The organism is Parafrankia elaeagni (assembly GCF_000374165.1).
In the GTDB taxonomy this organism is placed as follows: Bacteria; Actinomycetota; Actinomycetes; order Frankiales; family Frankiaceae; genus Parafrankia; species Parafrankia elaeagni.
In genome coordinates, this window is sequence record NZ_KB893672.1 from 115,344 (window position 1) to 173,014 (window position 57,671).

Consider the following 57,671-nt stretch of genomic DNA (forward strand, 5'->3'; position numbering starts at 1 on the left):
GAGGACGAGGTCGGCCCACGGCGGCGAGAGAGCATCCGCCCGCGGCCGCACCGCTGTGGTCTCCTCGGCCGTCCCGTCCCGGCCGGCCCCGTCAGCGCCGTCGGCGCTGTCGGCCCCGCGGGTTCCGGTCACGGCCCCGCCGGCCCCGGCCCCGGCCCCGGTCCCGGTCCTGGGCTCGGGCAGCTCCACGGCCGCGGTGCCCGCCGCGTCGCCCGCCTCGGTGCCCGCCGCGTCAGCTGCCTCGATGCCCGGCTGGACGCCGTCCGCGGCCTGCTCGCCGGCGCACTGCGACAGCGCCAGCGGACGGGCGGTGCGGCCGGCATGGCCGCGGCCCAGATGGCCGAGGATGTTCGACAACGCCAGCCAGCTCCGCCAGGCCCGCACGCCGGCCTCGCTCGCCAGGCTCTCGTCGCTGTCGTCGAGAACGAGCACGCAGTCGAGGTCGTAGGGCGCACGAGGCCAGCCGGCGGAGGCGACGGCGAGCCCGCCGCGCCGCCAGACCCAGCCCCGCAGGTCACCGGCCGCGGTGTGTTCCGGCGCGTCGTCGGACGGGTCGAGCGCGGCCGCGGCGAGCCCGGCCAGGGCCGAACGGCTCCGGATCGGGGCTGGCCGGGCATCGACCAGCGCGAACGGCAGCCCGTCGGCGAATCTGTGCCAGGCCTGCGGACGCTGTGGCTCCATCACCCAGTCGAGAAGCTGGGTGACGGCGTCCGCGGTGGCCAGCCCGTCGGAAGCCGAACCCGCCGGGATTCCGCCAGCACGCGCCCGGACGAGCCGGCGCCGGACGTCGTCGTCGTACCAGGCGGCACCGGCCGCCGTCGCCCGCTCCCCGCGGGCCAGCGCCTCGAAGACCGCGACGTCGTCGTCGGTGACCGCCCACACCACATGCCCCGCCTCGCGCAGCGCGGCCCGTTTCGCCGCGTCGTCGGCGATCCGGTTGTGGGCGGGGGTCGCGTGCCAGGTCCGGCCGTCGGTGAAGATGTAGACGCGCGGCACCTGTGGATCCTCGCAGAGCAGCTCGAAGTCGGGCCGGCAGCCGCTGACCCGGACCTGCGGACGCAGCGTCCAGCGCCGGTGGACGGTGCCCGGCACCCCGAACCGCAGCTCCGTCCCGGTGAGCTGCGGGATCTCCCGCACGCTCGCCCCGCGGGCGCGCAGCGCGTCGGTGAACGTCCGCCGGAACCGCAGTTCCAGCGCACTGTCCAGGGACGGCAGCGGGATGTCGGCGACCGACCGCAGCCCGACCGGTTTCCATCTGTCGCCGAGCACCTCGGTGAGCATCTGCTCGGCCCGCGCGCGGGACGTCCGTTCGACGAGCCCCGGCGGGCTGAACGGCAGCAGGCACCGGGAGCAGGCCAGCAGCCCGTCCTCGGCGCACCCGCAGCCGGCGACCACGGCCAGGGCGGCGGTGAGCAGCTCGCGGACCCGGCCCGGCCGGGCCAGGTCGGCGAGGTAGCCGGTACCGCCGGGGACCCGGTCGTGCAGCAGCAGCGCCGTCCGCTCACTGCCGCCGACCGGCATCCGCACCTCCAGGACGTCGAGGTGATCCGGCGCGCCGCCGAGCAGCTCACGCAGGCCGAGCAGCAGCGCCGCCCGGAACGACGGCCCGGCGAACTGGTCCAGGGTGAACTGCGGCGGCAGCAGGATCCGCACCCCCTGGGTGCGCAGCGACCGCCCGAGCGCCAGCTCCCGCCACGGGACGTCGAGGCGGGTGCGGTGCGGGCACCAGGCCCGGTGCCGGGCCTGCTGCGGGTCGCGCACCCCGAGCTGCGCCGCCGGCACGATCCCGCAGCCGGGGCAGAGCAGGAACAGCGGCGCCCGCACCGCGGTGCCGGCCAGCATCCGCTCCGGCCCCTGCTCGACGGCGCGCCCCACGTTGACCCAGCGCACCTCCAGCTGGCGGACGTACTCGGCGCCGAACGGGTAGCCGCCGAGATGCCAGGCGTCGCTGATCTGCTCCGGGTCGACGTCCGCGGCGGCGACGACGGTGAACGGCAGCCGTTCGCGATCGTCGTGCGAGTCGGAGATGGTCGCCGCGTCCCGCGACACCTGCGCGGAGACCTTCTCCAGCGGCAGCACCGGCAGTGCCTGCCCGGTGTCGGTGATCCCGGCGTCGCCGCAGCGCGGGCAGGTGGCCGGCACCGCCGGCTCGTCGCCCTGGGAGTGCCGGTGCACCCGCGACCAGCCGCAGGACGGGCAGACCCGCCAGGTCTGCAGCAGCCCGTCGAGGTCGGTGCCGACGCTGACGGCGTCGATCCGCACGGCTGTCGCCTGGGCGTAGAAGGTGGCGCCGGGCGCCCACTCGGTGAGCGCGAGCGCGCTGCCGCGCTGGTAGCTGCGCGGCTCCTCGTGGTACTCGTGGGTGTCCTGGTCCATCCACTGCAGGGCGACGTCGAGGGTGACGGTGTCGTCGAGCAGGGTGTAGTTCGGCAGCACCCCGCGTTCCTCCAGCGCGCTGACCCAGAACTGGGTGGCCAGCGCCTGCCGCCGGTCGCGCAGGAACCGCAGCTCGGCCTTGGCGAGCCGGTGGGCGGTGACGTCGTCGGCGGTGGCCGTCAGGCGGTTCGCGGCGACGGCCAGCTCGGGCAGGCTGTCCTGCAGGGCGCCCCGCCGGTGCCCCAGCTCGTCGGCCTCCCGGCGGTACTCGACCGCCGCCCGCCGCAGCAGCCTCGCCAGCCCGGAGACCGCCTCGCCCTCGTTCGGCCCGGAGGCTGTGCCCGGTGCCGCGCCGGCCCAGGTGCGCAGGTGGTCGGCGGTGTCCGGGCGTACGGCGGCGCCGAACAGGGCCAGGAACTCCTCGGTGTACGCCGCCGCGTTCGCCTCGGCGTCGGCGAGCAGATCGCCGAGCCAGGTGCCCGGCGCCCAGCCCGCCTCGGGGAACACCCCGGCGGCGGTCTGCGGATCCTGGGCGCCGGCGCGGGAACGCCGGTCCACCAGCCAGGCCACGTACTGGCGCTCCAGGATCTCCACCGCGTCCAGGTAGGTCGCCGGCGGCCGGACATCGCCGTCGATGAGCGCCAGCGGGTCGGCGAGGCGCTGCGTGTCGTGCCCCCGGCCCTTCACATAGGCCAGGACCAGCGCGTTCCCCGTCAGCCGCCCGGCCCGCCCGACCCGCTGCACATAGGAGGCGACGGTGCGCGGCAGCGACCCGAGCATCACCGTCGACAGGTCGCCGATGTCGATGCCCAGCTCCAGCGTCGGCGTCGCCGCCAGCACGTTCGGCACCGCCGGCCCGCCACCCTCGCGGAACTGCCGCTCCACGTCGAGGCGGACGGCGTCCGGCAGCAGCGAGGTGTGCTCGTGCGCCACCACCCGGCGCATGTCGACGCTGCGGTACAGGTGCCGGTAGTAGTCGTCGCCGCGCGGGGCCCGGCGCAGGTGACCCGGGCAGGCCTGGCGCAGGCAGGCGGCGTCCGCCAGGTCGTCGACGGTGCGCCGGGTGCCCGGGGTGAGCGTCTGGCAGACGTCGCAGCGCAGCGCCAGCGCCCCCGCCGCCAGCCCGTCCGGGTCGGCCGCGCTGACCACGACCTGCGCCGGGTCGAGCAGGAAGACCGTCGCGTTCGTCTCCGTGCGCCGCCGCGACAGCCAGCCCGCGTCGGCCATCTCCTCCAGCAGCGCCCGGGTCACCAGCCCGCCGTCGCGTGCCGTCAACCGCAGCTGGCGCTGCGCCCAGCGGGCGTACCAGGAGGCCGGCCCGGTGATGCTGTCGAACGTCGCCGTCCGCTCGGACGTCCGCCCCGTCGTCGGGAACGTCGGCGCCGGCCGGCCCGGCGGGAACGCCGGCAGCCCCTCACCGCGCGCCGCCCGCCGGCCCCCGGTGAGGAACCAGCGGTTCCCGTCATGCTCGACGAACGACTCCAGCCAGCGATGCCAGATCCCGCCCTGCACCCGGACCCGCTCCAGCACACCCCGCGCCCACGCCACCAGCCGGGCGTCGTCGAGCGCCGCACCGAGAGCCTCGTCGTTCTCCGCCGACAGCGAATGCTGCTGGCGGGCCCGCGCCACCGCCCGGCCCGCGACCCGGGCCAGCGCCTCGCCGTGGCCGGTGTCGACCTCGGCGACGGCCGCCCCGGTCAGCTCCAGGGTGCGCCCGGTACGGGCGTTGAGCCCGAACTCCAGCGCCGCGTCGAACGCGAGGCGCCGCTCGACGAACTGCCGGGCCCGGTTCTGCTCCGGCCTCCCGCCGCCGGGCTGCCAGTAGCCGCGGAACGCCGCCCACTCCGCCAGCGCCGGCGGCACCAGCCGGTAGCGGCGCACCGGGTCGTCCCCGGCCCGCTCCATCGCCTCCCGGGCCAGGTCGGCGACGGTCAGCGGCCCGCCGTGCTCGATCGTGTCGAACAGCGCCGCCCGCAGGCTCAGCGCATGCGACCGGGCCTGGACGAACCCCGCCGTGTGCGCCGCGTCCTGCACACTGTCGGTGAACAGCAGCGTCTTCTTCTCCGCGGTGTCCAGATGCGCCGACCCGAACAGCGCGGACAGCGTCACCGACGTCAGCGTCGACACCCCGCTGCCGAGGAAGCGGATGCCGTCCGGCTGCCGGCACGACGGGCAGGTCTGCGCCCGCGCCCCGGTGTCGTCATCCCAGGCGGTCAGCACCGGGATGTGGGTGCTCTCGTCCGGCTCCCCGTCGGCCGCCGGCTGCGCCGTGAGAATCAGCGTCGACGTGTCCAGCCACAGCAGGCCCTCGACGGACGTCGCCCCGCCCCCACTCGCTGCTCCGTCGGCTGTCCCGCCGGCCGTTCCGGCCCCTTCCGCGGTGTCGGCGTCGGCGGCGTCGGCGGCGTCGGCGGCGTCGGCGGTGCCGGCGGTGCTTGCGTCGGCACCGGCGGTGTCGGCATCGGCGGTGTCGGCATCGGCGATCACGGCGGCGGCCTCGCCCGGGGCGTGCAGCAGCGCCCGGAACCGCTGGTCACCGGCCCGCGAGGCCCGCCGGACGGTCGTCTCCGAGGCATCGACCGCCCGCCCCACCAGGGTGCGCAGCGCCCCCCACCCGGCCCGGCCGCAGTGCCGGCAGTACAACGCCGGCAGGTACAGGTCGAGATCGGCGTGCGCCCCGTCGTCCGACCAGCGGAACGCCGCGGTGGGCGACACCCGCCGGTCGATCCGGGTCACCTCCCGCACCCACAGCTGCGTGTCCACCCCCAGCAGCCGGCGGCCCACCGCCGGCTCGGCGTTAGCCCGCGCCCGCGCCTGGGAGAGCAGCCCGAGGTAGGCCTCGACGACGGCCATCCCATCCGCCCGCCCCGCACTGGTGTCGTCGGGCAGCATCTCCCTCGCGAGGTCCCGCATCGACGCCGGACGCAGCGCCGCGGCGAGCAGCCCCTCGGTCAGCGGGTGCGCCGCCAGGACGGCGGGAAGCCGGTCACCGCGGCGCAGCCGGCGGATCTCGGCGGCGGAGAACTCGGCCCCGTCGCCGTCCCGGGCGACCAGCGCGCCGAGCAGCGCGTCGGCGACCTGCTCCGGGCCCTCCGCAACGGCCGCACGGACAGTCCCGGCGAGCAGCCGGGTGTCCGGCAGCCGCCGGATCGACACATCGGGCGTCGGACGGCTGTGCTCGCGGCGCCAGTCGTCCGGCGCCATCCGCTGCTCGACCACCACCGCGTCCGCCTCGAACCGGCGGCCGAAGACAGTCTCGGCGAACACCCGCATCGCGGCGAACGCCCCGTCCGCCCCGCCGTCCGCGCGCTCGCCCTCGCCCTCCGGCGCGGTCTCGTCAGTGTTCTCGGCGTCGTCCGGGTCCGCGGCGCTGTCGGCGCTCCCGGCACCGAGCGTCGCGGAGGTGGCGACCGGCACCACGTCACCCAGCGGCGCACCGGCCCGCGCCACACCCAGCATCGACCCGAGCCGGCGCAGCAGCATCGCCACATCGGTGCCCTGCGCACCGTCGTAGGTGTGGAACTCGTCCAGGCACACGTAGGCGAGGGACGCCTGCGCGCCGTCCCACAGGCCGCGGTCGTTGGCACGCAGCAGCAGATGATCGAGCATCTTGTAGTTCGTCAGCAGGATGTCCGGCGGATCGGAGCGCATCACCTCCCGGGAGGTGATCAGGCCTGCCTGGCTGACCTGCGTGCGCTGGCCCTGCTGCTCCCCGGTGTAGATCCCGGCGGTCAGCCCGCCCAGGCGCGGGTCACCGGTCAGCATCCCGGCGAGCCGGCCCGCCTGGTCGTTCGCCAGCGCGTTCATCGGGTAGAGGATCAGCGCCTTCACCCCGCGCTGCCCCTGCCGCCGCATCCGCAGCGCATGATCGATGATCGGGACGAGGAACGCCTCCGTCTTGCCCGACCCGGTGCCCGTCGTGACGATCGTCGGCCGCGGCCGCCCGTGCTTCGACGACAGCCGCTCGAACGCCTGCGCCTGATGCACATACGGGACGAAGTCCCGCGGCCACCAGTCCAGCGGCTCCGCCCACGCCCCGTCCGCCGGCCGGAACGGCAGCCGCAGCCGGGCATACGGACCGCGGAAAATACCCTCCTCCGGGTCACCGAGGAACGTCGTCAACGCGGCGCGGACGTCGTCGTCGGTCAGCGCGAACGTGGTCGCCAGATAGTCCGTCAGGGCACGGCGCAGGTCAGCCGCCTGCAGCGACGGCAGCAGCGGGGCGGTCATCCGGGCAGCTGCCCGTGTGCCTCGGCCTGCGCCTTCTTCGCCTCCCGCTCGGCGGTCAGTCGGCTGAAGTGCTCGTGCGCGATGCGCAGGTCCGTCTCCCGGTTCACCCCGCTGAACGGCCCGGCATAGTTCCGGTCGGGCCCGTTGAGCGTGTGGACCCGCTCTCCGGCCGCGGTCGCCTTGTCGAGCTGCTTCGCGAGATCAGCCGGCAGCTGCCGCCCGAACGAGTCGTACCGCGCCTTGCGCTCATAGTCCTGCAGCACGGGGAACTGTGTCCGGTAAACGGTAACCAGCTCGTCCGCGGTGAGGCCGAGCATCACGGCCACGATTGCGTCGATCTCCACCAACGCCTGCCGCCGATCCGCCGCCCGCCGCAGCGGAGTCCCCCACTCCCACTCCGCCGAGACCTCCCCGATCTCCGCCCGCTCCCGGTAGGCCACCCCGACCCCAGGCACCCACCGGTCCTCCCGCCACGCGGGATCCCAGAGCTCCGCCCAGAGCGGCGCGTACGGCCGCACCAGGCAGTTCAACCGCAACGTCCGCAGCACCAAGTCTGCCTCCAGTGCATGCCCTCGCACATGCGGGAACCGGCGTATCAGCCCCTGATTCACTTCCGAGCCGGCGCATTTGACAAAAAAATCGGTTGTCAGGGAACACCACGTTCCGACAGCCATAATCAAATCTACTGGGTCGGGTATCGAGAGTGTCAGGACTGTGTTCACGTGGCTAGGTCCGGGAGGGATCAAAGCTGCGTGCAGGCTTCTGACGGTGGCGGGGTCGGTCATGCGTCGCCAGGCTAGTCGGAAGCTGTCGCTACTCGGACGGCCATTCCACTGCGGATAGGCGGCGTGGTACTCGGGGGCGGGTTTGGATCGCTGATATGTTGTTCTCGGAACGAAGTTCTCGGAAATCTTTTCCAGATTGATGGATTCGATATCTTGTCTTTTTACGGAGATCTCGGTAGGTTGCTGAAAAAGTGGTGTTGCGACCGATATATGAGGTCCTTGTAGGATTGTATTTGACCATGTTGCTGGTATGCTCGGGCGGCGCTCGAACCATCCGCGCTGGCGGTCCGCTGATTCGTGCCACCCCGCGGTCCAGGAGATTTCGAGCCTGCCGAGTCGAGGTGCGTTGGCGAGCTTTGCGAGTACTGCTGCGCTGGAGGTGTTGACCGGGAACAGCATCCTGGCCTGTTCGTACGATGTCCCTGGTTCGTCGAGAAGATCGGCCCAGGTCTGGAGCGCCTTCCTGTCGACCTTCGTTATCCGGGCTTGGTGGGGTCGGGTATCCCAATCTCCGTGCTCATCGCGAACGCCTGGCTGTGGGCCCGAACTGTCGTGGGAGAGCGACCGATCGATTACCTGAGGTTCGTATAGCCAGCTGGCGTGAAGGAACGTGACATCTCGTGGTGAGCCGTATACGTGTGTGCCGAAGGTGCGCGTATGTTGAATCTCCGGAAAAAGTTTCCGTTCGTTGCGGTACTGCCAGTGGCGGCGTAGTTGCCGATATGTAGCAAGCCGTAGGCTTGCTGCCCGTGTTTCGGTGAAGTGAGATTCTGGATGAATCAGAGATGTTATTCCTCGGGGGTTCATGGATTTCCAGGTGCGGTCCATGAAGCAGCGGTAGAGGTCTGGCTGAAGGCCGTGGAGGAGCGGTCGTTCGATTGGACTGCCGAGGTGGGCGTTGAGACCAGCCTGCTCGGCGCGTTGGTCGATGTACCAGGTCTCGGCGGCGGGCAGGTGGAAGGTGCGCTTACGGCGCTCGGTCTTTTCTTGCTCGGCCGCAGTGGGCACGAGACACCACCACGGGTCGTGCTCGGCGAGCACCCCGGCTTCGTCCCAGTCGGGGCGGACCCAGGGAGGGTTTCCGACCTGGAGGTCGAAGCCGCCGTGTGTGAAGACCTGGGGGAAGTCGAGTTCCCAGTGGAAGAAGCCTTGGCGGTCGGAGATCTCCTCCGCCACCCGGAGCCAGGGGATGTCGTGTAGGGCCTCGTCGACGGGTCTTGCGGCGGCGAAGGTGCGGTCGAGTTCTTCGGCGTCGTCGAGGCCGGCCCACGAAAGGTCGTCGGCGAAGGCGGACTGGCCGTTCTTCTCGTTCCGTCCCGGCTTCGTGGCCTTGCCGAGCAGGGCCTCCAGACCGGTGAGCCATGCGTCCAGGTCCGGGGCGGGAATCTCAGTGGTCACAGGCCAGGACCACAGGGCGCACCAGGCGTCCATCGCGCGGCGCAGGCGGCGGTAGGCGCTGTTCGGATCGTTGAGAACCTTCTCGACCTGCTCGCGGGTCACCGGCTCTGTCGACGGTTCCGCGGAACCGTCCGCGCCCCAGACCGGGGTGGTGCGGCGGATACCGGCCTCGGCGATCTGCAGGCGGCGCCGGGAAAGTTCCCAGAGCACCTCGACCCGCTGAGCCAGGCGTGCCAGCCGGTTCTGCTGCTCCTTGCCCGGGGTGCGCAGCACGCCGGCCCGCCAGGCCCGCAGCCGCTCGCGTGCCTCAGGTGCGTACGTCTTCGCCTCAGCGGTGTCGACGACCGCGCCCCAGCCCGCCGCCGGCAGCAGGAAGTGGTGGATACCGGCGCCTACCGGAGGAACTGAGTCGTCCGGCAGCGCTGGGTCGTGCAGGGGGACGTCCGTCGGAACGGTGGTGAGCCATTCCTTCTTCTTCAGCAGCGCGGGGGCGTAGACGGCGCGGCGGGCGCCGATGAGGCTGTTGCCGCGGCGCAGGTGCAGGCCGAACCAGGGGGCGGCCAGGCCGGCCTGCATGGTGTCGAGCCACAGGGAGACCTCGGCGAGTTCGACGGCGGTGGCGTTCAGGTCCACCCCGTACACCTGGTGCAGCGCCAGATACGCCTTCACCCGCTGCAGCTCGGCCGGGTACTGCTCGGCGGGAATGCGCTCGTCGCGTTCGTCCTGCGCCCGGGCGAGGTAGGCGGCGGCGAGCTGGCGGACGGCCTCGATCGCGAACGCGCCCGATCCGAGGGCCGGCTCGCAGATGGTCATCTTCAGGATGTCCGCGGCTCGGGTGGTAGTGCCGTCCTGGTCGAGCAGTTCCTCCAGCGCGTGGTGGACGACGGAGCGGGTGAGGACCTCTGGCGTGTAGTACGACGCAGACTGCTGCCGCTCCCGCCCGGCGAGGCGGTAGACGAACGACCCTCGGGGGTGCAGCCGCGGCTTCGGTTCGCCGGTGTTCTCGTCGCGGTCGAGGACGAACGAGTCGGCGGGCACGTCGTTGACGCGCTCGGCGGGCAGCAGCCAGGTGCCGCCGGAGGGGTCGCCGCCCTTCGCGACCTCGTACAGGTCGGTGTCGGCGATGATTCCCGACCAGGACATCAGCCCCTCGTAGACGGCGCCGAGCTGGTTGATGCCGAGTTCGCCGTAGGAGATGAACCCGCGGTCGCTGCCCTTCTTCACTTTCGTCAGCAGCAGGTGGCGCAGCACCCGCTGCAGTGCCTCGTTGCCCAGGCCCACCTCGTCGATGAGGGCCGTGGCATCCGCGGCGAACAGGTCGGAGCGCAGCGGCTGGAACACCAGCCCGTCCCCGGCCGGCGCCCCTGACTCCGCGTCCGCGGTCTCGTCCGCAGCTGTGGTGTGGCCCTTGTCGACGAGGACGAACAGCTTGTGCAGTGACTCGTACAGGTGCCGGCCGCGGCGGGCCCGGTCCGACGACAGGTCGGTGAGGATCAGGTCCCGCAGCCGGTCCAGCCCGTAGCCGGCCTGGTACTCCGGTGCCTGGACGGGCAGCACCTCCAGCTGCGGCGACGCCTCCGCGTACAGCAGGAACAGGATCCGGTAGAGGAACCGCAGCGACTGCCGGGTCAGATCACGGCCCAGGTTCGGGACGTCGATGACGTCCAGCCCGGCCGCCTGCCGCCGCGCCACCACCTCGTTCGCGATGATCTCCACCGACAGGCGGACGCCCTCGCGCAGGTCCGCGGAGACGCCGACGGTGTGCTGCACCGACTTCTCCAGCAGGCCCAGCCACGGGGCCACCCCGTCGTCGGCGGGCAGCAGCAGGTCCGGCCCGGCCATCGCGGCGACGTGCTCCAGCTCGCCGGCCGCCCGGACGTCGCGGCGGTCGACGACGACACCCAGGTCGACGGCGAGCCAGCGTCCCTCCGGCCACCGGCTGCGCTCGGCGAGCAGCACCCACCTGCCCGCCTGTACCAGCACGAACGGCGGGGCGTCGTCGGTCAGGAAGACGCTGGAGACGGCCTTCGCGACGGAGGCCTGCGGCTTGCCGTCGACGACCGCCGGGTCGAGGAGCTGCCCGATCCGCGGGCCGGCCGCGTCCGGCGTGGTCAGGATGTCCTCGACCGCCCCGGCGGGGGTTGCTTCCAGGATGAGCAGTGCCGTCCCGGTGGGGGAGGGGTGCACCGCCGCGGCGGGCAGCCGCACCTCGTCCCCGGAACGGTCCGACACCCAGGGCGTCGGCTCCCGGTCGAGCCGCAGCGCCCGGCGTACCTCCCGGTGCACCTCGCGGACGTCCTCGTCGGACGGCTGCTCGCCCAGCCCGCCGAACAGCCGGGCCAGCGGGGTGGCCGCGTCGCGCAGCGCCGAGCGGGCGGTGAGGTGGCCCTCGTCCTCCTCGGCCTTCCAGCGGGTGCGCAGGGCCAGCACCTCGGCGAGGAAGCTGCCGGTGCGGGCGTCCGAGGTCAGGTAGTGCTCGGAGATCCACGACTCGCCGACGATCACCGCGTCGAAGCTGGGCATCAGACGTTCCCCCCGTCGCTTTCGCTGCCGGAACCGCTGGTGGCCGCCGGGATCACGACGGCGGGGATCACGACGGCGAGCGGGCGCAGCAGCCGCTGGCTGGCGCGCAGCGAGCGCGCGATCTCCTCCTCGAGGCTGACCTGCTTCGACAGGCGGCGAACCTTCGCCAGCCCCGGCCCGGTCATGTCGAGTTCGAGCCGGGCGGCCTGCTCCCGCCAGCGGGTCCGCCGGTTCGACCAGCCGGCCAGCCGCCGTTCCAGGTCGGAGTGCTGGATGTCCTCGGCCATGTCGAGGGTGCGGGCCGCCGCGTCGATCGCGGCCGGCACCAGCGCGCGCAGCTCGTCGCTGACCGCCGCCGGGCCCGGGTTCACCGCCGGTTCCCGCTCGCCGGGCCCGGGGATCAGCCCGGTGCCCGCGAACAGCTCCAGTCCCTCGACGACCTGCGCGAGCGGCAGGTCGGCCCGGCCGGTCGGGAACTCGACGGCGACCATCTGGCGGGTCACGACCTGGCCGCGCCGGTTCATCAGCGTCGCGATCACCAGCACCCGCGGGGCGTCCACCGGCCCGCGCACCAGCGGCACCTCGTTGCGGCCGCCGGCCGCGAGCACCTTGTCCGCGGCCCAGTCGAGCACCGGGTGCAGGGGGGAGAGGAAATGAGCCTCCGGCCAGGTGGACGGGGTGGGCGCGGCGACCTCGCGGGCCTTCGCGGGACGTCCCGCGCGCTTCGCCGGGGTGAGACCCTTCGGCCCGCTCGCGGTCACCAGGGCCGACTGGGCCGGGGCGCCGCCGGCCTGCCCCTCGCGGGCCGCGCGTAGGCCGTCCAGCGCGACCGACGGGGTGACGGCGAGCAGCAGCTGCTCCCGGATCCCGCGCTCCGCGACGTACGACGCCGGCAGCGCGTCGAGGCGCACCCGCAGGTCGCGCGGCGGGCGCAGCGCGATCAGGCTCTTGTCCCGGAAGACCTTCCAGCCGACACCGCCGCGGGCCGGGTCCTTGTCGTCCGGCGCTCGGGTGGGATCGTCGTACACCTCGGCGACCGCGTCGGCGAGGAAATCGGCGTCGGTGGGGTACAGCGACTCACGCGGGCGGTCCGGGGGAACGGGCGGCAGGTCGTCACCGGCGGCGGCGAAATCCTCGTCGAAGAAGGAGTCGAAGAAGTCGTCGGCTCCGTGCCCCGCACCGGGGTCGGGCACGACCTCGTCCAGGTTCTGCCCGCGGGCGAGCGCGTCCCGGATCGCGTCTTCCTCGCCGCTCGCCGAATGCAGGTGCATCAGCGTCGCCGCGTCGCCCAGCGTCGTGTGGGCGAGGTGTTCCTTGGCCAGCAGGCGCTGCAACACCCGGATATCGCCGCTGAACCGGTCGTCGGAGGGCACCAGCGCCAGCGCCGTGATCCGCGGCGGGTGCTTCTGCCCGTACCGGTCGATCCGCCCGTTGCGCTGCTCGATCCTGATCAACGACCAGGGGATGTCGACGTGGATCAGGTGGTGGCACTGTGCGTGCAGGTTGACGCCCTCGCTGGCGACGTCCCCGGTGATCAGCAGCCGGACGGGGCTCGCCGTCGTCTTGAAGTCGTCGACGATGCGCTCCTGCTCGACGTCCGGCAGGCCGCCGTGCATGACGGCGATCTGGTTGCGGGCGAGGCCCAGGAGGTCGGGCAGCTCGCGGGCGAGCCAGCGCAGGGTGGCGACCCGCTCGGCGAACAGCACCGCGCGGGTCGTCGAGCGGGCGCCGACACCGATGGTGCGCAGGTACTCGGCGAGCGCGGTGAGCTTGGCGCTCTCCCCGGCCAGGGCCAGCTCGGTGAGGTCGCGCAGCCGCTCGAGGGCCTGCCGTTCCGGCTCGTGATCGCCGCCGCGCTGGGCGCCGCCGCCCTGGGCGGTGAGCCGCTTGAGGCGGGCCTCGGTGGTCTCCAGCAGCGCGGCGGGGGAGGAGAGGAACGCCTTCGCCAACGTCCACGGGAACAGCGCCGACCCGCGGCCCGCGACCGGGGACGGGCCGTCCTGCGGGTACAGCCAGGTCCGGGAGATCTCCGTGGCGATCGCGTCCTCCGCCGGCGAGGCGGCCACCGGGATCACCTCGGGCTCGGGGCGCAGCGCCCAGTCGGCGCCGACTTCCGCGGCGACCTCGGGGGAGTGGCGGTGCCGGCGGATGAACAGCCGCTCCACATCCGCGACGTCGTACTCGCCGTCCGGGCCGACGGCCGTCGGGTCGAGCAGCCGCAGCAGCTCCGCGAACGACTCCTTCTTCCCGTTGTGCGGTGTCGCCGACGCCAGGACCAGCGCCTCCGTGTTCGGCGCGAGAACCCGCGCGAGCTCGTTGTTCAGCGTGCCGGTGTTCGTCAGGTTGTGCGACTCGTCGATGACAACGACATCCCACCGGTGCCGTTCCAGAAAAGATCGGTACCGCGGCGATTTCAACGTGTCGATCGAGACGATGATGCGGCGGTAGAACGTGAACGGGTTCCGGCTCGCCGGCAGGTTCTGCCGCACCCGCTGCAGCCCGTCGCTGTCGAGCCGGACGAGCGGCAGCCCGAACCGGCACCACAGTTCGTGCTGCATCTGCTCCAGGACGTGCCGGGGCGTCACCACCAGCACCCGGTCGGCCCGCCCGCGCCGGGTCAGCTCCGCGAGGAGCATCCCGATCTCCAGGGTCTTGCCGAGGCCGACGGCGTCCGCGATGAGCACCCGGGGCCGCAGGTTCGCCGGGGACAGCGCGTGGGCGACCGCCCGTCGCTGGTAGTCGAGCCGGTCGACCAGCATCCCGTCGGCCACGGTCAGCGAGGTCTCGCCGGCCGGCATCGGCGTCCGGCGCAGGGTGGCCTCCAGCCACAGCCGGGTGCGCCGGTGCCGCGGGGAGCCGTCCGGGAGCAGCTCCGCCTCGCGGGGGTCCAGCAGCTCGATGTGGTCGAGCCCGCTGAAGAAGGTCGCCGTGGTCTCCCGCACGAGCTCACCGAGGCCGACCACCTCCAGCCGCCAGCCGTCCGTGCCCTGCTCGGCCCCTGTGACCAGCCACTCCTCGTCCCGGACCACCACGATCGAACCCGGCGCGAACGTCGTCACGTAGCTCCTCGCCCCCCGATCCCCCATGCGCGAACGGCACAAGGGCGAGAAGTCACCCTATAGAGCCATCTATTTGCGCGAGTCGGGCCTGCCGATGGGGTGCGGAGAGCGACGGGGGCGGTCGGGTGAGGTCGCGGGCCGCCGGTGCATAGGCGCCGCATAGGCGCATAGCGGTCTGGGGCCCCTTCGTCGCACTCTGTGTGGGAGGTGGCATAAGGTGCCCGAAGGTGGGCGTACGCGGCAGCGCGTACGGGAGTGCCGATGGTGGGGGAGACGGTTCGGGCGGCAACGCCCTGCGCGTCGCCACGGCAGGCTGCATCCCACGACGAGGGGCACCGCGTCACCCCCGTGCCTGCCCCGAGGCCGCGGCACGCGGCGTCGGGTGGAGTGAGGGGGCGGGCGCGATGGGGGCGAAGATCGTCGTCCATGGTCCGTGGAGCGGGCCGGGCGAGGAGAAGACCGCGGTCTACCTGCGCGATCATCTGGACGAGCGGTGGACGGTCGTCTGCGGCCGCCAGCTCGTCGCCGGCTCGGGTACCCGTGACTCCGACTTCATCGTGGTCGGGCCGAACAGCGTCACCGTCATCGAGGAGAAGTCCTGGCGGGTCGACCTGATCGGCACCGAGGAGCGCTGGTACGAGCGCAGGACCATGGAGGAGCGGGGCAACCCGATCAACCAGGCCGTCGGTGTCGCCCGGATCCTCGCCGGCAACCTCACCCGCTATGACCGGCAGCTCGCCTCCGCGCTCAGGAGCGCCGCGCCGCCTGGCCAGAAGCAGCTGCACCTCGTCCACTCGCTGGTCGTGATGTCCTCACCCGAGGTCACCTTCCAGATCGAGGACCCGCGGGCGTCGAGCCAGGTCGTGCGGCTCGACGGCTGCGAGAAGCGCCTGCGCGAGATCGACCGCTCGGTCGCGGCGCACTTCGACCTGGCCCCGTTCCGCGAGGCGGTCCTGTCCGTCGTCACCGGTCTGCGGCCGCGGCCGGAGCTGCCGAAGATGCTCGGCGCCTACGAGATCGTCGGCAACCTCGAGCCGACCCCGCGGGGCCCCCGCTACGTCGGCAGGCATCCGGACGGCTCGGTGCGGGTGCTGCTCACCTACGAGCGCCAGGGCCTCACCGAGGCCGAGCTCAAGGCGAGCGACGAGCTGATCCTGCGCGAGTACGAAGCGATGCGGCGCCTCGCCCACCTGCATCGGGTCTTCCCCGTCGACCCGTACTTCGGCGTCCACGACGACCAGATGTGGGTCGCTCCGATGCGTCCGCCGGGCCCGAGCCAGAAGACGCTGCGTTATCTGATCCGGGCCGGGCGGCAGCCGTCGGCCGCCACCTTCGCCACCATCGCCGCGGACGCGTTCGCCGGGCTCGCCGACATCCACGCGGCGGGCATCACCCACCGGGCGCTGAACCCGAGCCGGATCCTGGTGACCCCGGAGACCAGCCGGGTCGTGTTCTCCGACTTCCTGATCGCGAAGATCGCGGACGAGCGCACGGTGATCGACGCGGACGACGTCGACCACGACGGCGGGCCGTTCCGGGCCCCGGAATGCCGACGCACCGCGCACCTGGCCATCCACCCGTCGGACGTCTACTCGCTGGCGCTGTGCCTGCTCGGCTGGTGGGAGCTGCGCCAGTCCGACCCGCCGCGCGAGCCGCAGGCGCCGCCGTCCCTGCCGGACCGGGTCCGCGCGGCGCTGAACGAGTGCTTCGCCGCGCTGCCGCAGGACCGCCCGTCGGCCCGCGAGGTGGCGGACCTGCTGGCCGCGCACCTGGCCGAGGAGCGCAAGCGCCTGGTGCGCCCCGCGCCGGGCGTGAAGATCGGCAAGTACGAGCTGGTGCGCCAGCTCGGTGACGGTGCCACCGCCACCACCTGGCTCATGCTCGACCGCGCGTTCGACGTCCACCACACGCTCAAGATCATGAAGTCGGCCGAGCTGGTGGACAACCTGCGCGGCGAGTTCGTCCTGCTGCACAAGCTCAAGCACGACCGGATCGTCCGGGTGCACGACTACCTGCTCGAACCGCCCGGCCCGGCACTGATCTCCGAGTACGTCGAGGGCCGCACCGTCGCCCAGCTCGCGCCCCGGCTGCGCGGCAGCCTCGGCGCCGCCCGCCGGATCCTCGCCGACATCCTCGACGCGCTCGCGTATGCCCACCACCGTGATGTGCTGCACCGCGACCTGTCCCCGAACAACATCATCGTCGACGCGGACGACCGGGCGACCCTGATCGACTTCGGGGTGGCCTCCCGCGCGGAGGGCGAGGCGCACAGCCTGGTCGGCACGCTGCCCTACCAGGCGCCGGAGATCGCGGCGGACGGCGCCTGGTCGCCGGCGGCGGACCTGTACTCGCTGGCCGTGCTGGTCTTCGAGGCGCTCGTCGGCCGCCTGCCCTACGCGGTCGACGGAGCGCAGCGCAACAAGTACCTTCTCGTCGCCCCGTCGCCGGAGGAGATCGCGGCGGCGGGCACCGCCGGCACCATGTTCCTGGACGTCCTGGCCCGCGCCAGCCACCCGGACCCGGCGACCCGCTTCCCCTCCGCGGCAGCGTTCCGGGACGCCGTCGAGGCCGCGTTCGAACCGCCGCCCCTGCCGCCCCCGCAGGCGCTGCCGTTCCCGCCGGCCCTGTCGTTCCCGCCGGCCCCGCCGTCGACGCCGGCCGGGGCGGCCCTGCCAGCGGAGAGCGCGGAGACCGTACGGCTGGCCGTCCCCGCGCAGACCGACGCGGAGGCGCCGTCGTCCGCGGCTACGACAGCACCGGCAGCAGTGACAGCACCGGCAGCAGTGACAGCACCGGCAGTGGTGGCGGTGCCGGCAGTGGTGGCGGTGCCGGCAGCGGCGGTGCGACCGACGGCGGTGGGGACGCCCGCCGACCAGGCGCAGCGTGAGCTGGTCGTCAACCCGGCCGTCGACGAGATCCGGCAGCTGTTCCGCAACAGCAGACTCGGCAACCGGGGCAACCGGGGACTGGACTCCGAGTTCGCCGACCAGACCTACATCCCGACCCGTCTCGACGACAGGCTGATGCCGCGGATCATCGACCATCGGCCCCGGCTCGTCGTCTTCAGCGGGAACCCGGGTGACGGGAAGACTGCATTCTTGGAACGGCTCGGTGTCGAGCTGCGGCGCCGCGGCGCGCGCGTCCTGGAGAGCGACGCGGCCGGCTGGCGGATGACGCTCGACGGGCACGAGTTCGCCTCGGTCTACGACGCCAGCGAGTCGCACGAGGGCATCTCGGCGGACCAGCTGCTGCGCCGTGCGCTCGACCCGCTCAACGACCAGGCCAGGGACGGTCGCTACACCGCGCTGCTGGCCGCGAACGACGGCCGCCTGCTCGACTTCTTCGACCGCGAGGCCCACCGTTACCCGCGGATCACGCAGGTGCTCGGCGGTGGCGCCGGGACCGACGCCGACGCCGGGGGCGGCGCAGAGGCCGAGGCCGGTGCCGGTGGAACCGGGAACGCCGCGGGTGTGCTGCGGATCGATCTCAAAGGCCGGTCGATGGCGTCGGTGGGCCTGGCAGCAGGCTCGCTGACGGTGCGCATGCTCGACGCGCTGCTGACCGACGAGCTGTGGGCGGCGTGCGGCGGCTGCGCGGCCGAACACCGCTGCCCGATCGCGGCCAACGCCCGCGGCCTGCGTGACGGGCGGGTCCAGGAGCGGCTGCACCGGCTGGTGCTCACCTCGCACCTGCGCCGCGGCCGCCGCCCCACGATCCGTGATCTGCGTTCGGCGCTCGCCTACCTGGTGACCGTCGACCTGGGCTGCACCGACATCCACGCCGAGTTCGGTGACGGTTTCGGGAATCCCGCCCGCCCGGAGCGGCACTTCAGCGCGGCAGCGTTCGGTGCCGAGGCCGGGCGCGACCGGCTGCTCGACGAGTGGCGCAGCCTGGACCCCGCAGCGGTGCCGGCGCCGCGGGTGGAGCGGTGGCTGGCACCCGGCACCCGTTCCCCGGCGGACATCGCCCGCGCCAAGCGGCTCCGGTACTTCACCGCGACCGACGCGGAGCTCGCCGCCGTCGACCACCTCGGCCCGTACCAGCATCTCGACGAGTTCCGCGCCCTGCTCGCCAAGCCCACCCCCGGCCCCGGCGGTGCCGACGCAGGCCCCGGCGCGGCAGGCCCCGAGGCGGCAGGCCCCGGCGCGGCAGGCCCCGGGGCGGCGGGGCACCGGGTCGCGGTGGTGTCGAAGCTGCTGCGCGGCCTGTCACGCTGCATCGGGCCGGTCGGCTACGACGGCGACGGGGTCGCGGTCTCGGTGGGCGAGCCCTCCGAAGAGGGCGGCGCGGTCGTCAAAGTGCTGCCCACCGACGAGTTCGACGTCGTCGTGGCGGACGTCGACGACCGGTTCGTCGAGACGGCGGCCGACATCGTCATCCTCCGGCACCGTTCCGGGCAGGTGAGCCTGCCGGTCGACGTCGACCTGTTCGAGCTGCTGATGCGCGCGAACGCCGGCTTCCTGCCGACCAACCCCGAGGTCGCGCCGCTGCTGGAGGAGCTGGGCCTGTTCCGCTCCGGCCTCACCCTCCAGCCAGCCAGCCGGGTGATCATCATCGAGCCTGACGGCCGGCGGAACGTCATCAGGGTGACCGGAACGACCATCGAGCTGCTGCGGGACGTCCGATGACACTGCGCATACCCAGGGAGCTGCGCTCCTACCAGTTCGACCGGCTGACCGGCGTCGAGCTGAACGACTTCGACGTCGACCGGTTCCTGCCCGTGCTGTTCGAGATGGTGGAGACGAAGGGCCGTCGGTTGGCCCGGTCGAACGCCGACGCGACGGATCCGGACAGGTACGTCGAGGCGCTCGCCGCGCACCCGAACCTGCACGGCTTCGACGACGAGCACGGCCGCGCGGTGCTGACACAGTGGGTCAACAGCAGCGTCGTCCGGCTCGGCCACAGCGGCCGTGGCCACCGGGACGTCCAGCTGGCCGCCGTCCAGCCGATCCACATCGGCGCCTACCGCGCCGGCCTGCCGGTCGAGGGCACCCGGCACCGCAAGGTGCACCTGGTCGTCTACCGGCTGCTGAAGGACGCGCTGCTGCGCCGCGGCGCCACCGACCCGGAGCAGACGCTGCAACGGCTGTTCCGGGAGGCGTTCGGCCGCGGTGTCACGATCGACTCGCAGTTCGTCCCCGCCTTCGACGGGAAGACCGACGACCTCGACGCGAACGTCCTGCTCAGCCTCTACTACCTGGAGGGCTTCCAGCCCGGCAAGGTGCTGACCCGCCGGACCGAGCTCGACTGGAGCCCGGTCATGCCCGGGTTGATGATCTCCCTCGGCGACCTGCTGCTCGACTTCCTCACCGTCTACCGCAACCGGCTGCCCACGACCGCGCTGGCGCGTCACCTGGCCGCGCTGCTCAACATCGGCCTGTTCACGATGACGCTGCGGCTGTTCAGCGTGGTCGGCGAGCTGTGCCGCGGCGGGGACGGCGGGGGCGGCGGCGACGGCGAGAACCGGCCGCTGCCGGCCGACCTCAGCCGCGACCTGCATCCCGCCCGCACCGAGATCTACGTCGACTTCACCCGCCAGACCGGCGGTGACTCCGACCGGCTGGCCGGCGAGTGCGTCGCCCGCGACCTGGAACGGCTGCCCGCCTACTTCGAGGACATGATCCTGCTCAAGACCCTCGACCGGTACGCGAGCAGCGAGCAGAAGCTCCGGCCGTACGTGGAGGGCCGGCGCGGCCCGGACTGGCTGGTCGCCCTGGTCGGGATCCGCGACCTCGAATACGTCGAGTGGCGCGCGGGCCTGGACCTCGAACGGATCGTCGACACGACCCGGGCCGAGCTGCGGACGTCCGAGGAGGACGCCCGGGCGGAGCTGGCCGGCCTCGCGCCCGGCGGGTCGCAGCTGGACGTCCTGCTCGCGGCACTGCGCCAGTCCCAGGCGTCGAAGGCGGTGACCAGCGCCGGTAGCTGGCTGTGGAACACCGGTGGCCTGCGCAAGCAGGCAGGGCTGCTGCGCGGGAACCTGCACGGCCGGCGGGCGTGGCGGTACGCGATGACCGACGAGCTGCTCACCACCATGCTGTTGACCACCCTGATGGACCGGGCGGCCGGCGCCCCGGCGCCCCGGGTGCGACTGGCCGACCTGCTCGACACCCTGGAACACCGCTGGGGCCTGCTGATCCACCGTCCACCCGCCGCGCGCGACGACGCGTCCGCGCGTGCGGTCGCGAGCCAGAACCTGGCGGCCTTCACCGGCCGGCTGCACCAGATGGGCTTCTTCGCTGACCTCGCCGACGACTTCAACGCCCAGTATGTGATCAACCCCCTTGCCGGAGCGCGGCGATGACCGATCTCAGCCCCCTGCTGGCCACCCGGGTCGCCCACCGGCTGGTGACCGACTTCCTGCAGGCAGCACCCCCCGGCCGCTGCCTGCGGCTCGATCACCTTCGCCTCGACGACTGCCATGCGGTACGCGACGCGGCGATCGCCGCACTCGCCGAAACAGCGATGGGCGCCGGCTGCGTGGTCGCCGTCCTCGGCACCGACGTCAGCGCCAGCGACGCGATCGTCTCCCCCGAACGCGCGATCGAGCTGCGTAACCGCAAATCGACCGCGCTCCTGCTGCTCGTGCCCGCGGGCACCGACAGCCCGGCGGCCAGCAGCCTGGACAACTCGTTCGAGTCGATCGACATCGAGGACCTGTTCGGGAAGATCATTCGGGACGCGCTGCAGCCGCTTGACCGGCCCCTGCGAGAGCTGTTCGCCGAAGTCCAGGCGGCGGCGCGCGGCAACGCGTTCCCACGCTCACGCCAGGCCCGGGCCGAGTACCTGCTCGCCGTCGGTGCCACCGCCGCCGACCCGGTCGCGGGCGGCCTCGCGGCCGCGCAGCACGTCGCCGGAACGCACCTGCACCTGTTCGGCCTGATCCCGGACCAGGGCGGCGCGTCATTCGTCTCCCGGCTCGCCGCGAACGCCCAATGCGTCAAGGAACTGGTCAAACCGGCCCGCTCGCAGACGGACGCACGCACCCGGCTCGCGGAATGCCCGCTGCGCCAGGACGACGAGCGCTACCGCGAGATCGAGCGGTACCTCGTCGCACTGCCCCGCCTGTCCCAACGGGCGTGGCTGCGCGACCTGGCCTCCGACGACAACGCCGACCTGGCCTTCAACCGCTGGCCGCTGGACCTCCCCACCGACAGCGACCTGATGGCGCTGCAGGTCGAGCCGTTCGCCAACGCCGAAGGGATCATCGCGGCGAGCACCGGCCTGCGCGCCGGCGCGGACGGCGAGGCACCCACCTGCTCGGCCCGCGGCGGCTTCGTGAAGATCACCTGGACGACGGAACCCGCCAAGCCGAAGGACGTGGCCCGCTGGCAGGTGGAGATCATCCCGTCGGAGGAGTTCTACGGCGCCGAAACCGATTTCGACGTCACCCTGCCCGCGGCGAAGGTAGCCGGCAGCAGGCACAGCCACCGGCTGACGGTGAACGTCGACACCGAAGAGGCCGAACGGGTGCCGGCGCTGGTGACCGTCCGGGTCAGCGCCCTGGACCGCAACAACCAGGTGCTGCGGCTGCGTGACGGTGCCCCCGCCCAGGCCACCAGCAAGGAGTTCGCGCTCGACGACGCGCCGCCGCCGGAGAGCACCGCCGTCCGGCGCGACACCGCGGTCTCCCTGCCGGTGGCGCGGCTGCGCGCCGAACAGGCCGGCGCGGACACCGACATCGAGACGCCCGAAGGCTGGCAGACCGCCGACCTGGCCTACCTGCAGCTGCGCTTCGGCCGGGGCAGCAGGACACACCTCACCCGGATCGGAGTGAGCGCACCGCTGCGCGAGCTGTCCACGCGCGTACTCGCCGAGCCGGAGACCGTCGGCAGGTACGAAGCCGAGGTGGGCGGCGGCCAGCTGCTCGCCGCGGCGACCGCCACCGCGGCCGGCCCCGACTGGCCATCGGGCGCGGGCCGGGCGTTCCTCGCCGCCCGCCGGGAGTTCTTCGAGGCGGTCCGCGCCCAGCCCGGTCGCGGCCTGCTCGAAGTCGCCGCCGTCTCCGACGAGCTGGCCGCGCTCGGGGCGAAGTACACCGCTGCCTACGGACGGATCCTGCGCCGGGACTCCAGCGCCCCCGACCCGCGGGTGCTCACCTCGATCGACACCCTTCGGCTGCGCATCCGCCTCGGCCGGCGCCACCCGGTGGACGCCCTGATCATGCTGCCCACCCATCCGCTGCGCGTTGCCTGGTACCTCGGCTACCACGCCGAGCTGGAACAGTGGCGCACGAAAATGCGGACACTGGCGGCGAAGGACCGCCGCGACGACGCCGACCTCGACCTGCTCGCCAGGCTGTCACCCGCCCGGCTGCCGTTCCTGCTCGCCGGCCCGGACGGCGCGCCCCACGTGTTCGCGCAGAACCTGCGGCTGCTCTACGGGCTGTACCTACCCGTGGACGAGGCTGACCCGGCGACGGCTGTCAGCGAGACGGTGACCGTGCTCGGCCTGCCGAGCGCCGATGCCAGCGTCGGCGAAGTGCCGCCCGCCCGGCTCGCCGACCGCATCCGGCTCTACCGGAACACTCACCGCAGCCCCGAGCGGCTGCGGATCCTGGCGACCAACCCGGGCAGCGGCGAGTTCCTCGGTGAGGCCCTGCGCGTCGTCACCGCCGACACCGGCGATCTCGCTGACACGGGCGACCCCGCCGGCACCGGCACCGGCACCGGCACCGGCACCGGACGCGAGCTCGGCGAGGACGAGGCCGTCACGGCGCCACACGTCTGGATCGAGGTGTTCGGCGAGGGCGCCTCGGAGACGAACCCGCTGCCCGGCCTGCGCCAGCTGCAGCGCGACATCGCCGACAACCGCACCCGACGGAGCAGCGACTTCCTCGACCCGGCGCTGGAGATCTCCGCCGCCCCCTTGGACGCGATCGAAGCAGCCCGGGACGCCCATCTGGCGGTGCTCGCCGACATCAGCCGCCCCCAGCTGCACATGAGCGTCGCCGAAACCAGCGGCGGCAGCGTCTCCTTCCGTGGGCTCATTACCCAGCTGGTTACCCGACGCGACCCGACCGAGCTCGCCTGGGACGTGGGGATCGAGTTCCCCACGGCGCGCGGCGCGGACTCCACACCCGTCACCGACCTGCACCGTCGCTTCGCCGAAACCGTCTCAAGCCTGTTCACCGCCGGCGGGGACGAGACGACGAGCGGAGACCGTACGGCGGCCAGCGCCGACCCGGCTGACCCGGCTGACCCGGCTGACCCGGCGAGGGACGACCGGGCCATGCGGACGGCCCGGATCCGAGTCCAGGTCGACGGCGACACCCGACGGGTGCTCGGCCTCGCGCATGACCGGTGCGACTGGGTCGTCGTCCTGGACCGTTTCCTCGGCCTGGACCTGTTCGACGACCCGTCGCGGCGATCCTTCGACGGGCGGCGCTACATCCTCGACTACGCGCCCGAGTTCCTCGACGGCCTCGGCCACCAGATGGCCATCACGACGGCGCACCGGGCCGACGTCGAGAAGATGTTCCTGCGGGCGATGACCGAGCTCGGTTTCGAACAGCCCGGTGAGTCGGTGTCCTCGGTGGTCGACGAGCTGCTCCTCGTCTCCGGCCGGCTGATCCTCGCCGCGACCGGCAACGACAAACGCGCCAAGGAGGCAGTCGCGCTCGCCGCCGTCGTCTCCCATCTGCGCCGGCGCGGCGAACTCGCCGACACGATCATCATCCCGGTTGACGCGCACCTCGACCTGTTCGGGCCGCGCGCCCACCGCGGCGGCGCCCACGGCGAGAAAGCGCGACGCTGTGACCTGCTGCTGGTGCGCTTCCCGGGACGCCGGCTGCACATCGAGGCCGTCGAGGTGAAATCACGCGGGATGCTCGACAGCGAAGACCTCGCCCGCGGCATCGACGCTCAGGCCCGGGCGACCATCGACGTCGTCCAGCGGCTGTTCTTCGCCGAGCCGGCGCGCATCGACCAGCCGCTGCAACGGACCCGGCTCGCCACCCTGCTCCGGTACTACCTGCGGCGCGCGGCGCGACGCGGGCTGATCACCGACGCGGCGACGTTCGGCCGGATGCAGGAAGGCATCGACCGGCTCGACACCGCCGACCCCTCGGTCTCCTACCAGCAGAGCGGCTACATCCTCGTCCAACGAGGCGACGGCGTGGACGAGTTCACCATGGGCGAGACGCGCATCCACCCACTGACAGCCGCGGACCTCGGGGTCGAGACTCCCGCTGCGGACACCCCCGCGGACACCCCTGCCCTGGACGTGGACGGAACGCCTGAGTCGCCTGAGCGGCCGGAACTGCCTGAGCGGCCGGAACTGCCGGAGTCGTCGGGATCATCGGAACCGTCGGAACCGTCGGAACCGTCGGGATCGTCGGGATCGTCGGGATCGTCTGAGGGTGAGCGGTCCGGGCAGTCCGACGCCTCCGACGCCTCCGACGTGGCACCGGCCGGTGGCGAGACGTCCAGCCCGACATCCGTCCCGGAGACCGGCGGAGCCTCCGTGCGTCGTGCTTCTTCTGGCGCGCTGGAAGTCGTCCGGGTGCCGGTCGGACGAACACTGCCCCCGGAGGAGGACGTCGTCTGGGAAGTTGCCACGATCGGCAGCCCCCACCTGTTCATCCTCGGAATTCCCGGGCAGGGGAAGTCGGAGACGACGATCCGGCTGCTGCAGGGCGCCGCCGGGAGTGGCCTGCCCGCGCTGGTCATCGACTTCCACGGCCAGTTCAGCTCCGACCCACGCCGTCCTCGGTCACTGCGGGTGCAGGACGCGGCGGCCGGGCTGCCGTTCTCACCGTTCGAGCTGACCGAAGCCGGCGGACGGCACGCGTACAAGATGAACGCGCTGTCCATCTCGGAGATCTTCGCCTACGTCTGCGGACTGGGCGACATCCAGCGCGACGTGGTCTACCAGGCTCTGATCAGCCGCTATGAGGCGCACGGCCACGGTCAGCTCGCGCCGCCGCAGGGCATCCCCACACTGGACGAGGTACGCGACGCCATCGCGGCCCTGGAGAAGGAACGCGGGGTGGCGAACGTCCTCGCCCGCTGCCGCCCATTGCTCGAATACGGCCTGTTCACCGACAACACCGGTGTGAAGGTGCAGGACCTGATCCGCGACGGCCTGGTGGTCGACCTGCACGGCTTCGCCGAAGTGGAACAGGCGCAGGTCGCCGCCGGTGCGTTCCTGCTCCGCAAGATCTACAAGGACATGTTCACCTGGGGCCAGAGCGGGGAGCTACGGCTCGCCATCGTCCTCGACGAAGCACACCGCCTCGCCAAGGACGCGACCCTGCCCCGGCTGATGAAGGAAGGCCGCAAGTTCGGCGTCGCCGTCGTCGTTGCCAGCCAGGGCATAGACGACTTCCACCCCGACGTCCTCGCCAACGCCGGCACCAAAATCATCTACCGGGTCAACTACCCGCAGTCCCGCAAGGCAGCCGGATTCCTGCGCACCCGCACCAGCAAGGACCTCTCCGAGGAACTCGAGCAGCTCCCGGTCGGCAACGCCTACGTCCAGACCCCGAACATGGCTGTCGCCCGCCGCACCCGCATGCTCCGCCCCGAGACGTGACCCCGGTGCGGGCCGCTTTCGGCAGCAGCGGCCGGCACCGGGATGGCCGGTGGTCGCCGACGGCTTGTGGACGGACGCGTCAGGTGTGTTTCCCGTCGACATAGACGTCGACCTTCTCGTCGTAGAAGCAGACCAGGCCGGCGATGCGGATGCTCTCGGGCAGTGGGGTGCGGTAGAGCCAGACGACGTCCTCGTGGATCTTGTCGTTGACCTGGACGGAGAAGTAGCCGGCGGTGCCCTTGTAGGGGCAGTGGGTCGCGGAGTCGGAAGGCACCAGCAGTTCTGTCCGCACGTCGGTCAGCGGCAGGTAGTAGCGCGGGCGGATGCCGGACTCGAACAGCGCGACCGGGCGGACGGAGTCGGCGACTGTCACGCCGTCGATCTCCACGCGGACGTGTCGGGAGCTGGAGAGGGCATCGATGCGGTGGTAGGGGTTGCGCGCGTGCCCGTAGACGATCTCGTCCTCCTCCAGCCATACGTCCATCGCGTCCCAGTCGAGCCGGACGAGGCCGCGCAGCTGCGGGATGGGGGAGTCGGGGTAGGTGCCTGCGGCGTCCGGCGCTGTCCGGTCGGCGATGACCACGTCGTGGCGGACGGCGTCGCCCCGGCTCGGCGAGCGCGTGGTCTTCCCGTTCGGTTCGAGGGTCGCGCGGACGTCCTCGGCGGGCAGATAGTAGACGGGGTAGTGCGGGCCTTCCCAGACCAGTACGGGGCGGATCGTGTCCACGACGACATGGCCGCCGAGCAGTGCTCTGACCCGCTTGTTCGCCTGCTCGGCGTGGACCCGCCCCCGGCCGGTGGTGGCTGCCGGCTTCACCGACCCGGCCGCCGGAAGGGCGGCCGCACCCGCGGGTGCGGGTGTGGTGCTGGTGGGAGGAGGTGTTGTCATGGCGTCTTGTTCCTTCCGCCGCGTCCGCCCACGTCTGCCCGCGTGTGCGGTTTTCCGTCAGGCCATTCGATCGCGTGCCAGGCGCCAGGTCCAGCGGAACGTCGCGCCGAGGGCGCGGGTGGCGGGAGGCTCGCCGTGCCGGCCGGGTTCACCGAGTCGGGTCAGAGTGGCCGGGGCCGGGGCCGGGGCCGGGGTTGGGTTCGGGGAGCTGGCGAATCCCTGCCCACACGGTGTCACGAGCCCGCGTGATCGCCACGTACAGCTGTCGGCGTTCCAACCGGGTGCGTTCATGGAACGCGTCGGCAGCCTCGGAAGGGCGCCGGGGGCCGGGGAAGAGATTACGGTCGGGTAGGCAGACATGGGCGAAGTCGAGGGCCTTGGCGCGGTGGTACGTTCCGACCTTGACGCCTTCACCGTTGGTTCCGTCGTAGTCCATCAGCGATATTGCCGGAATTCCGTGCCCAGCGAGCACCCGCAGCCAGTGGAACTCTGCCTCGTTCGTCGACACGAGCACGGCCATGTCGCCATACCGGATATCTCTGTCGGCATGCAGCTCCGTGAGATGCTTGCACAGTGCCGTGTCCTGCGCGGCGGTGTCTGGCACGGTGACTTCCGTTATCTCACCTCCGGGGCGCTCGATGTCGACGTCGCGCTGTCCGCGTTCCGGGGTGCCGTCGAGATCGTCGAAGCTGTCGTCGGCGATCACTGTCTGGGCGTGGTGCAGGATCTCCGCCCGGTTACGGTAGTTTCGCGTCAACACCGTGGAACGTCCCACGACGGGGACACCTGCCTCGGCGAGGGTGAATCCGCCCGGGTAGATGGACTGCTGACCGTCGCCGACGACAAGCAGGCCGTCGGGCTTGTCTCCGACGAAGGCGTGCAGCAGTTGGAGGCCGACACACGTCAGGTCCTGCACCTCGTCGACGATCACCGCGTCGTAGCGGGTCTCGGAACTTTCGCGAACCAGGTCACGAGCCAGGAGCAGCACATCGTCGCGGTCGAGGACACCGCGTTCCGTTCGGAGCTGCTCGTACCGTTCGTAGAGATCCCAGACCGCGCGTCGGTGGGCCGGTTGCAGCGGCGTACTGCGTCCTACTCGCGCCAGTCCGGCGTACTGCGAGTAGGAGGTGAGGCCCCGGCCCTTGATGACGATCGCGATCTCGTCCTGCCAGTACTGGGGGCCGAGACCGAGTCCGAGGCCGGGCAGGACCGAGTGCTGTCCAACCTGCGCCCAGGCCCGTGAGAAGCAGGTGTCGGCGATGTCCTGCAGGTGCCGGCCCGCCAGGTCGTGATCGCGAAGACAGCGGGCGGCGACGGCGTGGACGTTGATGAACTCGATGCGCTCGACATGATCGGGCGCCATCCGGGTCAGCAGAGCGCGGTAGACCGGACCAAGCGTGCGCACCTTCGACGTGAACAGCACCCGGTCTCCGCGGGTGGCCAGGAACTTGGCGCGATGTAGCGCGACGACCGTCTTGCCGGTGCCCGCCGCGCCCCGGACACGTGCCGGACCAGACCACTTCCGGCCGGCAAAGCGCGCCTGCGCCGGGTGCAGCCAGGTCATCCATGTCTCGATCGGTTCACGGGCGGCGGCGTTGAGCAGCTCCTGCCACAGTTCGTCGCGACTCAGCAACGAGCCCTGACCGGTCAACGGACCTTCACCCGGTTCACCGGCCTCCGAGAGGTCGGGCCGGGCCGACGGCCCTGGGGCGGACGTCCGCCTGCCGGCGGGGGGCGGATCTTCCCGGCGTGCCAGCGGGTGTCCCGCCGGCCGGGAGGTCAGCACTACCTGGTGCGCGGCGCGGGGCATCGGAGGACATCCACGCTCCAGTTCGTCCAGTAGCCGTTCGACGAGGTCAGGGGTCAGGCGAGCGCCCCGACGCGCCAGCTCCCTGGCGAGGTCGTGCTCCCCGAGCACGGTCACCGCGTCGATCGGTTCCCGGATGTTCCTGCGCCCGGCCAGGGCGAGCAGCGCCACCACCTCGGTCGGTGGCAGGCCCGCATCTGCCAGCACCTCCGCCACCGCGGCGGCCTGATCCACAAGCTTGCGAATGTCGTCATCCGCATCGGCGTCGCCGCGCCACAAACGGCCGCGCTCGACGGAGGCCTCCCGCCAGTTCTTCACGTCCACGACGAAGACCCCGCCGGGCCCCACCAGGATCACGTCGATGTTGGCCCTGCGGGTGCCCGGCCACTGCCTGTCCGGCAGCACATGCCACCCGGCATTCTCCATAGCTATCAGCGCCCGGGTCACGTTCTGCTCGGCCCGGCCACCGGCTTCCCACCGCTGGCGATGGCGGTTCAGCTGGTGCTGGGTGTCGTTCAGATGCTGGATCTGCCGCTCGACTCCGGCGATCTCCATGCCGAGCAGCACGGCCTGACCGAGGGCGGACGGCTCCGGCAGCGAGCGGATGCCCCTCGCTGCTCTGGCGCCCGGGAGCGCCGCGGTGGTGCGGGGCCGCGGCCTCTCTGCATCGACGGTCGGAACAGCAGTGTCGGGGAGCATCGACGGTGATTCGTGGGCACGCACGTAGCGATCTCCTCACCTGGTGTCACAGATGAGGATAAGTCGGTAGGCTGATGTTTGCCTCTGTTTAGGGCGAATGAGGTCGCTCGAAGCTCGGCGAGAGACTTTTAGCGTCGAAAGCGCCGATTCGCATCAAACAAATGTTCGAGCATGCCGCTGCGATGCGCGCCTCGCGCCGGATGGGGCTGGCGCAGCTGCCTGGGGCAGGCGGGACCACGGCGTGATCACAATCTTGCCGTGGACGTGGCGTCCGGGCTCGCGTCGGCGCCGCCGGTCGCGCGCACGCCATCGGAGGCATTGGGCCCGGCTGCGCTTGCCCCGGCGATCGCCTGTGAGTGCTGGGGCGACACGGCTGACGGCGACGACTTCAGTGAGGTCGCTCGGCGGGCACTCGGCGGACTCTCGGCGAAGTGCGGGCGCCAGGGCCTTCTGTCGATGGCCGCCGGCTGGGGCGGACGGAGGCCTTCCGAAGTCTTCAGGGCGTGCGGGAAACCGGTCCTGCAGTTCACGGACTTCACGTCATGCCGGGTTCCCGGTGGGAATCCGAATCGGCGATCTCGTCGGACCTGCCGCGGCGGTTGGCCGGATCCGGAACAACCCCGTCAGGAAGGCGATAGCGGGGAGGGGCCCCGGGTCCGGCGTGTTCCAATGCGTGGGAAGTCGGGGCGGCGGTCACCACCGCCGGTGTTTCTGATCGGAGCTCTGTGCCATGGCATCCTCGGTCACGTCGGAATCTGATTTTCGCCAGATGGCGGGGTTTTCCTGGTCCGTGACGCCTGGCCTCGTCCGGAACCGTGAGGTGGTCGGCGTGAATGCGGATCGACGTCACTGCTGATCGCTGTGCATTCCTCCGCCGATCCGCCCGGTGCGGCACTGTTCGATCGCGTCGAGCTGGGCGCGTCCTTCCGCGTGGCGCTGGCCGTTGTGGCGGTCGCGCTGGCGCTGGTGGGCGTCTGGCTCCTGGTCCGTCTGCTGCTCTTCCCGCTGCGCAGGCTGCGTGGGCTGCGGGGGCGCGGGGTGGCCTCCTCCCGCACCGAGCTGACGGGTCGGGTGTGCGTCATCCGCACCGGCCGGGTGGGCCCTGAGTTCGGCCAGGCGGAGGTCAGGGCGGCCGACGGGTCGTCCGCGCTGGTCCAGGTGCGACATCCGAACCTCAACCCGTTGCTGCAGGCGGGCAGTTCCGCCGTGATCTACAGCTATGACCCTGCCGGCGAGTTCTTCTGGGTGAGCCCGCTGGACTTCACCCGTGAGCTGGACCGCGACCTCCCCGCGGCCGACTGAGAGCGTAGGAAAGCAGATGAGCCTCGTTGCGATAGTCCTGGGCGTGTTGTTCGGTGTCGTCATTCTCGTCGCGCTGGGCGCAGTCGTCGCGGTCAGCCGGCTGTCCCGCCGGGTGGAACAGGGAAAAGCTCTTATCATCTCGCGGTCCAAGAAGGTCGACGTCACCTTCACCGGTGGGATCGTGTTGCCGATCCTGAACCGCGCGGAGGTGATGGACATCTCCGTCAAGACGATCGAGATCCGGCGGACCGGCCGGGAGGGGCTGATCTGTCGGGACAACATGCGGGCGGACATCCGCATCACGTTCTTCGTCCGGGTCAACAAGACAGTCGAGGACGTCATCAAGGTGGCGCAGGCGATCGGCACCGCGCGGGCCAGTGACCAGACGACACTGCAGGAGCTCTTCAACGCCAAGTTCTCGGAAGCGCTGAAGACCGTCGGCAAGCAGTTCGACTTCGTCGACCTCTACACGAAGCGCGAGGACTTCCGAGACCAGATCATCCAGGCCATCGGCCGCGATCTGAACGGCTACAGCCTGGAGGACGCCGCCATCGACTTCCTCGAGCAGACCCCGATGAGCCAACTCGACCCGGCCAACATCCTCGACGCCCAGGGCATCCGGAAGATCACCGAACTGACCGCGATCGAGCATGTCCGTACCAACGAGTTCCAGCGCCAGGAGGAGAAGGAGGTCACCCGCCAGGACGTCGAGGCGCGGGAGACGATTCTCGAGCTCGAGCGGCGGCAGGCCGACGCCGAGACCAGGCAGGAGCAGGAGATCGCGACGTTGCGGGCCCGGGAGGAGGCGGAGACCGCCCGGGTGCAGGCCGAGGAACGGCTGAAGGCGACCTCCGCGGCGCTGCGCGCCGACGAGCAGCTCGGCATCCAGCGGGAGAACCAGGCCCGGGAGATCGCCGTCGCGGAGAAGAACCGGGAGCGGGTCATCGCCATCGAGACCGAGCGGATCGAGAAGGACCGCCAGCTCGAGGTCGTCGCCCGTGAGCGGGAGACCGAGCTGTCCCGGGCCGCCAAGGACAGGGAACTGGAAGTGCAGAAGCAGGCGGTCGCCGAGGTGCTCCGTGACCGGATCGCCGTGGAGCTGACGGTCGCCGAGCAGGAGGAGGGCATCAAGCGACTGCGGGCCGTCGAGGATGCGGAGCGGCTGCGGCAGGCTCTGGTGATCGAGGCGGAGGCCGAGGCCCAGCAGGCTCTCGTCAAGGACATCAAGGCGGCCGAGGCCGCCGAGGAGGCCGCCGGCCACCGGGCGCGGGAGACGGTGGTCCTCGCCGAGGCCCGGCAGCGGGCCGCCGATCTGGACACCCGCGCCAAGATCCAGCTGGCCCAGGGCCTGCAGGCCGAGGCCGCCGCCCAGGGACTGGCCGCGGCCACGGTGCGGGAGCGGGAGGCGGAGGCGATCGAGAAGGTCGGTCGGGCCGAGGCCGTGGTCGACCGGGAGAAGGCACTGGTCGCCGCGGCGGCGATCCGGGAGCGGCTGCGGGGCGAGGCCGACGGCCTCACCGAGAAGGCGGCGGCGATGGCGGCGTTGGACGAGGCGAGCCGGGGCCACGAGGAGTACCGGCTGCGGCTGGAAGCCGAGAAGGAGATCCGGCTCGCCGGCCTCGACATCCAGCGTCGGATCGCCGAGTCCCAGGCCGTGGTGCTGGCGGCCGGACTGGAGAACGCCGACATCGACATCGTCGGCGGCGAGAGCATGTTCTTCGACCGGCTGCTGAGCTCGGTCACCATGGGCCGGGCGGTGGACGGCTTCGTCGACCACTCCACCGTCGTCGGGGGCCTGGCGGGCAACTGGCTGGACGGCTCGGCGGACTTCACCGCGGATCTGACCCGGATGCTCGGTTCGCTGGGCTCCGGTGACGTCCAGAACCTCACGGTGTCGGCGCTGCTCCTGCAGATCCTCAAGGGGGGCGGGCTGGACGCCGCCAGGCTGCGGGAACTGGCGGACGTGGTGGCCGGCACGGCGCAGCCGGAGACCACGCCCGCCGCGGCGACGAGGTCCGCCGCCACCGCGAAGCCCACGGCCACCGCGAAGCCCACGGCCACCGGTGGTGCCACCGGCCGTGGCACCACCCGCTGAGGCCGGCAGCGTGGCCCCGACCCCGACCCCGACTTCGACCCGGCCGGCCGTGACCGAGCGGCGGGCCGTGACCGAGCAGCAGGCTGCGACCGAGCAGCAGGCCGTGACCGAGCAGGGTGTGACCGAGCAACAGGGCGCGACTGACGGGGACAGCTACGAGGTGCTGCGGGCCCGGTTGGCCGAGCAGGCAGCGGAGCTGACCCGCCGGGCCGACATTCTCAACGCCCGCCGGCTGGCGGTGTTCGGCGGCAGTGGGCTCCGCCTGCTCGGCGCCGAGCAGGTCAGCACCCGGCGTCCCTGCGTGCCGCAGGACATCGTGGCACTCGGTGAGTACCTGCTGCTCGGCAGCAACCTGCCCACCGGCCTGCCTGCCGCCCTCCCCACCGCGCTCCCCGTCGGTTCGATGCCCGGCGGGGAGGAACCTGCGGAGGTCACCGACGCCCTGTCACTGCACCGCCTGGTCCGAGCCGTCGGCGGCGGCGGGGACACGGAGGCCGGCGGCTCCCGCTTCCGGTTCGACGACGCGGGCCCGGACGGGGACGTCCTGCCCGGCGTCCTGCCCGGCGTCCTGCATGACCCGACGCTGCACCGTGACTTCCGCGAGCTCTACCGGTACTACCGTGACACCCGGCTGCTCCGGCTTCGGCGCCTCGACGACAGAGTGCTCGCCGTCTTCCAGACCGGCCGCCGGCCGGAGGACATCCGGGTGCTGCGGTGGTGGACCGGCACCCGCGGCACCGTCGACTACCTGGACAATCTTGGCGAGCGGGACCATGTCCTCCCGCCGGCGCACGACCTCGACTGGATCGCCGCCAGCCGCGACGATCACGTGCTGGGACGACACCCGCACGTCTCGGTGCAGGGGGCCGTGTTCGTCTCCACCGTCGGCGGGGCCCTCACCGTCAAGACCGAGAACGACACCGAAAGCGCCGACGGGATCTACCGCGAGCCCGTCGACGAGCCGCTGCAGAGCCTGGCCGACGCCGACATCCAGCATGCCCGGGTCGGGCCGCTGGTCCTGCTGCGGATCCGGCCGTACAAGGAGACCGGGTGGCGGCACCTGGTGTTCAACACCCGCAACGCCCGGATCGTGCGCCTCGACGGGATCGGGCAGGGATGCCGACGGCTGCCCGCGGAGCAGGGGATCATCTTCGCCGACGGCTACCACCTGGCCACCGGCACCGTCCGCACCTTCGGCACCCTCGGTACCGACTCGTCCGACCTGGAGTTCGACCTGGAGTTCGACCGGGTCGTCCACGCGCCCGGCGGGGAGGACGTGCTCTACGTCTTCCACGCCCGGAACACGGGCCGGTTCCTCCTGCTGCCGTACAACGTGATCCGCCAGGATGTCGCCACGCCGCTCGCCTGCCATGGCTACGCCCTGTTCGGCGACGGCACCCTGGTCCTGCTGCGAACCCCGCCTGCCGCGCCCGCTCGCACCCACGCCGTGCAGATCTGGCAGACGCCGTACGGACACACAGCCGAATCCACGACCGCGACCGTGACCGTGACCGGGCCGCTGGAGCGGATCGGCAACGCGGACCTGGTGCAGGGGATCTCGGACTGCATCTCGGTGGCACGCCTGGTGGCGGAGATGACGCCGTCCCGCGCCGTGCTCGAGGCGCTGATCGGGGCCTGCGGCCGGGCGTTCGACCGGTACCACTGGCTGGGCGACCCGGCCCTCGGTGACCCCGGTGACCCCGGCGCCCCCGGTGACCCCGGCGCCCTCGGCGATCTCGCTGACCTCGGCGCGCCGCTCGCCGAGGTCCGGGCCACCGCCGAGCGGATGCTCGCGGAGTTCGAGACGGTCCAGGTACTCGCCGAGGCAGCCCGGGCCACGCTCGCCACCGCCGCCGCCGAGGTCGACACCCTGCTCCGGCGCGTCCGCGACGAGACACCGCGGACCGCCGGCGCGGCCGTGACGGCGCTCGCCGACCTGCGCCGGGCCCAGGGCCGCCTGGTCGCGCTGCGCGACGTCCGCCACATCGACCTGGCGCGGATCGACGCACACGCGGCCGAGCTGGACGCCGGGATCACGGCCGCCGGCCGGCGCGCGGTGGAGTTCCTGCAGGGCGACGGTGCCTTCGCCGACTACCACGCGGAAACCGAGCAGCTGGCCGCGCAGGCGGCAGCCATCGCCAGCGCCGCGGCCGCGGCACCGATCGCCGAGCGGCTCGCCGCACAGACCGCCGGCCTGGAAACCGTCGTCGAGATCGTCACCGGCCTCGACATCGTCGACACCGCCGTGCGCACCCACCTCCTGGACCGGATCGGCGAGGTCTTCGCCGACGCCAACAGGGTGCGGGCCATCCTGGACGCCCGCCGCGGGCAGCTGTTCGACACCGAGAGCCGGGCCGTGTTCGCGGCCGAGTCCGCGCTGCTCGGCCAGGCCGTCACTGCCGCGCTGACGATCGCCGACACCCCTGAGCGCTGCGACGAGCAGCTGGGACGACTGCTCGTCTCGCTGGAACGCCTGGAAGCGCGCTTCGGCGACTCCGACGACGCCGGCGCCGAGCTCGCGGCCCGGCGGGCCGACCTCTACGACACGTTCTCCGCCCGCCGCCAGGAGCTGGTGCAGGCGCGGACGCGGCGGTCCGGCCGGCGAGCCGACTCCGCCGGACGGATCCTGACCGGCATCCGCCGCCGCTGCGTCGGCCTGCGCTCCCTCGACGAGATCAACACCTACTTCGCGACCGACCCGATGGTGACCACGCTGCACGGCATCGTCACCGAGCTGCGTTCCCTCGGCGAGCAGATCCGCGCGGACGAGATCGCCGGCCGGGTCGAGGCGGCGCGCCTGGACGCCCGCCGGGCCCTGCGCGACCGGGCCGACCTCCACGAGGGCGACGCGGTCCTCCGCCTCGGGCGTCACCTGTTCACGGTCAACACCCAGCCGGTCGACCTCGCTCTCGTCCCCGACGGGGACGACCTGGCGTTGGTGGTCACCGGGACGGACTACCGCCGCCCCGTCCGCGCCGCCTCCTTCGCGCAGACCAGGGCGTTCTGGGATCAGCCGCTGCCGTCGGAGTCACCCCAGGTGTACCGGGCCGAGTACCTGGCCACGCGGATCCTCGCCGACGCCGTGGCCGGAGCGGGTGGGTTGTCCGTCGCCGCGCTGGCCGAGGCGGCGGACACCGGGAACGATCTGCTCGAGCTGGTGCGCCGGGCGGCCGGGAGCCGCCACGACGAAGGGTACGAGCGCGGCGTCCACGACCGGGACGCCGCCAGGATCCTCGCCGCGCTGGCCCGGTCCTACCGGCAGGCGGGGCTGCTGCGTTACCCGCCGGCCGTCCGGGCCGCCGCGCAGCTGTTCTGGGCCTGCGGCACCGACGACGCCGGCCGCGCGGCCTGGGGCCGCCGGGCCGCGTCGCTGGCCCGGGCGCGGGCCGCGTTCCGCCCCACCCGGCAGACCGGGCCGAAACAGATCGACGACCTGTGCGCCGAGCTCGCCGTCGCCGTCGCGGAGTTCCTCACCGGCACCGGCACCGGCACCGGCACCGGGACCGGGACCGGGACCGGGACCGGGACCGGGACCGGGACTGGGACTGGCACTGGCCGCGCGCACCCGACCGCTCTCGCCGACCTGACCGCCCTCGTCGAGGAGCTCGGCGGCGTCGACATCGTCGGGGAGTACCTGTTCGAGGAGCTCGCCGGCGAGCCCGCCGGGTTCGTGACCAGCGCCGCCGCGCGCGAGCTGCACACCCGCTTCCGGCGGGCGCTCGGAGAGCTGGGCGTCGGCGACAGCTTCGACCACGATCTGCGGGCCTTCGACGACGACCTGACGGCCCGCTACCAGCTCGCGGCAGCCTGGCTGGGCACCTTCCACCCGGCCAGCGGGCCCGACGCCGGAAACACCGCGGATATGGAGGACACCTCGAGTACGACGAACGCCGCGGGCCCCCAGGACGCCGCGGGCGGCGTGGCCGACATCCCGGAAGCGGTCGCCGTACTGGTCTGCGGCTCGCGGCTGCCCCGGCACGACTCGTCGGCCCACCTGGCAACCAGCGTCGACGGCCTGCTCGGCAGCCATCCGCGCCTCGAGGGCGGACGGCTTGAGCTGCGCCTCGACGAGACCCTGGCACGCACCCACCGATTCCACACCGAACGGGTCCCCGCCCACCGTGCCTACCGGCGGGCGCGGGACGAGCTGATCTCCCAGGAGCGCCGGCGGCTGCGGTTGGACGAGTACCAGGCGACGGTGCCGGCCAGCTTCGTCCGCAACCGGCTCGTCGACGAGGTCTACCTGCCGCTCGTCGGCGCGAACCTGGCTCGCCAGCTCGGCACCGCGGGCGACGGCAGCCATCCCGACCGGATGGGCCTGCTGCTGCTCGTCTCGCCGCCCGGCTACGGCAAGACCATGCTGATGGAGTACGTGGCGAGCCGCCTCGGCCTGGTGTTCGTGAAGGTCGACGGCCCGGCGCTCGGCGGCGCCGTCACCTCGCTCGACCCCGCCGCCGCACCCGACGCGGCCGCCCGCCGCGAGATCGAGAAGATCTCCTTCGCGCTCGAGCTGGGCAGCAACGCGCTGCTCTACCTGGACGACATCCAGCACACCGCGCCCGGACTGCTGGAGAAGTTCATCCCGCTGTGCGACACCCAGCGTCGGATGGACGGTGTCTGGGACGGCCAGGCCCGCACCTACGACCTGCGCGGCAAACGCTTCGCCGTGTGCATGGCGGGCAACCCCCACACCGAGTCCGGCGGACGGTTCCGCGTCCCGGACATGCTCGCCAACCGCGCCGACGTGTGGAACCTCGGTGACGTCCTCTCCGGCCGGGACCAGCTTTTCGCCCGCAGCTATCTGGAGAACGCGGTCACGTCCAACCCGGTGCTGGCCCCGCTCGCCGGCCGCGAGCACGCAGACCTGGAACTCCTGATCCGGCTGGCGGAGGGCGACCCCTCGGCGCAGCCCGACCGGCTCAGCTATCCGTACCCGCAAGCCGAGCTGGACCAGATTCTGGCCGTGCTGCGCAAACTGGTGCGTGTCCAGCAGGTCGTGCTCGCCGTCAATCGCGCCTACATCGCCTCGGCCGGGCAGGACGACGCGGCCAGGACCGAACCGCCCTTCCTGCTGCAGGGCTCCTACCGGAACATGAACAGGCTGGCGGAGCACATCGTCCCGGTGATGAACGACGAGGAGCTGGACGCCCTGATCCACGACCACTACCTCGCCGAGGCGCAGACCCTCACCTCCGGCGCTGAGGCGAACCTGCTCCGGTTCGCCGAGCTGCGCGGATCGCTGACCCCGGACCAGGCCACCCGATGGGCCGAGGTGAAGGCCCGCCACCAGCGGAGCCGGGACACCCGCTGATCCGTCCAGCTCTCGGGACGGATCAGTGCGGGCGTATCGCCGTCCGATGGGCGGATTCGAGGCGTTCGAGCGGGCCGGGGCCTCCGGTGCGGGGCTTCGGTGCGGCGCCGAGGTGGCGGGCTCGGAGCTCGTCCATGAACGCCTCGATGAAGGGCCTGCCCTCGGCCCGCATGAGCTCCTGGCGTGCCCGGAGCTCGGGGTCGCCCGTGCGCCAGTCGAGCCCCCAGTCGCCGAGTGCGTACAGGATCGGGAGCGTCTGGATGCCGGCCTCGGTGAGGCTGTAGCGGCCCCGCTGCCCGCGGGGGGCATCCTGCTTCGACAGGATGCCCGCGGTGACGAGCTTCCTGAGCCGGGCGGCGAGGATGTTCGAGGCGATGCCCTCGAGGGAGCCGGCGAGCAGTTCCCGGAAGTGGCGGCGGTCGCCGAAGATGATGTCTCGCAGCACGAGGAGCGACCACTGGTCGCCGAGCGCCTCGACGGCGGCGTTGATCGGGCACCCCGAACGCGGTGCGGCATCCATCGGCTGCCCCCCTCCAGTGCTTGCAAACTACCACCACCTCGATCTAGGCTCGGACCGAAGTGCTTGCATAATGCAATCGGTAGGAGGCTGCGTGGCCGGTCGATTTGTGTACTGGATGAACGTCTCCCTCGATCTGCTGATCGAGCGCGCGCCGGGCGAGGATGGTGGCGGCGACTGGCTTCGCATCGGCGACGCCCTGCATCGCGAGTTCAACGCCCGCGCCCGTGAGCTGACGCTCATGGTGCAGGGACGCACCACGTTCGAGATCATGGAGAAGTTCTGGCCCGCGGCGCGGGCCGATGCCTCGTTGCCCGACTACATGCGCGAGTACGGCGAGATCTGGACCTCGAAGTCAAAGATCCTCGTCTCCCGCACCCGGGCGGAGGCCGGGCACAACACGCGGGTGGTCGGCGGGAACGACGCGATCGAGCAGCTCGCGGAACTCCGGGCACGCACCGACGGCGCGATCGGCGTCGGCGGCGCGACCCTCGCCACCGGCCTTCTGCGCGCCGGGCTGCTCGACGAGCTCCTGCTCTTCACCCATCCCGTCATCCTCGGGTCCGGCCGGCCGCTGTTCGACGCGGACGACCGCGAGCTCGGCCCAGGCCTCGACGTCGACCTCGACCTGCTTGAACATGCTTCGTTCGAGGCCGGCGTCACCATGCACCGCTACGCCGTGCGCGCTGCCACGGCAACGCCCTGACGCCGCGGCCCGGCGAGTACTGGCTCCGGCTCGCCCGGAGTGGGGGCCGGGGTGGGGAGGAGGGCGGCGGGGGCATGGAGGGGTGAATGCTGCTGCCTGTTGGCCGCCAGTTAGCGCCAGAAAGCGCTGTATGATGAAAGGGTGAATCTCAAGGACTGGGCTGCGGCGAACGGGGTCGGGTACTCGACCGCCCGTCAGTGGTTCCTTGAGGGCAGGCTGCCCGTGCCCGCGCGCAGGGTCGGTGGGCTGATCCTGGTCGACGAGCCGGCCCGGCCGGCGGCGGTGGAGACGGTCGCGGTGTACGCCCGGGTCTCGTCCGCCGACCAGCGATCGGATCTTGACCGGCAGGTCGCGCGGGTCACCATGTGGGCGGCTGGGCAGGGCCTGCCGGTCGGCCGGGTCGTGACCGAGGTCGGCTCCGCGCTGAACGGGCACCGCCGGAAGTTCCTCGCCCTGCTACGCGACCCGGCCGTGACCACGATCGTCGTCGAGCACCGGGACCGGTTCGCCCGGTTCGGCGCCGAGTACGTCGAGGCCGCGCTCGCCGCGAACGGCCGGCGCCTGCTGGTCGTCGACCCCGCCGAGGTCGATGACGACCTCGTCCGGGACATCACCGAGATCCTCACGTCGATGTGCGCTCGGCTCCACGGCCGCCGGGCCGCGGTGAACCGCGTCCGGCGCGCGGTCGCTGCCGCGACCGAGGCTGCCGAATGACGACGACGCAGGCGTTCCGGTTCGCGCTCGACCCGAACGACGCCCAGCTTGCCGGCCTGCGCCGCCACGCCGGGGCGGCCCGGTTCGTCTACAACTGGGGCCTGGGCTTCGTGAAGGCCGCGCTCGCGCAGCGCGACGCGGAGCAGAGCTACGGCCTGGCCGGTGATGCGCTGACCGTGGTGCCGTGGACGCTGCCCGCGCTGCGGCTGCGCTGGAACCAGGTGAAGAACGACGTCGCGCCGTGGTGGGGCGAGTGTTCGAAGGAGGCGTTCTCCGCCGGACTCGACCAGTTGGCCCGCGCGTTGAAGAACTTCTCCGACTCGAAGAACGGGAAGCGCGGGGGACGGCGGGTCGGTTTCCCCCGGTTCAAGAAGCGAGGGAAGGCCCGCGACTCCTTCCGGTACACGACCGGCGCCTACGGCCCAGCCGGCGACCTGCACGTCAGGCTACCCCGGATCGGCCGCGTCAAGGTCCACGAACCGATGGGAGCGCTCACCGGCCGGTTGGCCGAGGGGCGGGGACGGCTGCTCGGCGCGACCGGGTCCCGCACGGCGGGCCGCTGGTTCGTGTCGTTCACCGTGCAGGCCGAACGGGAGGTTCCCGAAGCGCCGTCACCACGGCAGCGGGCCGGCGGGCCGGTCGGTGTCGATGCCGGCGTGAAGCACCTCGCGGTCCTCTCGACCGGCGAGCAGGTCGACAACCCGAAACCACTCGCCCGCTCCCAGCGGAAGCTACGGAAGGCGTCCCGGGCCTACTCCCGGTCGAAGCCGGGCAGCGCCGGCCGCCGGCAACGCGCCGCCCGGCTCGGAAAGATCCACGCGCACGTCGCGAACCAGCGACGCGACGGCCTGAACAAGCTCACCACCCGGCTCGCCACGAACCACGACGTGGTCGTCGTCGAGGACCTGCACGTCGCCGGCATGGTCCGCAACCGGCGCCTCGCCCGCGCCGTCGCCGACACCGGGATGGCCGAAATCCGCCGCCAACTCGACTACAAGACCCGGTGGTACGGCTCACGGTTGCACATCGCGAACCGCTGGTACCCAAGCTCGAAGACCTGCTCCGGCTGCGGCTGGCGAAACCCAAGCCTGACGCTGTCGGACCGCACGTTCCACTGCCAGTCCTGCCACCTGGTGATCGACCGTGACACCAACGCGGCGGTCAACCTGCGCAACCTCGTCGCCGCCAGTACATCGGAGACGCACAACGCCCGTGGAGCCGACCATAAGACCCCGCTCGCGGGGCCGGTGGCTGTGAAGCGGGAACCGGGCACGGCCGCGGCCGGTCAGACCCGGGGTGCCCCACCGCAAGGTGAGGCGGCATGACAGCGCTATCCAGCACTGTCATGCAACGGGAGCAGGTGGTTCTCGCCGGGGACGATGGTGGTGCGGGTGTCGGGGAGCATCGTGGCGAGGTGGTCGACCAGTTCCGGGTGGTCGAGCGCCAGCTGTAGCGCGAACACGCAGCCGGAGGAGTGCGCGAGCACCCGGGCCCGCTCGATCCCGAGGCGGCGCAGCAGATCCGCGGACTCGGCGGCGTGGGCGGCCACCGACAGCGGCTCGGCGGGCGCGGGGTCGGAGTACCCGGTGCGGGTGACGCGGATTCGGATCGGCTGGTCAGTCGGCGTAGAGGCGGATCTCGATGCCGTCGGGGTCGTGGAGGCCGACGAGAACGGTGCCGCCGTGGTGGCCGGTGACGATGCCGCCGTGTTTCTGGTCCAGGGCGACCAGGTGGTCGGCCCAGGCGTGGATGCCGTCGCGGGTCGGCACGCCGAGTGCGACGAGGTCGAAGCCGGCGAGGGCGGCGGCGCGCTCGGGATCCTGCCGGAGCGCGATCTGGGTGGTGCCGTCCGGGGCCTTGAGGGCGACGCCGCGGAGCTCGCCGTCCTCGGTGAACTCGATCGCCACCTCGAGGTCGAATACCTGCCGGTACCAGTCGCGGCTGGCGCGGACGTCGCTGACCGGGATCTTCACGTGGTGGATCGGTGCGAGGTCAGGCATGCTCTCTCCTTTGGTTAGAGTCAACTCTAGTGACTCATTGGAGTAGTCTCTAGCGAGTGGGTGATGTCGTCAAGGACGAGCAGAGTCGGGTCAGGGACAAGCCGAGCCGGGCCGAGAAGACCAGGCTCACCAGGCGGCGGATCATCGCCGCGGCGGCGGACCTGTTCCTCGGCCAGGGCTATGGAGCGACGACGCTCGACCAGGTCGCGGGGCGCGCGGGCGTCGCCGTGCAGACCGTCTACTTCCACTTCGGGAACAAGGCGACACTGCTCAAGGAGGCGCTCGACGTGGCCGCCGTCGGCGACGACGAACCGGTCGCACTCCTTGACCGCCCGTGGCTCGAGGAGATGGCCGCCGAACCCGACCCGGTCCGGGTGATCGAGCTCTGGACGGCCGGTGGTCGCGAGATCATGGAGCGGGTGGCGCCGCTGCTCGCCGTCGTCCGCGGCACCGTCGGCACCGACCCGGACCTCGCGGCGCAGTGGAACGTGAACGAGAACCAGCGCCGCACCGCGTTCCGCGCCCTCGCCGGCCTGCTCGCCGACCGCACGGCCCTGCGCCCCGGACTCACCGTCGAGGACGCCGCCGAACTTGCCTTCCTGATCACCAGCGCCGAGAACTACATCGTCGCCACCGGCCCCCTCGGCTGGGCGCCCGAACGCTGGCAGCGGACCACGACCACGCTCCTGGTCCGGGCCCTGCTCGACGGGACGGAAGGATCGGCTGGCTGAAACGCCCAACCGGTACTGACAGCGAACCTGCGCCCCACGGGGACGGAGCGTCGCTGACCCGGCCGGAACGGCGCGCACGGCGGGGTAGCCGTCGGCTGCATCAGATCGCCGTTCGGCTGAGCCATCCCGTGAAGCTCGTCGTACTCGGATTCCTGGCGACGGTCGCCGCCGCGACCGTCCTCCTGCTGCTGCCGGTCGCCGCGGAACCCGGTGTGGACACCACTTTCCGGGAGGCGCTGTTCACCGCTACCGGCGCTTCCAGCGGGGCGCTGGCCATCGTCGACACATCGACCCACTGGTCGGCTTTCGGCGAGGTCGTGGTGATGACCGCCGTCGCGCTCGGCGGCCTCGGGTTCATGACGTCGGCATCCCTGCTGGGGCTGCTGGTCTCGCGCCGGCTCGGGCTGCGGATCCAGGTGCTCACCGCGGCCGAGACCCGGTCTCTGGGGCCGGGCGATGTCCGGCGGGTGCTGCGCGGGGTCGCCGCGACCACCTTCTCCATCGAGGCGGTGACCGCGCTCGTCCTGTTCGGACGCCTGTGGTCCGGTTATGACGAGCCGGTCGGCCGGGCCGCCTATCTCGGGGTCTTCCATTCGATCACGGCGTTCAACAACGCCGGCTACGCGCTCTACCCGGACAATCTCATGGGGTTCGCGACCGACCCGGTCATCATTCTCGCGATCGGTCTCGCGGCGATCCTCGGTGGTCTCGGCTTCCCGGTGCTCTTCGAGTTGCGCCACGAACTGCGCACTCCGGGGGCCTGGTCGACGCACACCAGGATGACCTTGCTCGGCTACGGGATCCTGCTGGTCGGCGGAGCGGTCGCCGTCGCGGCGCTGGAATGGCGGAACCCGGCGACGCTCGGCCCGCTGGGCTACCCCGGGAAAGTGCTGAACGGCTTCTTCGGGAGTGTCACGGCGCGTACCGCCGGCTTCAACGCGATCGACTACGGCCAGGCCGATCCGGCCACCCTAATCGTCACCGACGTGCTGATGTTCATCGGCGGCGGCAGCGCCAGCACGGCCGGCGGCATCAAGGTCACCACGTTCATGATTCTCTTTTTCGCGATCATCGCGGAGGCGCGCGGTGACGAGACCGTCGACGCGTTCGGCCGGCAGGTCCCCCACACGGCGCTGCGCCAGGCCATCGCGGTGGCCCTGCTCGGGATCGCGATCGTCGTCCTCGGGACGCTGAGCATCCTGACCGTCAGCGACCACTCTCTCGATCAGGTCCTCTTCGAGGTCACGTCGGCCTTCGGCACGGTCGGGCTCAGCACCGGGATCACCGCGCAGCTGCCGGCGTTCGGCCAGTACGTGCTCGTCGTCCTCATGCTCGTCGGCCGCATCGGTCCCATTACCCTGGCCTCGGCGCTGGCCCTGAGGGAACGGCGCCGGCTCTACCGGCTGCCCGAGGAACGCCCGATCGTCGGGTGACGGCCGGGCCCTGACCGACCTGGCCGGGCCCTGACCGACCTGGCCGGGCTACCTGCGAACCGGGCTACTACGAGCAGGAGTGGGGTGACGAAGGGTGGGGCGGGACAGGCATCCGAACGCCGTGCTGATCATCGGGCTGGGGCGGTTCGGGGGCACGCTCGCCGAGGCACTGCAACGCCAGGGCCAGCACGTGGTGGCCGTCGACGAGAACCGTGAGCTCGTCCAGGAGTGGTCGGGAACGCTGACGCACGTCGTCGAGGCAGACGCGACGAACGAGGCGGCGCTCCGCCAGCTCGGTGCTGACGGTTTCGAACGGGCGGTCGTCGCCATCGGCACCGGCATCGAGGCGAGCCTGCTGGCCACCGGCGTGCTGCTCGACCTGGGCGTGACCGAGGTCTGGGCGAAGGCGATCACCCGTCAGCATGGCCGGATTCTGGAGCGGATCGGCGCGTCGCACGTCGTCTACCCCGAACGCGACGCCGGCGAGCGGGTCGCCCACCTGCTCTCCGGCCGGCTCACCGACTTCGTCGAGTTCGACCAGGGGTTCGCGATCGCCAAGCTGCGCGCCCCGCGGTCGATCTGTGGCAGCACACTGCGGGACCTGGCACTGCGCAGCCGCTTCGGCGTGACGGTCGTCGCGGTGAAACGACCTGGCGGCGAGTTCGGCCCGACCGAGTCGGCCACCGCCCTCAACCGCGACGACATGATCGTCGTCACCGGCCGCACCGAGCACATCGAACGCTTCGCCACCGAGACCGGGACCCGCGCCCACTGACCCGTTCGCCGGGCTTCGGCAACACGTCAGCGGGCGAGCGCGACTCGTTCCTCGGCTTCCACGCTGCGGTTCCATTCGCCCTTGGACTCCTGCCAGCCGTCCTCGTCCGCGCCGAGACGCCAGTAGCCGGAGATCGACAGCTGCCGCGGTGTCAGCCCGCGCTCGACCCGCAGAATGCGCCGCAGCTGCTTCACCATGGTGGCTTCGCCGTGCACGAACGCCTGGCCGGTGCCGGACGGCAGGTCGAGAGCGGCGACGGCCCTGACCGCCAGCTCGCCGACCTGACGCTGGCCGCGGTGGAGCCAGGTGACGACGGCGCCGGCCGGCGCGTCGAGCGGGATCTCCTCGTCGCTGCCGCCGACCTCGACGAACACGTGGACCGGCACGCCGGTCGGGGTCCGCTCCAGCGACGCCGTGTCTCCTCGCGGTCGGAGTGGAAGAGCAGGTGCCGGCCGACGTGAGCCGGATACTTTAGGTAAAGATAACCTACCTTGTCTATCGGGACGTATCCATCGCACCACCGACCTGGAGGCCCACCGTGACCACTCCCGCGCACCCCGGCCGCAGACTGTTCGTCTGAGTCCGTGTCGCCGGCAATCCGCATCGGAGGGTGCGGGGCGGCGTTCCGCCGGAGACGCTGTCGGTATGGAAGGCGCCTCGACAGGAGTGGCCCGGCAGCTCGTGGCACTGGGCCGGGAGGTCGTCGACGGCCTGCGTGGCCACGATCTCGCGCTGATATCCGCCGGAGTCACCTACTACGCCGCGATCGCGCTGGTCCCGGGCGTGCTGGTCGCGATCAGTCTGATCGGCCTGTTACTCGGCGAGGCGCGCGCCCACGAGCTCGGCAGCTCGCTGGCCGAGGCCCTGCCCGGCGGTCTGGGCGCGCCCGCGGTTGTCGACACGGCGTTCCAGGCCGCGACGACGATGTCGCCGCTGGTCGTGGCGGGTGCGGCGGTTCCGGCCACGTTCTATGGCGAAGGGCTGCGCCGGGCGTTCGTGCGGCTCGCCGGACAGCGCGAGGATCTGGTCGGATGGCGCGGCCGCCTCAGCGTGCTGCCGCTTCTCGCCGCCGCGCCGGTGCTGCTGCTCCCGGTGCTGCTCGTGACACCGGTGCTGGCGCGGCTGTTCGCCGACAGCGGCCTGTCGGCGGCCCTCGGTGTGGTCGTCGCGTTCACGGTCGACTGGCTGGTACTGACCGCGACCCTGACCTTCGTCTACCGGGTGGTCGGCCCAGGCCGGCCGGCCTGGGCGGCGACGCTGTGCGCGGCGGGAGCAACCGGATCCTTCGTCGCCGGGTTCGTGCAGGGCTTCGTGCTCTTCCTGTCGTTCACCCTGGATCTCGGTCTGCCGTTCGGTGGTTTCCGGCCGGTGGGGGCGGCCGTCGCGGTCGGCTTCTGGCTCTTCCTGCTCCACCTCATCGTCCTGGTCGGGTACGGACTCGCCCTGCGCCTCGGCGAGCACGACGGCGGGTCGGTGTCCCTGCGTCGCCTGGTGCCATCCATCCGCCACCGAAAGCGCGTCAGGGCCGCTGGCACACAATCCTGTCGGCGGAACTCGGAGGAGGCACGATGTGCGAGGGCGCGGACGAGACCAACTGGGCCGGGAACATCGTCTACCGGGCAGGCCGGCGCGTCGCGCCCACGTCCGTCGAGGAGCTCTGTGAGATCGCGGCCGGCTGCGGTCGGGCCCGGCCTGTCGGCACGCATCACTCGTTCAACACGATCGCGGACACGGCGGGGACGCTGATCTCGACCGCCCGGCTGCCCGCCGTGTTCCGGGTCGACGCCGACGCGCGTGAGGTCACCGTGAGTGCCGGGACCCGCTACAGTGCTCTCGCCCGCGAGCTGGACGCGCGGGGCTGGGCGTTGCGGAACCTCGGCTCGCTGCCCCACATCTCGGTCGCCGGTGCGTGCGCGACGGCGACGCACGGCTCCGGTGACCGCAACGGGAATCTGGCGACTTCCGTCGTCGCGCTCGATCTCGTCACCGCCTCCGGCGACATCGTCACCGTTCGCCGGGGCGTGGACGGCGACTTCGCCGGTCACGTCGTCGCACTCGGCGCGCTGGGGGTGGTGGTGGCGGTGACGCTCGCCATCGTGCCGGCATTCCGTGTCCGGCAGAACGTCTACCAGGGCCTGACACGCGCCGCGTTGCTGGAGCATCTCGACGACATCTTCGCCGCGGCCTACAGCGTCAGCGTCTTCACGACCTGGCGCCCCGAGTCGTCCCTGCTGTGGGTGAAGCGACGGGTCGCGGCGACCGACGAGGCCGTTCCGGCGCCGGCGGAGATGTTCGGAGCCCGGGCACTCGACCATCCGGTCCACCCGGTATCCGGCCTCGACCCGATCCACACGACGCAACAGCTCGGCGTTGCCGGTCCGTGGCACGAACGACTGCCGCACTTCCGGTCAGGCTTCACCCCCAGCGCCGGGAACGAGCTGCAGTCGGAGTACTTCGTCTCCCGCGACCGCGCCGCCGCGGCGGTTGAGGCGATCCACCAGATCGGCGAGCAGATCCGGCCAGCCCTGCACGTCAGCGAACTGCGCTCGATCGCCTCCGACGATCTGTGGCTCAGCCCGACCCACAGCCGTGAGTCGATCAGCCTGCATTTCACCTGGCGGCCGGCCGAAGCCGCCGTCACCCGCGCCGTGGCCGTGGTGGAACGCCAGCTGGCACCCTTCGAGCCCCGCCCGCACTGGGGAAAGATCTTCGCCCTGCCGCCGGAGACCATCCGCGCCTCCTACCCGCGAGCCGCGGACTTCACCGCGCTGGCCGGACGCCGCGACCCGACCGGCGTCTTCCGCAACACGTTCCTGGCGAACACGTTGGGCCTGGCGTGATCAGGTAAGACGCACGACGCCTGACCGGGGTGCGGCGCCTGGTCGATCAGGACGGTTCGCGTGGACTGGGGTCGGACGCGACGAACGTCGCCACCCCGCCGACGAGCTCCACCCGGTGGTTGGCGAAAGCCGCGCCGAGTGCTCGGTCCAGAGCTTCCGCCTGGTCGTCGACGTTGTGAAAGACGCCTTTCCGGTTGTAGAAGGCGAGCAATGTCCGTGCCGGCCTGGACAGCTTCGCCGCGGTGGCCAGGATGGTCGAGCCGAACAGCACCGCCTGGGGCGACATGGCCGGCCGGATCGAGGTCAGCAGCCGGCCTGTCTTGGTTTCGAGGTCACCGGGCATGCAGTGCAGCAGGTAGTTCACGCCGACCGAGTCGAACGGCGCACCGGGTAGCTCACCCACCGGTTCGAGTGCGTTGTGGACCGCGGTTCTCGGGGCGAACCGCCTGATCCTGGCCGAGGCCGTACGCAGGGCATTCTGGTTGAGGTCCACCAGCGTCACAGCTGGGTTCGGGGTGGGCCACCGCGCCTTGTCTAGGCGGCCTGACCGGCGAGCACGTCGGCGGAAAGGTCTTCGGATCCGGACCCGTGACTGTCGGCGGTTGACGTCATGCGGAAAGTCTTGTCTGTCTGGTCGCGGTGCGCGAGCAGTGTCGGGCGAAGAACCTCACCGCCGAGGAGAGCCGAGGAGACATGACGATCGGCAGCAGTGCCGGCCGCTGGCCGGCTGAGTACCGTCGGCAGATGCGACGGGTCCCGTCGGTGTCCAACCCGTTCACCGGCTCGTCGAAGGAGGAGCCGGCACGCTCGCGTTCTGATCGGTTCCGCCCATGAGTCGTCGATCGTGGGGGAGGCCGGCCGCCGCTTCAAGCGCGCCCAGCTCGGCCTCGACGAGTTCCGGCAGCCGTGTCCCGTCCCGCACCGACTCGTCCATCGTGAAACCGATGCACGCCTGACCGTCCAGCCCGCCGAGCAGGACCGCCAGGCGCTGGCCTGCGGGGAGCGGAGGGGTGGGCAGGGCGGCGATGACCGGTCGACCGAGGATCTCCATCGGGCCGGTCAGACCACCCGGGTTGGACGCGGTCAGCGCGAAGATGTGGGACATGATCCCGGTGGACAGCGCGGCCGGTCGCAACGGTGCGGGAACCGCCCCGAGGAAGAGGCGTTCCGCGACGCCTGGAGTCCCGCCCCGCTTGTGCCGGACGGTCTGCCGGCGGATCGCCTCCACGCGGCGGTGGACCGACGCCTCATCGTGAGGCAGCGCGATCCGCACGGTGGTCAGGTAGTTGCTCACGTGGTCCCGCTCGGCCGCCCGGCGAGTGCTGACCGGCATCGCGGCGTGCAGCCGGCCCCGGCCAGTCCGGCCAGTCCGGCCAGTCCGGCCAGCCCGGCCGGCGCCAGGGCCGGACTGGCCGGACTGGCCGGAGCCGAGGCGTGGCCAGGCACGCAGAGCGCCGGCGAGCGCCGCCAGGAACACGTCGTTCACGGTTACCGCGTGGGCGCGGCTGATCGCCCGTAGCCTGGCCAGATCCACCTCCAGCCAGAAGTGGCGCGGGTATCCCGTGGGCGCCGCCGAGAGCGGGCCGATCGTGGCCGTCCGGGCGAGCCATCCGAGTGAGTGGGCGGTGGCCCGGCAGACAGCTCGAGGGCCGGGCCGACGGTCCGGCGACCTCCGCGGAGGTTCACGCTCCGATCCCGGGCCGGACAGGCCGAACAGCTTTCCCAGCACCAGGTTCAGCGCCGTCCCGTCCATCCACACGTGGCTGGCGCGGTACAGCAGGGTGAAGCCGCCATGGTGGGGGCCGTGGAGCAGCCAGAGTTGCCACGGCGGTGCATCCAACGAGATCTCGACCGCTGACAGCCGTCCCACCGCCTCGCGCAGCCCGGTGAGCCCCGGTTCCGCGGGGAGCCGGTACTCGTGGACGTGCCGGGCCGGGTCGAAACCGACGTCTGCCACCCAGGCCAGTCGGCCGCGTCCTGTCGAGGCGATCCGGTGGGTCAGTGGAGGAAAGTCGCGTGCCCGGTCCGCGACCAGCTCGCGCAACGCCTGGACCTCGGGCGCGGGGCCGTCGGCGACCAGCAGGTAGCCGACCGTGAGTGGCGTCCTGGGAAATGCTCGCTGGTATCCGAGTACGAGCGCGTCCGTCGGGGTGAGTGGCCGGGCGGGAACATCGGCGCGGTAACCGCTGTGTGTCGCATTCCGTTCCTGCGTCTGCGCTGCCCCGTCGCTTTCCTCGCAGGGGTGACGTGCCTGGTCCACGCGCGAGGCCTGCCACCAGAAACCCGGGCGCGTCATGGTATGCCGCCCTGACCGGCGTCGATGAGTCGTTGCGACATTGTCACAGTCGGCTCCCTGGATGGATGAGAAAAGTGATTACGTCCGAAACGCTGTGCCGTGTCGCGGTAAATTGGGCGCGAGGTGGCCCGTAAGCCGAATGGCAGGGCCGAACATACGCGCGGGTCGCCGCCGGAATACCAGGGAAACGCCAGGGCCTGGGCCCGGTTTTTCTGGCTGGCATCCGCTCGGATGCCTGATGGCCGCCGGGAGCGTGCCTGATGGCACCGGGAGCGGCCGAGGAACGGCCGAGGAACGGCCGAGGAGCGACCGGCGGGTCGGCGGGCCGGCGCCGATCTCCGGCATCGGATCCACCACCCGTGGCGACGCATGGTTGTCATGTGGGCACGTTTTGCGACCATCTGGCGGTGGCGTGACCCTGTAGGGGTGAGAGGGGCAGGCCGGGCCCACCCGATGGACACCGGCGAGCACAAGGGGAGGAGCGCTCATGTCGGCACAGGTGCTCACACTGGGAGGCCAGCGCCAGACGCTCTCGGACGAGACGGTCGAGGAGATCCGTACGATCTTCCACGGGCAGGTTCTGACCTCGGGCGACGTCGGGTACGACGACGCGCGAGTCATCCAGAACGCCATGCTCGACCGCAGACCGGGTCTGATCATCCGGTGTACCGGCGCCGCCGACGTCGTTGACGCCGTCCGTCTCGCCGCAACGCGGGACCTGCTCGTCGCCGTCCGCGGCGGCGGCCACAGCATCGCCGGGGCCTCCACGGCCGACGACAGCCTGATGATCGATCTGTCGGGGATGCGGGGTGTCTGGGTCGACCCGGAACAGCGGCGTGTGCGGGTGGCAGGTGGCGCGACCTGGGGTGACGTCGACCGTGAGACGCAACTGCACGGGCTCGCGGTACCCGGGGGAATAGTGTCGACCACGGGTGTGGCTGGTCTGACGCTCGGTGGCGGGATCGGCTGGTTGCACCGCAGGTACGGGCTGGCCTGCGACGCGCTGCGTGCGGCCGAGGTCGTCACGGCCAGCGGCGAGGTCGTGCGGTGCAGCACCTCCGAGCACGAGGACCTGTTCTGGGCGCTGCGCGGCGGGGGCGGCAACTTCGGCGTGGTGGTGACCTTCGAGTTCGAGGCGTATCCGCTCGGCCCGGTGGTCTGGAACAGCGTGGTCGTCTACCCGATCGACGCCGCTGCCGAGGTGCTTCCCCGCTGGCAGGACTGGACGTCCACCGTCCCCGAAGAGGTCACCGGCCGTGCCCTGCTGTGGTCGCTGCCGGCGGTGCCGGCACTCCCGCCCGCTGTACACAACCGCGACGTGTTCATCGCGGCCGCCCTGTACGCGGGCGACCCGGACAAGGGCCGGCGGGCGTGTCGGGCGCTTGCCGAGTTCGGCTCGCCGCTCGCTGACATGAGCCAGGCCCTGCCGTACCGGACAGCGCAGTCCTCCTTCGACCCCTTCTTCCCGAAGGGCGGGCTGCAGAGTTACTGGAAGTCCGTCTACCTGGACCGACTCGACGAGGAGGTGACCGCGTTCGTGGTCCGCGTCGGCCAGGACCGCCCGCACCCGATGACCATGGTGCACATGCCTCTCCTGGGAGGCGCCATGTCGCGGGTCGGGGCGGCGGAAACCGCGTTCGGCGATCGCAGCGCCCGACACATGCTGAGCCTCGACGGAAACTGGCTGGACCCGGCCGACAACGCCGCGAACATCCGTTGGGTGCGCGAGGCCTACGACGAGGCCGTCACGCTGCGGGCCGCGTCGGGCACCTACCTCAACTTCGGCGGCGACGCCGATCTCGACGACGCCGACCGGGCACGGGCCTGGGGACGCAACGTCGAGCGTCTTCGGCAGGTCAAACGCAGCTACGACCCGGAAAACCGCTTCCGGCTCAACCCCAACATCCCTCCCGCCAAGGGCTGAGTCGACGCATTGGGGCTGACGGACGCCATGACCGGTGGCGTGCGGTCTGATCCTCTGCTGCCTTCAGGGCCGCATGCGCGCCGAGGCCCACCGGGCGCGGCATCGTGCCCGCGCGGCCGACACCGTGACGATACGGTCTGTGCGCCAGCGTGAGATGTCGAAGAACAGGACGGGGCACGCGGGTGGCCGCCGGCGGCATGGTCGGCGGGTCGGTTTCCGCCGGTCAGATCGAGGAGTAGCCGTGGACCCGTTGTCGCTGCAGAAACTGATCGACTCCGAGGAGTTCGCACTTGATCACGCCGGCCTCGCCGTGCTGCCGTTCGATGTGTGCATCCGGCTGCTGGGGACGGTGCCGGTGGGCCGGGTGGCCTTCGTATCGGACGGCGAGGTGGTCCTGCTGACCGTCAACCACGCGATGGACGGCAACAGTGTGGTCTTCCGGTCGGCCGTCGGCTCCAAGCTGTCGGCGGCGGTGAACCATGACCTGGTCTCCTTCCAGGCCGACTGCTTCGACCCGGTGACCAAGGCGGGGTGGAGCGTCCTGGTCACCGGTGCGGCCAGGGCCGTCGTCGAAGGTGCCCAGACCGCGGCACTGGAGCGCCTGGGCCTGGAGCCCTGGGCGGACGTCATCGAGCGGCCCTACTGGATCCGGATCGTCCCGCGGTCGGTGACCGGGCGGGCGGTCGTGCGCTCGGAAAGCTGACCTTCGACCCGGCCGCGCTGGCGAGCCGGCCGCGGGCCTCGAACGACTGCGAGCATCAGGGAGTCACCGGCTGGAGTCACCGGCTGCCGAAGCCGCCGAGGCCATCGCTGGGCAGCCTCGAACGGAAGGTGCTCCACCCGCGCGGTGCCGGCGACCCGGCGAAGTGCCAGCGCCCCGGCGAGGGCCAGCCCCACGGCAACGGCCACGACGAGGTCGACCACCAGTGTCACCGCGCCCGTCAGTACCATCACGGCCAGTTCACCGCGTCCGGCACGGGCCAGGGCCCGGACGGCGTCGGTCTCCACCATGCGGATCGCGGTCGCCACCAGGACACCGGCGAGCCTCGGTCACGGACCTGCCGCTGCAGCCCGGCATCAGCCCGTTCGGCCTGGCCGCCGCCGAGATGATGTACGCCGGGGTCGTGACCCGGATCGGCGGTGGCGTCGACAGTCCCCAGAGGGGTCCAGACCCTCACGAGGTCGGCCATGCGCGGTCGGGTCCAGTGCGGGTCAACGATGGTTTGTGCACCCAACCAGCACTAATGCGAACCTGAACCTGCAGGTGGGGGGCGCGGATCCTGGCCAGGACGGGATCTTGACGTTATGACTACGTCAATCTATCGTCGATGTATGTTGTTCCCCACTCCCGCTCTCAAGCCTGCCGACGATCAGGTGCTCAGGGAGATCGATGGCATGCGGGGCGGGTTGCGGCACCAGATCGGGTCCACGCCGGCGAAATGGACTGAAGGGCTCCGGAAGTTCCTGACCGCCGATGCCGTCGCGGCGTCGAACTCCATCGAGGGTTTCAAGGTGGCCACGATCGACGTCGAGGATCTGATGGCCGGTGAGCGCGATGTCGAGGTCTCGGACGAGAACCGGGAGGAGACTCTCGCCTATCAGCGGATGATGACGTACGTCCAGACCCTCCACGACGCCGAGGACTTCAGCTACAGCAAAGGCCTGCTCAACGGGTTGCACTGGATGTTGCAGGGCCACCGTCACACCGGGCGTAGGCCGGCCGGGCAGTGGCGCCGCGGCCCCGTCTACGTCACCGACGCCCGCGATCCCAGCATCGCGGCCTACACGGCCCCGGGCGCCGATTCCGTCCCGGTGCTGATGGAGGAACTCGTCGACTGGCTCAGCACCGACGACGACACCCACCTGCTGGTGCGGGCGGCGATGGCACATCTGCACCTGGTGTCCATCCACCCCTGGGCCGACGGGAACGGCCGGATGTCCCGTTCGCTGCAGACGCTCATGATTGCCCGCGAAGGTGTTCTGGCCCCGGAGTTCTCGTCCGTCGAGGCGTGGCTCGGCCGCCCCGGCAACACCTGGGAGTACTACCGCGAACTCGCCGACCGGGGCCCGACGTACCTTCCCGACCAGGACGTCTCCAGCTGGATCAGGTTCAACCTGACCGCCTACCACCAGCAGGCCCAGACCGTTGCGGGCCGGCTCGACCGCTCCGGGCGAGTATGGCGCGCACTCTCCGAGTTCGCCGAGACCACCGGTCTGGACGAGCGCGTGGTCACGGCCCTGCACGACGTGGCCATGGCTGGGCGCGTCCGTCGCTCACGCTACGAGCAGGCCGAGAGCCTGAGCCTGCAACAGGCGCAACGCGACCTCCGCGACCTCACCACCGCACAGGTCCTGGAACCGGTCGGGCGAACCCGAGCCCGCTACTACACGGCAGGCCCCCGCTTCCCCCAGCCGGCGCTTGACATCGCACGCACGCCCATGACCCTGAGAAATCCATACATCAGCTGACAGGTAACCCGGCGATCCGCAGGCCGACGTCGACTGGTGATCGGGTGAGCTTCCACGAGTACATCCCGCCGATTCGGAGGGTCCGCTCATCCCCGTCGCCGGCGACCGTCGTGATCCGCCGGAAGCGCGGCGGGAAGATCGGCACCTGATCCCGTCCAGCCACCCTGCTGCACATCGGCCCACCCGCCCCTCTACGCACCGTTCGACCCGCCGCCGTCGGAGGATCCAGCCACTGACTCCGACCCCGGCCGACGCGGCCCGTCCGCCGGGGTCGGAGTTCGCTGCTTTCGCAGCTCACGGGCTCGGCGGGAATACCCGTGCCCGCGCCGCCGCGGCTCGGCCGCCGAAGACCGGCACGGCCGGCCCGGAAGGCCCGGGGATAACTTTGCGTGACTTTCCGCAAATGACTCCCCTTCGGGATGGGGGTTCCTTAATCTGTTGTTCGACGGGTTTTCGTGGATCGTCTCGGGTGCGGCTTGTGTGCCCGTGGCGAACCCCTCTGTGTGCAACGGGAACCGTCGCCGTCCCGCCGCTTGCCTGGGAGCAGGTAACGGCGCCGGAGGCGCGTGTCCCGCGTTTCGTCCTGACGGATCGCGGCTGTGTTGGGGGACATCGTGGCGCCGGAGGAGTTCAACCTGAAGTTGGGTCCGAAGGGCAGGCCTGAACATTTTTTCCGTGGTCTCGACGATGTCGAGATCTCCAAGAAGAAGATCGGCCTCACGTACCACCATATAGTGCCGTACAGCAAGCTCAGGGACTTCTGGAACAAGCTCGTCGAGAGCAGGGACATCGAGAAGCTCGAATTTCTCCCACACCTCCGAGGCGGTATCAGTGGAGGAACTTACGTCGATGTTCTCTCTCCCGTCGGGAAGCTTGGCGGCGCCGACGCGCTGCAGGCGGCCGACCTGGTCTCGAAGATCTATTCGGGTGCGATTCGCCATGGCTCGGAAGCCAAGTTGCGTCCCACTGGATGGGACAATCTCATGGGCGTCTACGCCTGGATCCCCGGAAACCTCTTCGTGGGCCCTCAGAATCGATTCGACGACCCCCGTGACAAGCTTGACGAAGCAGCCTCCAGTGTAATAGGCAGCGTCAGGGGGAAGCGCTACGACAAGCTTTCCGAAGCCTACACGCAGATCCTTCGATACCTGGAAGGGTCGTCCGGCAGAAAATTCGCCCTACCCGCTTCGAACGCGCTGCGTGAGGTGGTCACGCGCGTGGGAATCCAAAGGTACAACGACAAGGACTGGACCTGGATCGAGGGCAGGGAAGGGCCGCAGATCCAGAGGTGACGGTGGGCGGTGGGTGTGATGCCGTCGGTCGGTCCCGGTGTGGCGGTGGCGCTGGCTGTGCCCCGTGCCGGCCGGAAAAAGACATGCCGTGGTTTTCGAGAAAGTGCCTGGACGTAAAAGACCCTGATCCGAGAGAGGGGTTCAGTGGATCTCGATGCCCTGAAAACGCATCTCCTGAGCCTGGGTGATCCACCGACGCTACGGGCCGCGGACACCGCGCTCCCCACGCGGCTGCGCGCCATCCTGGCCACTTTCCCGGACGGTGTCTGCCCGGCCGCGGCGGGCACCGGGCGACCGGAGGTGGACGCCGGGCGGACGACGCTTTCGCTCTCGCTCAGCTGGGCGTCGCCCGCCTGGCCCGTCGGCGCCGCCGTGACCATGGCTGTGACGGGTGTGTCGGTGGCCGTGACGAGCCAGGGCCTGGTCACCGCCGCGCTCAGCGGCACGTTCGACACGGTTGAGGTCGTGTCGACGATCACCGCGGACGACCTCGGGCGCCTCGCCGTCGCCGTGCGGCCGGTGCGTCCCGAAGCCTTCGCCGCCGAGCTGGAGAAGCTCGGCCGGCGCCTGGCCGGCGACACCGTCTGGCAGGAGGCGGCAGCCGGGCTGAGCGCGGTCGACTTCAACCCCGCGGATATTGCCGGCTTTGATTACCGCCTGGTCGAGAAGGCGGCTGCCGAACCGGTGGCCTATGCGGTGGACGCCATGGCGATCGTGGCCTCGCTCACCATCAGGAAGCTGCCGCTCGACATAGCCGTGTGGTTTCCGCGGCTGGCCCTCACCGGCACACTGGCGGATACGCGACCGGTCCTTGTCCGGTCCCTGCTGGAGTCGTTCGGCCTACCCGGGGACGAGGTTCCCGCGGACTGTGCCGTCAGCGAACTGTCGTTCGCCGCCGTCCTCGGGGACGAGTACCTCCTTCGGATGGCGGCCACAGGTGAGTGGTCGATCGGCCCCCTCGCGCTCAGATCCCTGTCCCTGTACGTCTACTACGCGAACGGCGGGGGATTCACGGCCCGGGTCGGGGGCACGGTGTCGATCGGCTCCGCGCTGAGTATCGACATCTCGGCCGGGAAGGAGGGCGGCGCGCAGGGCGGCTGGGCCTTCAGCGGCGGCCTCACTGCAGGCGAGACCCTCGGCATGGCGGAGGTGATCGACGCGCTGGGGCTGACCGACGTGCCCGGGCCGGTCAGGTCTCTCGAACTCACCACCCTGACGCTCTCGCACACCACCGGTTCGGCCACCCTCGACTTCGTCTGCGAGGGAGACCTGGCCGTCGCGGACGGGGTCACGGCCACGTTCCGCGTGACGGTGACCCGCGACGGCTCGGGTACGCGGTACGGCGGAACACTCGACATCGACGGCTTCGTCTTCGAGGTCGACTTCGACGAGGAGAGATCCGGCGCCGACATACTCGTCGCCACGTATCACGGTGCCGCGGAGGGCACCGAGATCGTGCTGCGGGACCTGGTCGCGCATTTCTCCGCCGACCTGGCGGCCGACGTTCCCGACAGCCTGCGGATCGGGCTGAAGGACGCCAAGTTCGTGCGGGTGAAACCCGCGGGTGGTCCGGCCCGGTTCTGCGTCGGTGTGGACCTCTCGGCGGGTTTCGACCTTGCCCAGCTTCCGCTCGTCGGCGGGTTCCTGTCGACGTTCGGGACGGTGAGTGTGGAGAATCTGCAGGTCCTCTACAGCTCCGGAGTCCTCGACGCCCAGACGGTCGCCGCGGTCAACCGGCTGCTCGGGCCGGCCAAGGTGGTGGTCCTTCCGCAGGCCGGGCTGGCGGCGGGCGTCGCCGCGCTGGCCGAGCTGCGGATCGGGACGGAGACCACGTCGGTCGCTCTCGGCGTGCCACCCTCGAACGCCGGCGGCGGCGAGCTCCCCGGAGGATCCGGCGCCGCCAGCACCCCGAGCGCCGCCAGCACCTCCAGCACCTCCAGCACCTCCAGCACGTCCAGCGCCCCG

31 protein-coding genes and 1 pseudogene (2 of these 32 cut by a window edge) are annotated in these 57,671 nt (G+C 71.5%); 19 read left to right on the top strand and 13 right to left on the bottom strand.

The window, feature by feature from the left end; genetic code table 11:
• The 3 genes in view from B207_RS0104030 to B207_RS0104040 are tightly spaced (each overlapping or abutting the next) and all read right to left on the bottom strand, a layout consistent with a single transcriptional unit that may run on beyond the window.
• A protein-coding gene (locus B207_RS0104030; protein WP_018635229.1) for a DEAD/DEAH box helicase crosses the window boundary here: on the bottom strand, positions 1 to 6,606 show its 5' portion. 258 nt of this gene lie to the left of the window's left edge; only the first 6,606 of its 6,864 coding nucleotides appear in the window; its start codon is at positions 6,604 to 6,606; the stop codon falls past the left edge of the window.
• Positions 6,603 to 11,312 (bottom strand): Eco57I restriction-modification methylase domain-containing protein, encoded by a 4,710-nt coding sequence (locus B207_RS0104035; RefSeq protein WP_018635230.1) that lies wholly within the window; start codon positions 11,310 to 11,312, stop codon positions 6,603 to 6,605. Before B207_RS0104035 ends, B207_RS0104030 begins: the two co-directional genes overlap by 4 nt.
• Entirely contained in the window at positions 11,312 to 14,371 is a 3,060-nt protein-coding gene (locus B207_RS0104040) for a helicase-related protein (protein WP_018635231.1), read from the bottom strand. The genes B207_RS0104035 and B207_RS0104040 overlap by 1 nt, the downstream gene beginning before the upstream one ends.
• 404 nt (positions 14,372 to 14,775) lie before the next feature.
• Between B207_RS0104040 and B207_RS0104045 the strand changes: the two genes are divergently transcribed.
• From B207_RS0104045 to B207_RS0104055, 3 genes are read left to right on the top strand one after another with little or no spacing between them, the layout of a single operon-like run.
• Complete coding sequence (locus B207_RS0104045; RefSeq protein ID WP_018635232.1) at positions 14,776 to 18,999, top strand: protein kinase domain-containing protein; 4,224 nt, start codon at positions 14,776 to 14,778, stop codon at positions 18,997 to 18,999.
• Positions 18,996 to 20,675, top strand: a complete 1,680-nt coding sequence (gene mads7, locus B207_RS0104050; protein WP_018635233.1) for a methylation-associated defense system protein MAD7 — start codon at positions 18,996 to 18,998, stop codon at positions 20,673 to 20,675. The genes B207_RS0104045 and mads7 overlap by 4 nt, the downstream gene beginning before the upstream one ends.
• Positions 20,672 to 25,906 carry an ATP-binding protein gene (locus tag B207_RS0104055; protein ID WP_018635234.1) on the top strand — a complete coding sequence of 1,745 codons (5,235 nt, stop codon included), beginning with the start codon at positions 20,672 to 20,674 and terminating at the stop codon, positions 25,904 to 25,906. The genes mads7 and B207_RS0104055 overlap by 4 nt, the downstream gene beginning before the upstream one ends.
• A 79-nt stretch (positions 25,907 to 25,985) precedes the next feature.
• On the opposite strand, the gene B207_RS0104060 is transcribed toward B207_RS0104055, so the two are convergent.
• Together B207_RS0104060 and B207_RS0104065 are read right to left on the bottom strand one after the other, a co-directional pair.
• Entirely contained in the window at positions 25,986 to 26,795 is an 810-nt protein-coding gene (locus B207_RS0104060) for a DUF427 domain-containing protein (RefSeq protein ID WP_018635235.1), read from the bottom strand.
• Between the two features lie 148 nt (positions 26,796 to 26,943).
• Positions 26,944 to 29,325, bottom strand: a complete 2,382-nt coding sequence (locus B207_RS0104065) for a nuclease-related domain-containing DEAD/DEAH box helicase (RefSeq protein WP_230204825.1) — start codon at positions 29,323 to 29,325, stop codon at positions 26,944 to 26,946.
• Positions 29,326 to 30,162: 837 nt separating this feature from the next.
• On the opposite strand from B207_RS0104065, the gene B207_RS32415 reads away from it, so the two are divergent.
• The 3 genes from B207_RS32415 (at position 30,163) to B207_RS0104080 (ending at position 38,009) form a co-directional block, all read left to right on the top strand.
• On the top strand, positions 30,163 to 30,603 hold the full coding sequence (locus tag B207_RS32415; protein ID WP_018635237.1) for a hypothetical protein: 441 nt from the start codon (positions 30,163 to 30,165) through the stop codon (positions 30,601 to 30,603).
• Between the two features lie 16 nt (positions 30,604 to 30,619).
• Positions 30,620 to 32,698 (top strand): SPFH domain-containing protein, encoded by a 2,079-nt coding sequence (locus B207_RS39470; RefSeq protein ID WP_026310655.1) that lies wholly within the window; start codon positions 30,620 to 30,622, stop codon positions 32,696 to 32,698.
• Positions 32,699 to 32,816: 118 nt separating this feature from the next.
• On the top strand, positions 32,817 to 38,009 hold the full coding sequence (locus tag B207_RS0104080) for a DNA repair ATPase (protein ID WP_154675136.1): 5,193 nt from the start codon (positions 32,817 to 32,819) through the stop codon (positions 38,007 to 38,009).
• Between the two features lie 22 nt (positions 38,010 to 38,031).
• On the opposite strand, the gene B207_RS0104085 is transcribed toward B207_RS0104080, so the two are convergent.
• Complete coding sequence (locus B207_RS0104085) at positions 38,032 to 38,529, bottom strand: winged helix-turn-helix transcriptional regulator (RefSeq protein ID WP_018635240.1); 498 nt, start codon at positions 38,527 to 38,529, stop codon at positions 38,032 to 38,034.
• Between the two features lie 91 nt (positions 38,530 to 38,620).
• On the opposite strand from B207_RS0104085, the gene B207_RS0104090 reads away from it, so the two are divergent.
• The 3 genes from B207_RS0104090 to tnpB all read left to right on the top strand — a co-directional run bounded on the left by B207_RS0104090 (position 38,621) and on the right by tnpB (position 41,271).
• The gene (locus B207_RS0104090) at positions 38,621 to 39,232 is read left to right on the top strand and encodes a dihydrofolate reductase family protein (RefSeq protein WP_026310656.1); all 612 of its coding nucleotides are present in this window, start codon (positions 38,621 to 38,623) and stop codon (positions 39,230 to 39,232) included.
• Between the two features lie 141 nt (positions 39,233 to 39,373).
• Positions 39,374 to 39,946, top strand: a complete 573-nt coding sequence (locus B207_RS0104095) for an IS607 family transposase (RefSeq protein WP_018635242.1) — start codon at positions 39,374 to 39,376, stop codon at positions 39,944 to 39,946.
• Positions 39,943 to 41,271, top strand: a complete 1,329-nt coding sequence (tnpB, locus tag B207_RS0104100) for an IS607 family element RNA-guided endonuclease TnpB (protein ID WP_018635243.1) — start codon at positions 39,943 to 39,945, stop codon at positions 41,269 to 41,271. Before B207_RS0104095 ends, tnpB begins: the two co-directional genes overlap by 4 nt.
• A gap of 5 nt (positions 41,272 to 41,276) precedes the next feature.
• Here tnpB and B207_RS41055 read toward each other — a convergent pair whose 3' ends face one another.
• Both B207_RS41055 and B207_RS0104110 read right to left on the bottom strand, forming a co-directional pair.
• The gene (locus B207_RS41055) at positions 41,277 to 41,555 is read right to left on the bottom strand and encodes an alpha/beta fold hydrolase (RefSeq protein ID WP_326828385.1); all 279 of its coding nucleotides are present in this window, start codon (positions 41,553 to 41,555) and stop codon (positions 41,277 to 41,279) included.
• A gap of 7 nt (positions 41,556 to 41,562) precedes the next feature.
• The gene (locus tag B207_RS0104110; RefSeq protein WP_018635245.1) at positions 41,563 to 41,946 is read right to left on the bottom strand and encodes a VOC family protein; all 384 of its coding nucleotides are present in this window, start codon (positions 41,944 to 41,946) and stop codon (positions 41,563 to 41,565) included.
• Positions 41,947 to 42,002: 56 nt separating this feature from the next.
• On the opposite strand from B207_RS0104110, the gene B207_RS0104115 reads away from it, so the two are divergent.
• The 3 genes from B207_RS0104115 (at position 42,003) to B207_RS0104125 (ending at position 44,885) form a co-directional block, all read left to right on the top strand.
• On the top strand, positions 42,003 to 42,677 hold the full coding sequence (locus B207_RS0104115; protein WP_018635246.1) for a TetR/AcrR family transcriptional regulator: 675 nt from the start codon (positions 42,003 to 42,005) through the stop codon (positions 42,675 to 42,677).
• Positions 42,678 to 42,805: 128 nt separating this feature from the next.
• Positions 42,806 to 44,110 (top strand): TrkH family potassium uptake protein, encoded by a 1,305-nt coding sequence (locus tag B207_RS0104120; protein ID WP_018635247.1) that lies wholly within the window; start codon positions 42,806 to 42,808, stop codon positions 44,108 to 44,110.
• 94 nt (positions 44,111 to 44,204) lie between these two features.
• The gene (locus B207_RS0104125) at positions 44,205 to 44,885 is read left to right on the top strand and encodes a potassium channel family protein (protein WP_018635248.1); all 681 of its coding nucleotides are present in this window, start codon (positions 44,205 to 44,207) and stop codon (positions 44,883 to 44,885) included.
• A gap of 26 nt (positions 44,886 to 44,911) precedes the next feature.
• On the opposite strand, the gene B207_RS41060 is transcribed toward B207_RS0104125, so the two are convergent.
• Positions 44,912 to 45,637 (bottom strand): siderophore-interacting protein, encoded by a 726-nt coding sequence (locus tag B207_RS41060; protein ID WP_084691989.1) that lies wholly within the window; start codon positions 45,635 to 45,637, stop codon positions 44,912 to 44,914.
• On the opposite strand from B207_RS41060, the pseudogene B207_RS32425 reads away from it, so the two are divergent.
• Together B207_RS32425 and B207_RS0104140 are read left to right on the top strand one after the other, a co-directional pair.
• A pseudogene (locus B207_RS32425) lies at positions 45,531 to 46,277 on the top strand (YhjD/YihY/BrkB family envelope integrity protein); the annotation flags it as partial. The gene B207_RS41060 and the pseudogene B207_RS32425 overlap by 107 nt on opposite strands.
• A 176-nt stretch (positions 46,278 to 46,453) precedes the next feature.
• The gene (locus B207_RS0104140) at positions 46,454 to 47,725 is read left to right on the top strand and encodes an FAD-binding protein (protein ID WP_018635251.1); all 1,272 of its coding nucleotides are present in this window, start codon (positions 46,454 to 46,456) and stop codon (positions 47,723 to 47,725) included.
• Positions 47,726 to 47,771: 46 nt separating this feature from the next.
• Here B207_RS0104140 and B207_RS32430 read toward each other — a convergent pair whose 3' ends face one another.
• Together B207_RS32430 and B207_RS32435 are read right to left on the bottom strand one after the other, a co-directional pair.
• Positions 47,772 to 48,227, bottom strand: coding sequence for a hypothetical protein (locus B207_RS32430; protein ID WP_018635252.1), 456 nt, complete (start codon positions 48,225 to 48,227; stop codon positions 47,772 to 47,774).
• 273 nt (positions 48,228 to 48,500) lie between these two features.
• Positions 48,501 to 49,985, bottom strand: a complete 1,485-nt coding sequence (locus tag B207_RS32435; RefSeq protein WP_230204827.1) for a wax ester/triacylglycerol synthase domain-containing protein — start codon at positions 49,983 to 49,985, stop codon at positions 48,501 to 48,503.
• 523 nt (positions 49,986 to 50,508) lie between these two features.
• Here B207_RS32435 and B207_RS0104155 point away from each other — a divergent pair.
• Both B207_RS0104155 and B207_RS0104160 read left to right on the top strand, forming a co-directional pair.
• Positions 50,509 to 51,945, top strand: a complete 1,437-nt coding sequence (locus tag B207_RS0104155; protein WP_018635254.1) for an FAD-binding oxidoreductase — start codon at positions 50,509 to 50,511, stop codon at positions 51,943 to 51,945.
• Between the two features lie 241 nt (positions 51,946 to 52,186).
• Entirely contained in the window at positions 52,187 to 52,648 is a 462-nt protein-coding gene (locus B207_RS0104160; protein WP_018635255.1) for a pyridoxamine 5'-phosphate oxidase family protein, read from the top strand.
• On the opposite strand, the gene B207_RS40470 is transcribed toward B207_RS0104160, so the two are convergent.
• A complete protein-coding gene (locus B207_RS40470) occupies positions 52,585 to 52,974 on the bottom strand; it encodes a hypothetical protein (protein WP_018635256.1) in 390 nt (129 codons plus the stop codon). The genes B207_RS0104160 and B207_RS40470 overlap by 64 nt on opposite strands.
• A gap of 303 nt (positions 52,975 to 53,277) precedes the next feature.
• On the opposite strand from B207_RS40470, the gene B207_RS0104170 reads away from it, so the two are divergent.
• Positions 53,278 to 54,414 carry a Fic family protein gene (locus B207_RS0104170; RefSeq protein WP_026310658.1) on the top strand — a complete coding sequence of 379 codons (1,137 nt, stop codon included), beginning with the start codon at positions 53,278 to 53,280 and terminating at the stop codon, positions 54,412 to 54,414.
• Here the strand turns inward: B207_RS0104170 and B207_RS39475 are convergent.
• Positions 54,407 to 54,577: a hypothetical protein gene (locus B207_RS39475; protein ID WP_154675130.1), complete on the bottom strand. Its 171-nt coding sequence runs from the start codon at positions 54,575 to 54,577 to the stop codon at positions 54,407 to 54,409. The genes B207_RS0104170 and B207_RS39475 overlap by 8 nt on opposite strands.
• Before the next feature lie 436 nt (positions 54,578 to 55,013).
• Between B207_RS39475 and B207_RS0104180 the strand changes: the two genes are divergently transcribed.
• Together B207_RS0104180 and B207_RS0104185 are read left to right on the top strand one after the other, a co-directional pair.
• Positions 55,014 to 55,706 (top strand): hypothetical protein, encoded by a 693-nt coding sequence (locus B207_RS0104180; RefSeq protein ID WP_018635259.1) that lies wholly within the window; start codon positions 55,014 to 55,016, stop codon positions 55,704 to 55,706.
• A gap of 144 nt (positions 55,707 to 55,850) precedes the next feature.
• Positions 55,851 to 57,671, top strand: the 5' portion of a protein-coding gene (locus tag B207_RS0104185) for a DUF6603 domain-containing protein (protein WP_018635260.1). It continues 2,301 nt past the right edge of the window; 1,821 of the gene's 4,122 nt are visible here — the first part of the coding sequence; its start codon is at positions 55,851 to 55,853; its stop codon lies beyond the right edge, outside the window.

Excerpts from the sequence above, each read along its gene's own strand:
- B207_RS0104060 (WP_018635235.1), bottom strand. The coding sequence starts at position 26,795 with ATGACAACACCTCCTCCCACCAGCACCACACCCGCACCCGCGGGTGCG.
- B207_RS0104045 (WP_018635232.1), top strand. The coding sequence starts at position 14,776 with ATGGGGGCGAAGATCGTCGTCCATGGTCCGTGGAGCGGGCCGGGCGAG.
- mads7 (WP_018635233.1), top strand. The coding sequence starts at position 18,996 with ATGACACTGCGCATACCCAGGGAGCTGCGCTCCTACCAGTTCGACCGG.
- B207_RS39470 (WP_026310655.1), top strand. The coding sequence starts at position 30,620 with ATGAGCCTCGTTGCGATAGTCCTGGGCGTGTTGTTCGGTGTCGTCATT.
- B207_RS0104110 (WP_018635245.1), bottom strand. The coding sequence starts at position 41,946 with ATGCCTGACCTCGCACCGATCCACCACGTGAAGATCCCGGTCAGCGAC.
- B207_RS0104035 (WP_018635230.1), bottom strand. The coding sequence starts at position 11,312 with ATGCCCAGCTTCGACGCGGTGATCGTCGGCGAGTCGTGGATCTCCGAG.
- B207_RS0104055 (WP_018635234.1), top strand. The coding sequence starts at position 20,672 with ATGACCGATCTCAGCCCCCTGCTGGCCACCCGGGTCGCCCACCGGCTG.
- tnpB (WP_018635243.1), top strand. The coding sequence starts at position 39,943 with ATGACGACGACGCAGGCGTTCCGGTTCGCGCTCGACCCGAACGACGCC.
- B207_RS0104085 (WP_018635240.1), bottom strand. The coding sequence starts at position 38,529 with ATGGATGCCGCACCGCGTTCGGGGTGCCCGATCAACGCCGCCGTCGAG.
- B207_RS0104140 (WP_018635251.1), top strand. The coding sequence starts at position 46,454 with ATGTGCGAGGGCGCGGACGAGACCAACTGGGCCGGGAACATCGTCTAC.
- B207_RS0104170 (WP_026310658.1), top strand. The coding sequence starts at position 53,278 with ATGTTGTTCCCCACTCCCGCTCTCAAGCCTGCCGACGATCAGGTGCTC.
- B207_RS0104155 (WP_018635254.1), top strand. The coding sequence starts at position 50,509 with ATGTCGGCACAGGTGCTCACACTGGGAGGCCAGCGCCAGACGCTCTCG.